The following is a 57671-nucleotide window of genomic DNA, read 5'->3' as shown; positions in this document are numbered from 1 at the left end:
GCATGGACCGCTTTGTGCGCGCGCATTACCGCCACTGGCAGGACAACAATCCCGTTTCCCCGCTCTATGGCGGGCCGATGCTGGATATGGATCGCATCTATCTGTGGTCGTGGGACACGAGGCCGTTCCCGGAGTTTCCGCTCGCTGCCGATATATGGGGCGATACGGAAAACTGGCGTCTCGGCCATTGGCTGAACGGGCGCATCAGCGGTGTGTCGCTGGATGAGCTGATCGCTGGCATCCTCAAGGATTTCGGCCTGCCGGAAGCCGATTGCGCCGGTGCCGATGGCTTTCTTTCCGGCTTTGTGATCAGTGAGCCATCGAGCGCGCGGGGCGTGCTGGAGCCGCTTCTGAATGTCTTCGGCGTTCACGGGTTTGAACAGGCCGGGCGCTTCATCTTCAAAAGCATCACCCGTGCGGGATCGGTGCTCGCCCTGCCTGATTTCGTCCAACCGGAGGATCGGGAGGCGCTTACCGTCACCATCGAGGATCGCGGCGATCTGCCCTCCGTGGCCGAGCTTTACTGTAACGATCCGCTGCGCGATTTCCAGATTGCCGGGGCTTCGGTGCGTCGTGCGGAGGGACAGGGCACGGAAACATTGAGCCTTTCCGGCGTCATGGAACAGGGGCAGGCAACGGCGCTCGCCGAAGCATGGATGGCACGGCGCCATGCGGAACGGCGCTCGGCGGATTTCGCGCTGCCCTGGTCGATGGCGGCCCTTCATGTCGGCGACCGCGTGCGGCTTGGCATTGTGGGCGGCGCGCGCAACTATGTTGTCACGGGTCTGGACGATGGAGAGGTTCGTACTGTCCGCGCCGTGGCGCTGGCGCCGAACATCGCCTTTGCCGATCACGGCAAAACGCCGACCAGTCCCGGCGGCGGTCCGGCTCTCGATATGAAGCCGATCTTTCACATGATCGATCTGCCGCTCTGGCCGGGCACGGAGGAGCCCGCCGGACAATTCCGCATCGCCTGCCATGCAAGGCCGTGGCGCGGCGCGGCTGTATTCGCGTCACCTTCGGATGACGGCTTTGCGGAGCGCGCCATCGTGCAGGACCGGGCCATCATGGGGGAACTGACCGCGCCGCTGCAAGGCGCTCCGAGCGGACGCCTGATCGAGGGGCAGTCGGTCGAGCTTGCGCTTTATGCAGGCGAGCTGCAATCGCGGCCAATGGCGCAGATATTGAATGGAGCCAATACGGGCCTGCTGCGGGCACCGAATGGCGAATGGGAGGTGTTCCAGTTTCTGGAGGCTGAGGAAATAGGCCAGAACCGCTGGAAACTGACGCGCCTTTTGCGCGGACAGTTGGGGACAGAGCGGGCGGCATCCGCCCTGAAGGAAGCCGAAACACCCTTCATCTTGCTGGACGGCGCGGTTGTGCCAGCCGGTTTGCATATCCCGGAAATCGGGCTTGAACTGAACTGGCGTGTCGGAACGGCGGGCAAGGCCTTTTCGGATGACTATTTCGATACGGTCCGGACAAGCGGCGGTATGCGGGGCTTAAGTCCGCTGAGCCCGGTTCATCTGAAGCTGGTGCGGCTGGCGAATGTCGATCTGTCCTTCAACTGGATCAGGCGCGGGCGGATCGATGCCGACGGTTGGCCCGATAACTGGCTTGGTGAGGATATTCCGCTTGGCGAGGAGCGCGAGGCCTATCGCATCGAAATCTGGCGGAACGACACGCTGGTCCGAAGCAGCCAGACATCCGCGCCGTCATGGATTTATGGCGCGGCGGAACGACAGGCCGATCTCGGCAATATGGCATTCGGGGCGGCACCCGGTGCGGCATTGCAGTTTCGTGTCGCAATGATGGGCGCAAAAAGCGGGCCGGGCGATTTTGCGCATCTCGATATCCCGGCAATCGACAACTGACAGGAAAAATTATGAACGCAGATAAATCTTGGTATCTTTCGCGCACGGTCTGGGCTGGCTTCGTCGCTCTTTTTCTCTCGCTTGCGGGCATTTTCGGTGTGGCGACCGATGTGATCGACCAGGGCGCGCTGACGGATGTTCTGCTGCAACTGGCGACCGCAATTGCCGGAATTGTTACGATAATCGGGCGTATCGGAGCAACTTCACGCATTTCATAATTTTACAAAGCGTGATAGTCAGAGGCAGAATTTTCCTTTGGGCCCGGAAGAGGAATGGTTGTTCATGCATCGTTCAGCTGTGGGGCGCTATACAAGGCGGCATGATGAAACAGAACCCTGCACTCAAAGTTTTCGCGCTTCTCGCGGTTAGTATTGGCTTCTCGCCGGTCGATGCCGGTGCCCTGCCGATCACTGCGCCGCAGAAGTCCAGTCTTGTTGTCGCCGCCGCCGGGGATTGCGCGGCGATCGGCGAACAGGTGGCTGTCCAGCAGGGCGGCCAGCTTGCCAAGGCAACCGCCACGACCCAGAACGGCCGCCCCATGTGCGTGGTCGTGGTGCTCGTGCCCGGCCGCGATGGCGAGCGTCCGCGCCGCGTGGAAGTGGCCGTTCCCGCTCAATAACAGCGGCTGTTGTCGCTGTTCTTTATGGATTGAGGGAGAATGTCCGCTTGCGAATCCTGATCGTTGAAGACGACAAGGACCTGAACCGGCAGCTTTCCGAAGCAATGGCTGCTGCCGGTTATGTGGTCGACCGCGCCTATGACGGCGAAGAAGGTCATTATCTCGGCGACACCGAGCCCTATGATGCCGTGGTGCTCGACATCGGCCTGCCGCGCATGGACGGCATCAGCGTCGTGGAGCGCTGGCGGCGCAGCGGGCGCACCATGCCCGTTCTCATGCTCACCGCCCGCGACCGCTGGAGCGACAAGGTCGCCGGTATCGATGCCGGCGCCGACGACTATGTGGCCAAGCCCTTCCATATCGAGGAAGTGCTGGCGCGGCTGCGCGCATTGATCCGCCGTGCGGCTGGCCATGCATCGTCGGAACTCGTCTGCGGGCCGCTTTATCTCGACACGAAAACGTCGAAGGCAAGCGTCAACGGGATCGCGCTCAAGCTCACCTCGCACGAATACCGGCTTTTGTCCTATCTGATGCATCACATGGACGAGGTGGTTTCGCGTACCGAACTGGTCGAGCATCTCTACGATCAGGATTTCGACCGCGATTCCAACACGATTGAAGTCTTTGTCGGTCGCCTGCGCAAGAAGATGGGTGTCGATCTGATCGAGACGGTGCGCGGCATGGGCTATCGCATCCGCTCGGAAGGGGAGGCCGGGGGCGACATGAAAGGCAGTGACAGCTGAAGCTTCTCCGGGTTTTTCCTCCGCTGCGCTCGCTTGCAGTCCGCGTCGTCACCCTGTCCACGATCTGGGTCGCCGTCGCGCTTGTGGTGGTGGCAACCGTCATCGGATCGCTTTATGGCGAGGCCGCGCGCAGCAATTTCGAACGCCTGCTGACCGCCCATCTGTTCAGCCTCGTCGGCGCTGTCAGCACGTCCGGCGAGGGCGCATTGCAGGGACGCCCGGAACTGGGCGAGTTGCGCTATTCGAGCCCGCTTTCCGGCTGGTACTGGTCCGTCGATCCCGTCACGCCCAATCTCACCGGAAAGCTGCAATCGCCTTCGATGCTCGGGCGCATCGTGCCGGAAATGCCGGTGGCGCAGGCCCCCTTCGACAGTTCGTTCATGCGCAGCTACACCTTGCCCGGCCTCAACGGCGAGGAGCTCTTCATCGTTGAAACGGAAGTGGTTCTGGACAATGCCAACCGTGTGGCGCGCTTTCGCGTCATGGGCAATCTCAGCGAGGTCTTGAAGGAGATATCCGATTTCAGAACCCGCCTCGCGATCTATCTGGCGATCTTCGGCATCGGCAGTATCCTCATCAATGCCGCCGTGATTCTGTTCGGCCTGCGGCCTCTCGACAAGGTGCGTCAGGCGCTGGCCGATATTCGCGAGGGGCGCTCGTCGAAGCTCGACGCATCGCTGCCCGTCGAAATTGCGCCGCTCGCGACCGAAATGAACGCGCTCATCGAAAATAATCGCCGCATCGTCGAGCGGTCGCGAACACAGGTCGGCAATCTGGCGCATTCCCTCAAGACGCCGCTTTCCGTGCTGGTCAACGAGGCGCGGAGCATGGGCGGCGAACATGGGCGCATCGTGCAGGAACAGAGCGAGGCGATGCAGGTGCAGATCCAGCATTATTTGCAGCGCGCGCGCATTGCAGCACAACGCGACAGCGTCGTGTTCCGCACGCCGGTGACGCCGGTTCTGGAGCGCATGCAGCGCGTGACGGCGAAACTCAACCCGGCGTTCAGCGTTACCTTTCGGAATGATCTTCCCGGCGCGGTTTTTGCCGGCGAACGGGAGGATCTGGAGGAAATCGTCGGAAATCTGCTGGAAAATGCCGGCAAATGGGGCCGCAAACGCATCCATATCGGGCTTGCCGTCATTTCTGGGGAGCAACGCCAGTTTGAAATCCTGATAGAAGATGACGGGCCGGGCCTGGCGGCGGACAAGATCGAGGCGGCGCTGAAACGCGGCAGCCGTGTCGATGAAACGAAACCGGGAACCGGACTGGGGCTCGCCATCGTGCAGGATACCGTCCGCGAATATGGCGGCAGCCTGCATCTGGGCAAGAGTTCTCTGGGGGGGCTCGGCGTCCGGGTCGTGCTGCCGATGACGGAAGATTGACTGTTGTGTTTGGCCGAAACCACACTAGAAGATTAAGTTGAAAAAGCCACTTATGTGCATGCTAATCGTTTATGAAGGCCGGTTGTTATGATGATGGTATCCAGGTTTTCTCGCCCCGTTTCCGTTGCTTCCGCGATGCTTGCCGTGGCGCTTGCAGTGTCGGCTTGCGGCACGACCAAGGGCACGGGTCTCGGTTCGCTGGGCGGCGGCGGTTCTGCGGCGCAAAAGCCCGAAACCAGCCTGCTGGCATCGCTCGGCAATGGCCTGCTTGGCAGTTCCGCAAATCAGTTGAGCGCAGCCGACCGCAGGAAGGCGCTGGAGGCTGAATATCGTGCGCTTGAATATTCACCGGCGGGCAAGGCGGTATCGTGGAGCGGCAGCGGATCGAATTCCGGCGACGTGACGGCGGCGCAGCCCTATCAGGTCGGCTCCCAGAATTGCCGCCAATATTCGCACAGCTTCACCATCGGCGGAACGCAGCAGACAGCCCGCGGAACGGCATGTCGCAATCCGGACGGAAGCTGGACGCCGTTGACCTGACGCCCGCCTTTGCGGCGAATTGCCCTAGTCGGCAACTTAACGCAGGTATTGGTTGGTTTTTCCCCTGGCAGCGCTTAAGTCGTAGCCATGGATTTCTGGCTTATCGCAGCATTACTGACATTGGCGGCCACACTGGCTGTTTTGTTGCCTCTCACGCGGCGCAAGCAGGCATTCCTGCCTGCTGAAAAGAACGATCTTGAGGTTTATCGGGATCAGTTGCGCGAAGTCGAGGCCGATGCGGCGCGCGGCATGATCGACCCGCAGAGCGCCGAACAGGCGCGCATCGAAATTTCGCGTCGCATTCTGAATGCTGAAAAGGCGGGCAGGGAAGCCGCGGATGCCGCCGGCAAGGCGGCGCCGGGCCGGTTGCTGGCTTTTCTGGCCGTGCTCGCAGTGCCGCTGGTCGCCTGGGGCATCTATCCGCTGTTCGGCAAGCCGGACATGCCGTCCATGCCGCTGGCCGAACGGCTTTCAGCCAATGCGAATAGCGGCTCCGTCGATGAGCTTGTGGCGCGGGCCGAGGCGCATCTGGCGCAAAATCCGGGCGATGTGCGCGGATGGGATGTGCTGGCGCCGATCTATCTGCGGCTTGGCCGCGCGGGCGATGCCGTCAATGCCTATCGCAGTTCCATCCGCATCGCCGGTGAGAATTTCCCGCGTGTTCTGGGATTGGGCGAAGCGCTGGCCACCGCTTCGGGCGGCACCGTGACCGCCGAGGCGGAAAGCTTTTTCAGGAAGGCCGCCGATCTCGAACCGAACGATGTGCGGCCGCAATTCTATCTCGCGCAGGGCGAGATGCAGGATGGCCGCATGGATGTAGCCGCCGACCGCCTGCAGGCGTTTCTCGACAAGGCGCCCGCGGATGCGCCGTGGCGCGGCCAGATCGAGCAGTCGATTGCCCGGCTTCGCGGCGCTGCTTCCGGCGGCGAACAGCAGCCGAAAGGGCCGACGGCGGACGATGTCGATGCCGCTTCGACGCTCAGCCCGCAAGACCGTCAGGCGATGATCGAAGGCATGGTTCAACGTCTGGATGAAAGTCTTCGCCAGAACGGCGGGGATGTCGACGGCTGGAAGCGCCTTGTGCGCTCCTATATGATCCTCAACCGCCGCGATCAGGCGCTGGACGCTCTCAATCGCGGCATGACGGCCCTTCAGGGCGAAAGCCGGTCGAATCTTGAGAGTTTCGCGGCCGGTCTTGGACTGGAACTTCAAACTGGGAACGCACCAAAATGAGCGCGACCGCAGACGACAATGCACGCAGCACCCAACCGGCGGGCAGTTTCGCCCGCACCGTCAGCCGGAGAAAGCGCAAGCGCCTGTTCCTGATCGGCGGCGCGCTGGTGGTTCTGGCCGTGGCGGTCGGGCTGATGCTGATGGCCTTCAGCCAGGATATACGGTTTTTCCGCACGCCGGCGGACCTGACGGAACAGGACATGGCCTCCGGCTCGCGGTTTCGTCTCGGCGGTCTGGTTGAGGAGGGCTCCGTCAGCCGCGAGGGCAGCGAACTGCGTTTCACGGTGACGGATACGATCAAGACCGTGAAGGTCGTTTTCGAGGGCATTCCCCCCGATCTCTTCCGCGAAGGGCAGGGCGTCGTCGCCGAAGGGCGCTTTGGAGACGACGGGATTTTCCGTGCCGACAATGTTCTGGCGAAGCACGACGAGAATTACGTTCCCAAGGATCTTGCCGACAGCCTGAAGGAAAAGGGCGTATGGGAAGGCAAATGACGTTTGGCTGCCCGGCACCGGAAAGCCTTGTGTTCGAGGGAGATTGCGGATGAGTGTCGAAATCGGCCATTTTGCCCTGGTTCTGGCTCTGGCCCTGTCGATTGTGCAATCGGTCGTGCCGGTGGTCGGCGCACATCGCCGGGACACACAGCTTATGGCCGTCGCGGTGCCTACCGCCATTGCCGTCTTCGCGCTGATCTGCCTTGCATCCGCCGTGCTGGTCCATGCCTATGTCGTGTCGGATTTCTCGGTCCTCAATGTGGTCGAGAACTCGCATTCGCAAAAGCCGCTCCTCTACAAGATCACCGGCGTCTGGGGCAATCACGAAGGCTCCATGCTGCTGTGGGTGTTCATTCTCACCTTCTTCAGCGCGCTTGTGGCGGCATTTTCCGGCAATCTGCCTGAAACGCTCCGCGCCAATGTCCTTGCCGTGCAGGGGTGGATCGGCGTTGCCTTTCTGGCATTCATCATCTTCACGTCGAACCCGTTCACCCGCATTTTTCCGGCCCCGATGGAGGGCGGCGACCTCAATCCGATCCTTCAGGATATCGGCCTCGCAATCCACCCGCCGCTGCTCTATCTGGGTTATGTCGGCTTTTCGGTGTGCTTCTCCTTTGCCGTGGCGGCGCTGATCGAGGGCCGTCTCGATGCTGCATGGGCGCGCTGGGTGCGTCCATGGGCGCTCGTGGCCTGGATGTTCCTGACCGGCGGCATCGCCATGGGCTCCTACTGGGCCTATTACGAGCTTGGCTGGGGCGGCTGGTGGTTCTGGGACCCGGTCGAGAACGCATCCTTCATGCCGTGGCTGGTGGGGACAGCCTTGCTCCATTCCGCCCTCGTGATGGAAAAGCGCTCGGCGCTGAAAATCTGGACCGTGCTGCTGGCGATCCTCACCTTTTCGCTGTCGCTGCTCGGCACCTTCCTTGTCCGCTCCGGCGTTCTGACCTCGGTGCACAGCTTCGCCACCGATCCGGGGCGCGGCCTTTTCATTCTGGCAATCCTTGCCATCTTCATCGGCGGCTCGCTGTCGCTCTTTGCGCTTCGCGTGCAAAGCCTCACGGCAGGCGGCATCTTCCACCCGATTTCGCGCGAAGGCGCGCTTGTCTTCAACAATCTGTTCCTGACGACAGCCGCCGCGACCGTGCTGATCGGCACGCTTTATCCGCTGCTTCTGGAAGTGATGACCGGCGACAAGATTTCCGTTGGCGCCCCCTTCTTCAACATGACGTTCGGCCCGCTGATGATCCCGCTTCTGTTTGCGGTTCCCTTCGGCCCGCTGCTCGCCTGGAAGCGTGGCGATCTCTACGGTGTGGCGCAGCGGCTTATGACGGCCTTCGCGCTCTCGCTTCTGGTCGTGGCGATCATCTTGTGGAACACATCGGCAAAATCGGTTCTGGCCGCTTTTGGAATCGGACTTGCCGCATGGCTGGTTTTCGGCAGCCTGACCGACCTCGTTCTCAAGGCCGGTATCGGCAAGGTTTCCGCCAGCAAGGCATTTGCCCGCTTCAAGGGCTTGCCGCGCTCGGTGTTCGGCACGGCGCTGGCCCATATCGGACTTGGCCTGACACTGCTCGGCATTGTGAGCGTGACCACCTTCGGCACGGAAAATGTGCTTGTCATGCGTCCGGGCGATACAGCAAAGGTGCAGGAATACCTGCTACGCTTCGATGGGCTTCGCCCGTTGACCGGCTCGAACTTTACCGAAAATCGCGGCACCTTCACGCTGCTCGATTCCAGTTCGCGCAGCCTGGGGCAGATCGAGCCGTCCAAGCGCTTCTTCCCGGCCCGCCAGATGCCGACGACGGAATCAGGCATCAAAACGCTGTGGTTCAGCCAGGTCTATGTCGCGCTTGGCGACGAGCCGGGCGATGGATCGGTCGTGGTGCGTATCTGGTGGAAGCCGGATGTGACGCTCATCTGGTATGGCGCGCTTGTCATGATGGCGGGAGCGCTGTTTTCGCTGGCGGATCGTCGCCTGCGGGTGGGCGCGCCGTCGCGCAGCCGCAAGTCGACCCGACAGGATGCGGAGGCTGCGGCATGAGGATGCGTTCGGCATGTGCGGCATTTCTGCTTGGCGCGGCCCTGGCCATTCAGGGAACTGCGGCGCTCGCGGTCAATCCGGACGAGGTTTTGCCCGATCCGGCGCTTGAAAAGCGCGCCCGCACCATCTCCGGCGAATTGCGCTGCATGGTGTGCCAGAACGAATCCATCGACGATTCCAATGCCGAGCTTGCCCGCGATCTGCGCATTCTCGTGCGGGACCGGCTGAAACAGGGCGATAGCGACGAACAGGTGATGGATTTCATCGTCGACCGTTACGGCGAATTCGTGCTTTTGAAGCCGCGCCTCAATGCGCGCACCGTGCTTCTGTGGGGTTTTCCCGTCGTCGTGCTTCTGATTGGCGCGGTGGCCCTGATTTTTGCCTTTCGCGGGCGGAGACAGGCCGGCGAAGCACAAAAGCCGCTGACGGAAAGCGAAAAGGCGGAACTTTCGCGCCTGCTGGACAGCAAATGACCGTCCGTCGCCCGTGACCGGCACCGGCAACCTTACGAAACTTTCATGTTGCGGAAACCGGGCGGTAAGGTAGCCCTGTCTATCTTGCGCTCTATAAAGGTTTCACAGGCCTGCATTTCCTGAAGGTTCAGGGCGGCGGCCGGATTACTGCTCGTAAGGAGAAATACATGTCCAGAGCCAGGATTTCCAACTATCGCAAGGGCGTTGCCGCGATTGCACTTTCGGCTGTTCTCGCCGGTGGTTTTGTCGCGACCGGCCCGCTCGGGGCGCTCAACGACGCCCGCGCGGATGCCGTGCAGGTAACGCCGCCGCCGCAGGCCGCGGGTTTTGCCGATCTGGTTGAGAAGGTTCGTCCGGCTGTCGTCAGCGTTCGTGTCAAGAAGGACGTGCAGCAGACCGCCGATCGCGGCGGCCAGTTCTCGGGCCCTCCCGGCTTCGACCAGCTTCCGGACGATCATCCGCTGAAGCGCTTCTTCCGTGATTTCGGCATGGACCCGCGTGGCGATGCCCGTCCCGATGCCCGCCCGGATCGCCGCAGCAAGCGCGCCCCCCGTCCGGGGCATGAACGCCCGGTTGCCCAAGGGTCAGGCTTCTTCATTTCCGAAGACGGCTATGTCGTCACCAACAATCACGTCGTTTCCGACGGCGACGCCTATAGCGTTGTCATGGACGACGGCACGGAACTCGACGCCAAGCTGATCGGCACCGATCCGCGCACCGATCTGGCCGTGCTGAAGGTCAACGATCCGAAGAAGAAGTTCACCTATGTCGCATTCGGTGACGACAACAAGATCCGCGTCGGCGACTGGGTCGTGGCTGTCGGCAATCCGTTCGGCCTCGGCGGCACGGTGACATCCGGTATCGTGTCGGCCCGTGGCCGTGATATCGGCGCCGGTCCTTACGATGACTTCATCCAGATCGACGCTGCCGTGAACAAGGGCAATTCCGGTGGTCCGGCCTTCAATCTGTCCGGCCAGGTGATCGGCATCAACACCGCCATCTTCTCGCCTTCGGGCGGCAGCGTGGGCATTGCCTTTGCAATTCCGGCCTCGACCGCAAAACAGGTCGTTGACCAGCTCATCAAGAAGGGCTCGGTCGAACGCGGCTGGATCGGCGTCCAGATACAGCCGGTGACGAAGGATATTGCCGCGTCGCTCGGTCTTGCCGAAGAAAAGGGCGCAATCGTCGCTTCGCCGCAGAAGGACGGCCCGGCTGCCAAGGCCGGCATCCAGTCCGGCGATGTGATTACCGCTGTCAATGGCGAAACCGTGCAGGACCCGCGTGATCTGGCGCGCAAGATCGCCGGTGTTGCACCCGGCGAAAAGGCGGCGCTGACCGTCTGGCGCAAGAACAAGGCCCAGGAAATCAGCGTCACCATCGAGGCGATGCCGGGCGATCTCGGCAAGTCGACCGGTCCTTCGGGCGACAATGGCGGTGGCCAGAACGAGACCCTCGACTCCTATGGCCTGACCGTGACCCCGTCCGAAGACGGTAACGGCGTGGTCGTCACCGATGTCGATCCGGACAGCGACGCCGCTGACCGTGGTATCCGTTCCGGCGACATCATTGTGAGCGTCAACAACCAGACCGTGAAGAGCGCCAAGGACATCGACAAAGCCATCAGCGAAGCCGCCAAGTCGGGTCGCAAGGCAGTGCTGCTGCAATTGCAGAGCAACGACCAGAGCCGCTTCGTGGCCCTGCCGATCGATCAGGGGTGATGTTCGCCAGCCTCTGAAGGTTCCGCAATCCGATGCCAGGCGGTTCTCCGCCTGGCATCGCCTTTCATCAAACGGTAGTATAGTAGCGCCATGAAGATTCTCGTTATTGAAGACGACCGCGAAGCGGCCCGCTATCTGGAGAAGGCCTTCACCGAGGCCGGACATTCCGCCGATATCGCCGGTGACGGCGAGACCGGCTATGCGCTGGCCGAAAATGGAAGCTACGACGTTCTCGTCGTCGACCGCATGCTGCCGAAGCGCGATGGCCTGTCCGTCGTGGCCGGTTTGCGCGCCAAGGGCATGGAAACGCCGGTCCTGATCCTTTCCGCTCTGGGCGAGGTGGATGACCGCGTCACGGGCCTTCGCGCCGGTGGTGACGACTACCTGACCAAACCCTATGCATTTTCCGAGCTTCTGGCCCGCGTGGAAGTGCTGCAACGCCGTTCCAGCCCGCGCGAGGCCGATACGATCTACCGCGTCGGCGATCTGGAGCTTGACCGGCTTGCGCATACCGCGCGCCGTCAGGATGTGGATATCACGCTCCAGCCCCGCGAATTCCGGCTTCTCGAATATCTGATGCGCCACGCCGGACAGGTCGTCACGCGCACCATGCTGCTTGAAAATGTCTGGGATTATCATTTCGATCCGCAGACCAACGTCATCGACGTGCATATTTCGCGCCTGCGTTCGAAGATCGAAAAGGGCTTCGATGTCCCGCTGCTTCACACGGTACGCGGCGCGGGATACATGCTGAAAGCAGGGCGGGCAAAGCAATCCGCAGCCGCCAAGGTGGATTGATGAGCCGCTTTTCAGCGCTCATGCGCACAACCGCCGTCCGGCTGTCGACGCTTTATCTGCTGCTGTTCATCGTCGGCGCGGTCGCGCTGGTCTTCTACATGACCAATCTGTCTGCCTCCATGCTGGCCGCGCAGACCCAGCAGTCGCTGGGCGAGGAAATCGCCAGCATCGGCAAAAGCTATGCGCGCGGCGGCATTCCGCAGCTTGTGCGCACCATCGACTATCGTTCGCGCCAGCCGGGCGCCTATCTCTATCTGGTCGCCGACCCGACAGGCCGCATCCTTGCGGGCAATGTAGAAAGCGTGGAACCGGGTGTTCTGGATACGGATGGCGTCATCGAGCGCGGTTTCAGATATCGCCGTTATGGCGAGCAGGGCACCGAGACGGAGCATCGCGCCATCGCCGTCGTAATCGCATTGCCGAACGGCATGCGGCTTCTTGTCGGCCGGGATCTCGGTGAACCGGAGCTGTTCCGCGATATCATCCGCCAGTCATTGATGCTGGCTCTCGGCATCATGGGCGTTGGAGCGCTGCTGATCTGGTTCTTTGTCGGACGGCGTGCCCTGAAACGCATCGATGACGTGTCGACGGCGTCACAGCGCATCATGGATGGCGATCTGACGGGCCGGCTTCCGGTCAATGGTTCCGGCGATGAGTTCGACCGCCTGTCGGCCAATCTCAATGTCATGCTCGGCAGAATTCTTGAATTGAACGAGGGGCTGAAACAGGTCTCCGACAATATCGCGCATGATCTCAAGACGCCGTTGACGCGCCTGCGCAACCGTGCGGAAGAGGCGCTTTCCGGCAAGAAGGCCGGGCCGGAATATCGGGAAGCGCTCGAAGATATCATTGGCGAGTCGGATCAGTTGATCCGCACCTTCAACGCAATCCTGATGATCTCGCGTCTGGAAGCCGGCTATTCGTCCGAAAGTCTGGAAAACATGCCGGTTGCGCCGATCCTGCGCGACGTGGCCGAAATGTATGAGCCCGTTGCCGAGGATGCAGGTGTGAGCCTCGCCCTTGGCGAGCTTGACGAGGTCGCGCTTCACATCAATCGCGAACTGGTCGGGCAGACGATTTCCAATCTCGTCGACAATGCAATCAAATATGCGGGCGGCGACGAGCGGACGGCGACAGTCAACCTTTTGATGGAACGTGACCTGAACTGGGTCCGCATCATCGTTGCCGACAACGGACCCGGCATTCCTGAAGAAAAACGCGAACAGGCGACGGAACGTTTTGTCCGCCTTGAGGAAAGCCGCACGCAACCCGGCTCGGGCCTCGGTTTAAGTCTTGCCAAGGCCGTGATGAAATTGCACGGTGGCGCACTTCGTCTGGAAGGCAATGATCCGGGCCTGTGCGCCGTATTGGAGTTTCCGTTGCCCTCGGACAAGGTCGAATAATACCAAGTCTCGTTGAGTTTGCCTCATCGAGACTTGGGTATAAGCCCGTGCGGCGATTGAGCATTTCCAGGGTTTGGATAGCGTTGGCATCTTAGCGCCCTGCTGTAATGACGTGACATAAGAGGGGATCATGGCGGCAGAAAACGCAGAGGCACTGTTTTTCGACAGCGATATTCGTGCTTTGACGCCGCTTGATCCCGCAAGGGCGGAAACCTTCTTGGCCGATCTTGCCGCACGCGCCCGCGAAGAGGACATTTCGGGCGTCGTGACCCTGTTGCAGAAGGCGGAAGCTGCGCGCTTTTTCTCCGCCGTTCTTGATCTTTCTCCATTCATTCGTGAGGCGCTGACCCGCCATCCGCGCATTCTCGACCGCATCGTGGCCAAAACGCCGCAGACGGCGTTGAAGGATATTCTGGCGGAAATCGCGGCCTGTGCTGCAAGTGAGGACGTGACGGAAGCCGCGCTCATGACCAGCTTGCGCGTCTTGAAACGCGAGGCGCATGTGCTGATCGCCCTTTGCGATCTTGCCGGGATTTTCGATACGCAGGCAACGACTGGCTGGCTTACCGATCTGGCCGAAGCCTGCACGGGCGCTGCCGTCCGGTTTTTGCTGCTCGATGCCGATGGCGCGGGCAAGATCAAACTTCCCGACCGCAACCAGCCCGACAAGGACAGTGGCTGGATCGTTCTTGGCATGGGCAAGTTCGGCGCGCGCGAACTCAACTACTCCTCCGATATCGATCTCATCATCTTCATCGATGAAACCAGACCGGCCATCGGCGACCCGTATGAATGCGTTGAAACCTTTTCACGGCTGACGCGCCGCCTTGTCCGCATTTTGCAGGACCGCACCGGTGACGGCTATGTCTTCCGCGTCGATCTTCGCCTGCGCCCGGACCCCGGCTCGACGCCGCTCGCCATTCCCGTTGGCGCCGCCCTTCATTATTACGAAGGGCGTGGCCAGAACTGGGAGCGCGCCGCCATGATCAAGGCGCGGCCCGTCGCCGGCGACCGCGAATCCGGCAAACAGGTGCTGGCGGAATTGTCGCCCTATGTCTGGCGCAAATATCTCGATTATGCGGCCATTGCCGATGTGCACTCGATCAAGCGCCAGATTCACGCCCATAAGGGCCATGGCGATATTGCCGTGCGCGGCCATAATGTAAAACTGGGGCGCGGCGGCATCCGCGAAATCGAATTCTTCGTCCAGACACAGCAGCTGATTGCTGGCGGACGCTTTCCCGAATTGCGCGGCAACCAGACGGTGCCGATGCTGGCGCGACTGGCGGAACGGGGCTGGATCACCGAGACGGCCCGCGATGCCCTGGCGAAGGAATATTATTTCCTGCGCGATGTCGAGCATCGCATCCAGATGATTGCCGACGAGCAGACGCATATCCTGCCGGAGGACGACGAAGGCTTTGCCCGTGTCGCCCATATGATGGGCTATGCCGATCCGTCAGCCTTTTCCGATGTTTTTCTCGACGCGCTCAAGGTCGTGGAAAAACACTATGCGGCGCTGTTCGAGCAGGCTCCCGAGCTTGGAAGCGCATCGGGCAATCTGGTCTTTACCGGCGATGTGGACGATCCGGGCACGCTGGAGACGCTTGCCGCCATGGGCTATGAGCGCCCGAGCGATATATGCCGCGTGATCCGCACCTGGCACTTCGGGCGGTATCGCGCCACGCAATCGGCAGAAGCGCGGGAGCGCCTGACCGAACTGACGCCCGCTCTGCTCAAGGCCTTTGCCGAAACGAAGCGCGCAGACGAGGCGCTCTTGCGTTTCGACGGTTTTCTGAAAGGCCTGCCTGCGGGCATCCAGCTTTTCAGCCTGCTGCAATCCAACCCCCGCCTCCTGAACCTGCTCGTGATGATTATGAGCGCCGCGCCCCGGCTTGCCGAAATCATCACCCGCAATCCGCATGTTTTCGACGGTCTGCTTGATCCGGCGATTTTCTCCGAAATGCCGACGCGCGCCTATCTGGAAGAGCGCCTGCGCGTGTTTCTGGGGCCTGCGACCGATTATGAGGAGGTGCTGGATCGGCTGCGCATCTTCGCTGCCGAGCATCGCTTTCTGATCGGCATCCGCCTGCTGACGAGCGCGATCGATGGCGTGCGCGCTGGCCGGGCTTTTTCCGATCTGGCCGAACTGATGATCGGCAAGGCATTCGAGGTGGTCGAAGCCGAACTGGAGCGACGCCACGGCAAGGTCAAGGGCGCGAAGGTCGCGCTTCTGGCCATGGGCAAACTTGGCAGCCGCGAACTCACCGCCGGTTCCGATGTCGATCTGATCCTGCTTTACGATCACGACAGGGAGACGGATGAATCCGACGGCGAAAAGCCGCTGGCGCCGTCGCAATATTATATCCGCCTGACGCAGCGGCTCATTGCGGCGCTTTCCGCGCCGACGGCGGAAGGTGTGCTCTACGAAGTCGACATGCGGCTGCGCCCCTCCGGCAACAAGGGGCCTGTTGCGACCCATATCGAATCCTTCGGCAAATATCAGCGCACGGAAGCCTGGACATGGGAACATATGGCCCTGACCCGCGCGCGCCCGATCCATGGCGACGAGGCCTTCATGGATCAGATCAGAGGCGAGATCGACGCGGTTCTGTCCGCGCCGCGCGATGTGAAGAAGATCGCCAAGGATGTGCGCGAGATGCGCGACCTCATCTATCAGGAAAAGCCCCCGGCAGACGATTGGGATTTCAAGCTGAAGCCCGGCGGTATTGTCGATCTGGAATTCATTGCGCAATTTGCCGTGCTGGCAAACAAGCTCGACCGGAAACCGCGCCCCCTGGGCACCGAGGAAATCCTGTCCGCCCTCGACCCGTCTTTTGCAGACCCGGCGCTTGCCGATAATCTTGTCGGCGCGCACCGCCTCTATACCAATTTAAGCCAGACGATCCGCCTGTGTCTTGGCGGCGATGCCAAACGCGAGGAATTCATACCCGGCATGATCGACCTTTTATGCCGTGCGGCCGACATGCCGGATATAAAACGCGTGGAGCATCATCTGGCGGAAGTCGCCGTGGACGTGCGGACAAGTTTTGAAAAGCTTTTGAATATCTAGAGCATTTTCGAGCCAAAAGTGCGAAGCGTCTACGCGGGGAAATCAGTTCACTGGACTGATTTCTATTCCCGCTTCGATGCGTAGGATAATGCGATGAAACAAAGCATTTCCAGCAAAAGTGCGAAGCGGTTTTGCGTGGGATAATGCAATGAAATAAAGACTTAGAGCGGTTCCAGCAGTTCTGTTTTAACTGGAGCCGCTCTAATCAGGCGGCGTGGGTTTTCGTGCTGTGATTGCCGACATGGCCGCGCTTGCGATCGGGGATGCAGACCGAAACTACCGTGCCGACGCCTTCGGTCGAGCGGATGCGAAGCCAGCCGCCGTGAAGCTCGGCCAGTGAACGGGTGATGGCAAGCCCGAGGCCCGAGCCGGTATGGGTCTTGGTGAACTGGTTTTCCACCTGCTCGAAGGGCTGGCCGATCTTCTTGATCGCCGATTTCGGGATGCCGACGCCGGTATCCTGAATGGTCATGAAAAGGGCCGAGCCGGTCTTGCGCGCGCGCACCGTGATCTGCCCGCCATAGGACGTGAACTTCACCGCATTGGTGAGAAGGTTGATCAGCACCTGCTTGATCGCGCGGCGGTCGGCATAAAGCTGCATCGCATCTTCGATGCGCGTATTGACCGCGATATTCTTCTCGTCCGCCTGTAGCGAGATCATCCGCACCGTTTCGTTGATGAGCGGGCAGAGGTCGATTTCCTCTCGGTCGAGCGAGAAATGCCCGGCCTCGATCTTCGACATGTCGAGAATGTCGTTGATGACGTTGAGCAGGAAGTTGCCGCTCGTATGGATGTCGTTGATATATTCCTCATAACGGTCGGAACCGAGCGGGCCGAACGTGCCCGCCTGTATCATTTCCGAGAAGCCGATGATGGCATTGAGCGGCGTGCGCAGCTCATGGGACATATTGGCGAGGAATTCGGACTTGGCGCGGTTCGCCGCCTCGGCGCGTTCCTTTTCCTGACCGTATTTGCGGGCAAGCTCGGATAGTTCGCGCACGCGGTCCCGCTCGCCCTTGCGTGCAATGGACAGGTCGTGAATGGTCGCCATCAGGCGGCGTTCGCTGTCAACCAGACGTTCCTGATGCAGCTTGAGCTGGGTAATATCGGTGCCGATGGAGACAAGACCGCCATCCTGCGTGCGGCGCTCATTGACCTGAAGCCAGCGCCCGTCGCTCAACTGCCGCTCGAAGGTCTGGCCACCGGCGCGATTGTGCTCATTGGCCATGCGGCGTTCAAAGGTGAAGGGGCGCGTATGGGCGTCGACTTCGTTGCGCGGCACGCCGGGCTTCAGCGTCCACACCGGAAGACCGGCATATTCGCTGAACTTGGAATTCGCCATGACGAGGCGGTTGTTGGAATCCCACAGGATGAAGGCTTCCGAAATATTTTCGATGGCCTCGCGGATGCGCATGTCGGCTTCTGCCGTCTGCTGCGCAAAGCGGTGCTGCTCGCTGACATCGAAAGCAATGCCGACCAGATGAAGATCGCCTTCGCTGGCAATTTCCGCGCGGACCCGCATCCACACCCACGACCCATCGGCATGGCGCATGCGGAAGACGCGGTCGACATGCGAAATGTCACCGGCTGCGGCCTGTTCGGCGATGGAATAGAGGTCGCCATCCTCCGTATTGATGATTGCCGCCACATCGCCGAAAGGTAGCACCGCATCCTGCGCTTCATAGCCCAGCATCTCATACATGGAGCGCGACCAGTAGATGCGGCCCCGCGCCATGTCCCAATCCCACAGGCCGCAACGACCGCGCGCCAGCGCCAGATCGATACGGCGCTGGATCTGGCCGGAAAGATCGTCGGCCTCACGCGCCCGCGCCGCCTGGCTGAAATAGGCATAGAGAATGGCAAACATGACGCCCGTAGTCCCGGCAAAGAGCGTCACATTGAGCGATACGGCCCGGCGCCACTCCGCGAAGATGGTGCTTTCCGGCTCGATGGCGATGACGGAATAGGGCAGGGTCATCGGCTTCGACAGGGCGCCATAGGCCGGTTCACCCTGTAGCGTGACTTTCAGCACGCCCGCGCGTTCTGCAAACAGGAACAGCGGCTGCGCGTCCGAAAGGATCGTATCGACCGGCTTGTCGGACAGGTCGGAAAGCGGGCCGGATGCCGCCACCACGGAGGATTGCGGGTCGATGACGGCGAGCGTCATGTTCGAGGATGACAGTCCGCGCGAGCGAAATTCCGCCATCGTGTCCTGAATGTCCTTTGCAGCGATCTGCGCCCCGGCATCGGTGCCGTTGGCGACCCGTTCGATCATCTGCGCGAGATTGGCCGTTGCCGCCGACAGGAAAGCCTTATGCTGCTGTTCGATATCCTCGCGCCATGCGAGCATCGAAAAGACGCGCGCCACGCCCAGAATAATCAGGAAAATGATGATGAGCGCGGGAACGAGGCGGCGAAGGACAGGCTCGATCGAGATGAACTTGCCATAGGCCGGGCCAGCAAGAAGACTGACATGGCCCGAGAGCCTGCCTTTCCTTCTTTTCCGACCGGATTCGCAATGCGTTCCCGCCGGCGCGCCATACGCGTCGGTGCTCGCCATATAATGGTCCCTCGTGAATTCCCTGCGAGTGAAGTGATTCGGAATACGCCACCTCCGAATATCATCAATGAATCAAAAGTGATTCGCGCTGTCCAGCGAATTCGTTAACGAGGCGTAAAAATCGGGATTTTCATGAGCCGATTTATGTATGAATCTCAAGCCTTTAAGTAGAATCGATGTCGCATCTGATAAGCCTAAGGGCATGAAAAGACTCATGAAAGCCGACTGTCCGCCGCCTTTGCGTCCGTCCGCGTGAAAAGGCGCATTCCGACTGCCGGTCAAGCAGCCGGAATGCGCGCCTCATTGCGAGAATCAGGATAGAGCGCGAATCAGGCGAGAGTGCGGTCCACGATATCGCGCAGATCGGTGGACAGTTTGCCCGCGCCGGAAATACGCGCCAGCGCTGCCCTTGCATGTTCGCGGCGGGTTTCTTCGAGCGAGCGCCAGGAGCGAAGCGCCGTCAGAAGCCGCGCCGCAAGCTGCGGATTTTCCGGATCGATGGACAGGATCGTATCCGCAAAGAACGCATAGGCCGCGCCATCCTCGCGGTTGAAGCCGGTCGGGTTCGATGCGGAGAATGCGCCGATCAACGAACGCACGCGGTTCGGATTGTCGAGCGAGAAGAGCGCGTGTTTCGTAAGGTTGCGCACGGCCTGCAAGGCTTCCTCGCCGGGACGGCTCGCCTGCACGCTGAACCATTTGTCCATCACCAGCCCATCCTGGCCGAACTGGCGCTCGAAACGTGCCAGCGCATCCTTCGCTTCATTGGTATTGCCAAAGCGGTGCACCAGCACGGCCAGTGCCGCGAAGCGATCAGTCATGTTATCCGCATCGGCGAACTGGCCGGCGGCGCGTTGCTGGTTTTTCTCGTGACGGCTCAGATAATCGAGCAGCACGTTCCGCAAGGCACGTTTGCCCGCAGCACCCGCATCCGGCGAGAAAGCGCCATCCTGTTTCAGGGCATCGTAGAGGCTGGCGAAGTCGTCGGCGTAACGGGCGGCAATGGCGTCCACCAGATGGTTTCGGCTGGCGAGGATCGCATCGGGGTCGACATTATTGCCCATCTCGCGTGCGATGTCGCTTTCGCTCGGCAGTGTGAGGCAGAGCGCGCGAAAGGCCGGATCAAGCGTTGCGTCGGATGCCACTTTTCCGGCAAGTTCAACGATCTTGTCTTCAACCGCCGGAGCGTGACCGCCGCGAACACGCTTGGCGCCCTCAAGCAGAACCTGGTTGAAAATTCCGGTCAATGCCTGCCAGCGCGCCACTGGATCATGATCGTTGAGGGCCAGGAAGGCGCGATCATCGTTCGACAATGGCGCTGTCAGATTGACGGGAGCCGAAAATCCGCGCAGCAGCGACGGCACCGGGCGTTCCTTGATGCCATGAAAGACGATTGTTTCGGATGAGCGCCGCAGATGGATGACATCGCCGCGCACATCCCCGCCTTCGACGGAGGCTGGAACCATATCCTTGCCGTCTGCCCCGATCAGGCCGAAGGCAATCGGGATATGCATCGGTTTCTTGACCGACTGTCCGGGCGTGGCTCCAAGCGACTGTGTCAGTTCAATTGTGCAGGTTTCTTTCGCGGCATCATAAGCGAAGGCAGCTTCCACCTTCGGCGTTCCGGCCTGATCGTACCAGAGTGCGAATTGCGAAAAGTCCTGGCCCGAAACATCCGCAAAGACCTTGACGAAATCCTCGATGGTCGCGGCTTCCCCGTCATGGCGCTCGAAATAGAGGTCCATCCCCTTTCGGAACAGATCAGGCCCGATGATCGTGCGGATCATGCGCACCACTTCCGAACCTTTTTCATAGACGGTCGCCGTATAGAAATTGTTGATCTCGCGATATTCGCGCGGGCGCACCGGATGGGCGAGCGGCCCGGCATCTTCCGGGAATTGCTGCGCCTTGAGGATCTTCACCTCGGCGATCCGCTTCACCGGGCGCGAGCGCTCATCGGCGGAAAATTCGTGATCGCGATAGACCGTCAAGCCTTCCTTGAGGCAGAGCTGGAACCAGTCGCGGCAGGTGATGCGGTTTCCGGTCCAGTTGTGGAAATATTCATGCGCGATCACCGCCTCGATGCCCGCATAGTCGACGTCGGTGGCGGTTTGCGGATCGGCCAGCACATATTTGTCGTTGAAGACGTTGAGCCCCTTGTTCTCCATCGCGCCCATGTTGAAATCGGAAACGGCAACGATGTTGAAGACGTCGAGATCATATTCGCGCCCGAACTTTTGCTCATCCCAGCGCATGGAGCGTTTCAATGCATCCATTGCATAGAGCGCCCGGCCTTCCTTGCCGTGTTCGACATAGATCGCCAGATCGACCGCGCGTCCCGACTGCGTGGTGAAGTGATCCTTCACCACGCCAAGCGATCCGGCAACGAGCGCGAAAAGATAGGAGGGTTTCGGATGCGGATCATGCCAGACGGCGAAATGCCGATCCGGCTTGGCTTCGACCGATCCCTTATCAACGGGGTTGCCATTGGACAGAAGAATGGGAGCGGCTTGCCTGTCGGCGTCGATGCGGACCGTATAGACCGACAGGACGTCCGGGCGGTCATAAGAATAGGTGATGCGGCGGAAACCTTCGGCCTCGCATTGCGTGCAATAGACACCGCTGGAACGATAAAGACCGGATAGCTGGCGGTTTGTCGTCGGATTGATCTCGGTTACGATTTCAAGCGTGAAGCGCTTGCCTTCCGGCAGGTCGCTGATCTCCAGCCGGTCGGGCGTCGCAGCATAGCTGTTATCGGCTAGCGGCGTGCCGTCAATGGCGATGCTGACGAGTTTCAGTTCGTCGCCATCGAGAACCAGGGGCGTGCCCGCCGGCGTGTTGTCACGGCGTTCAATCGTCAGCGTCGCACGGACGAGGGTTTTTTCCGGTTCCAGCGAGAAGTCCAGCTTCGTCTCAGGCATGGCATAAGGGGTTGGACGATAATCTTCGAGACGGAATGTCTGGCCGGTTTCAGTACGCATAGCGAAACTCTCTCTCTGAACTCACGATGCTGGATTCGTACCCAAAATTGCTGCCGAGGGAAACTCAATTCCGGAACAACCAGCCGGGCTTTGCAGCAGGACGGTGTTTTGCCAAATATTTTTCGACTTGACCTTTCGACGACTGGTGCTGTGTCCCAAACAGGAATAAGAGAAAACGGCGTCCGACTGTTTCGGGCGAAGCTGCGCTTCATGCTTTAAGGATCTGCGTTGTGAACGCTCACACGAGCGCGCCTGTCGAGGCTGCCCATCTTGAATCGAATCCGATGCTCGGCATCGGTCTCAAAATCGCTTCCGTTGCCGTTTTTGTCGCCATGTCCACCTTGCTGAAGGCGGCTGACGGCGTGCCGGTGGGACAGTTGATCTTCTTCCGGTCTTTCTTCGCAATCTTCGCGATATTGCTCTATCTGGGGTGGCGCGGGCAGCTTGCGGGCGTATTCCGCACCGAAAACGGGTTCAGCCATTTCTGGCGCGGGCTGGTGGGTGTCTCGTCCATGTCGATGAGCTTTTTCGCACTCACCAAGCTGCCGCTGCCGGAAGCAATCGCGATCAATTACGCTTCGCCGCTGATTACCGTCATTCTGGGCGCGGTCATCCTGCATGAAGTCGTGCGGTTTTACCGCTGGAGCGCGGTTCTGATCGGGCTTGGCGGGGTAATGGTCATCATCTGGCCGCGGCTGACGGTGTTTTCCGGCGGCGGCATGGGGCATGAAGAGGCCATCGGCGCTCTTGCCGCCCTTGGCGCGGCTGCCATGTCGGCCGTCGCCATGATGCTTGTGCGCCGCCTCGTGCAGACGGAACGCACCTCGACCATCGTGATCTATTTTTCCATATCCGCGAGCGTCATCTCCCTGGTGAGCATCCCCTTCGGCTGGATTGTGCCGAACTGGTCGCAGCTTGCCATGCTGGTCGGTGCCGGCTTTGCCGGTGGTGTCGGCCAGATCCTTCTGACCGAATGCTATCGCCATGCGCCGATGTCGACGATTGCGCCCTTCGAATACACCTCCATGCTTTTGGGGCTTGCCATCGGCTTTCTGCTGTTCGGCGATATTCCGACCTTCGAAATGCTGGCGGGCAGCGCCATCGTCATGGCGGCGGGCGGTTTCATTATCTACCGCGAGCACAAGCTTTCCATCGCGCCGCACAAGGTGAATGCGCCGCAGACGCAGTAAGTTCAGTTTTGGCCGGGTGTGCCTTCCGCGCGCGGATCGAGCTGCATCGTTTCCGGCGTGGACTGGCCGTCCGGCGTATGGAACTTGTACTCGGTCTTCTGCTCGCTGATGGCCGGGCGCTCAAGGCGCCGGATGCGCCAGAAGGCATGCAGGCCATAAATACAATAGGCAATGGCCATCGTGACGAAGAAGCCGGAGGCGCCGATCAGGTCCATCAGGGGGCCGGAGAGAGCAGGCCCGATGACGCTGCCGACACCGTAGATGATCAGCAGGCCGCCGGAAACCTTCACGAATTCGCTGGCATCCGCATAGTCGTTGGCATGGGCGACGTTGAGGCTGTAGATCGGATAAATCACCGAGCCGAACAGAAACATCATGATATAGAGCGCCGACGGCGTGGTGGGATGGAACAGCACCATCACCATGGAGAGGGCAAAGCCGATGACGCCCGCAATCATCATGACATAGCGGCGGTCCACAAAGTCCGATCCGCGTCCGAGCGGGTATTGGAAGATCGCGCCCCCAATCATGGCGCAGGCCAGCATCGTTGCGATGCCGAAGGTGGAGAGGCCGTTCATCTCGCCATAGATGGCGGCGAGGAAGTTCCATGTGCCCGCAACGATACCGGCAATCAGCGAGCCGACAGCCGCGGCCGGCGAGCGCCGGTAAAGCCCTTTCAGATCGAGCGAAACCTGCGTCAGCGGATTGGGCGATTGTGCGCTTGAAAGGGCGGTTGGAAGCAGCGCGCTTGCATAGATGAGGGCGCAGATGATGAAGAGTGTCTGCGTTCCCGCATTGCCGAACGGCAGGATATACTGTCCGCACAAAAGGCCGAGCATGGTGATGATCATATAGATCGAGAAGATGCGGCCCCGCGATTCATTGGTCACGCGCTCGTTCAGCCAGCTTTCGATAATCATGTAGCTGCCTGCGAGCGAAAAGCCCGCGACGCCACGGAAGATCATCCATGCGAGCGGATTGACGATCAGCGCGTGGAAAAGAAGCGCCATCGAAAGCAGGGTCAGCAGTGCGGAAAAGACCCGCACATGGCCCACGCGCCGCACCAGATGCGGCACCACGATGCAGCCGATCGTGAAGGCAAGCGAATAGCTCGTGCCCATCCAGCCGATCGTCGTGGTCGACCAGCCTTCCATGCCGCCGCGCAGGGGCAGGAGAATGCCCGCAAGGCCACCGGCAAGCAGCATCAGAAAGGTGCTTGCAAGCAAAGCGGCTATGGGCAGGAGCTGGCCAGCCATGAAGAACTCCACTCGGGCATTTCCAGCAAAAGTGCGAAGCGGTTTTGCGTTGGATAATGCGTAAAAACAAACAGATAGAGCAAATCCCACTGTGGGGACCTGAATTTAGGACAATTTGTCGCCGGAAGGCGGTTTGGCAAGCGGCGAAATAGAACAAGTTTGCGGCATGTTGGTGACAGTGCTGCCTGCCGATGCCACCGAACTGATCGGATATCAACCGGCCAATTCGCCCAATTTGAGTTTCACAGCCAGAAAATCGCGCCATGCAAAACGCTTTTGCGCCGGTGTGCGCAGGAGATAGGCCGGATGCAAGGTCGGCATGACCGGAATTTCAAGCCCGGAAGGTGTGCGGTGCATCTTCCAGTTCCCGCGTAGCCGAAGGATGCCTTCCGTCGCGCCGGTGAGCGCCTTGCCCGCAGGACCGCCCAACGCGACCAGAACTTTCGGCGCGGCAAGCTCGATCTGCCGCTCGATGAAAGGTCGGCAAAGTTCGGTCTCAAGCGGCGTCGGCGTGCGGTTGCCCGGCGGGCGCCACGGGATCGTGTTGGCGATATAGACGTTTTCCCGCTTCAGGCCGATGGATTCGATCATGCGATTGAGAAGCTGGCCGGATTTTCCGACGAAGGGCAATCCTTCCATGTCCTCGTCCCGTCCCGGCGCTTCGCCGATGAACATGATGTCGGACGAAGGGTCGCCATCGGCAAAGCACAGGTTCTTGGCCGTGAATTTCAGATTGCAGCCTTCGAATGCCGCAAGCTTGTCCCGCAGCTCTTCCAGCGTGGATGCCTGTGCCGCCGCCTCGCGTGCGAGCGCGATCTGCGCCGTATCGGGAAGGTCGGCCGCGGCCTGGACGGGCCTGCTGGTGGGGGCTGGTGTCGGGGCAGGGCGCGGTTGCTGCTGGCGGGCGCGGTCTGGCGCATTCGATATTTGCGCTGCCGGCTGCGGGGAAACAGGACGTTGCGGCTCTGCGAAGCGGTCAATCGGCGTCTCGGAAAGCGGCATGTCGACGCCTGCTTCCGCATAGAAGCGGAGCAAACCTTCAATATCCAGCGTTTCGCGATTGTCAGCCATCATGTACCTCATCTCTTGAGGTGGCGAATTTTGAAGATGAATGCAAGAGCCCGGTTTGGATTTAGGGTTCGTTTCGCAGGTTAGTGACAATTCAGATCTGATTTGGCTTGCATATCCATGGCCCGGCCGGACAATGGTGCGGATACGCCATGGCGCCCTGGCAGTTTCACCATCGCAAACAAATCCACATCGCAGCGTCTTGAATGGTATGGATTTGACGTTTACGTTAAGGTAAATATGTTTGAAGACGCGGGACACCTGTTTTGGACAATTGGACGCATTTGCGACAGTCTCCAACTCTGCGACAGGGTAAGGCGGAACACGGGAAACGATGGGTCTTTTCGTGCGTGCATGGGCTGACCACCGGTCGGTTCATGGATATTCGCGATTGGATCATGCGCAGAAACAATTGGATGTGTCGTCTGGGCTACCCTAGTGAGAAGACGATGTTACACCGGACGGAGGGATGAATGTCTGAAGCCCCAGAATATGCAAACCAGGAACTTCCCGAACGCGAAAGCATGGAATTCGACGTCGTGATCGTCGGCGCGGGTCCGGCGGGGCTTGCTGCGGCCATCCGCCTGAAACAGGCGAATCCTGAGCTTTCCGTCGTCGTCCTCGAAAAGGGCGGGGAAGTGGGCGCGCATATTCTTTCCGGCGCTGTCGTCGATCCGGTGGGTATCGACCAGCTTCTGCCGGGCTGGCGCGAGGAAGAAGGACACCCGTTCAAGACGCCCGTGACAGCCGATCATTTCCTCGTGCTGGGACCGGCAGGTTCGGTGCGCCTGCCGAATTTCGCCATGCCGCCTTTGATGAACAATCACGGCAATTACATCGTGTCTCTTGGCAATGTCTGCCGCTGGCTTGGCACCAAGGCCGAAGAACTTGGCGTGGAAATCTATCCGGGCTTTGCGGCGACCGAAGTGCTTTACAATGATGAAGGCGCTGTCATCGGCGTTGCCACCGGCGACATGGGCGTCGAGCGTGACGGAACGCATGGCCCCAATTATACGCGCGGCATGGCGCTCCTCGGCAAATATACGCTGATCGGCGAAGGCGCACGCGGTTCGCTTGCCAAGCAATTGATCGCGAAATTTAAGCTCGACGAAGGCCGTGAACCGGCAAAATACGGTATCGGCCTCAAGGAATTGTGGCAGGTCGATCCTTCCAAACACAAGCCGGGCCTGGTCCAGCATTCCTTTGGCTGGCCGCTCGACATGAAGACCGGCGGCGGCTCGTTCCTCTATCATCTGGAAGACAATATGGTTGCGGTCGGCTTTGTGCTGCACCTCAATTACAAGAACCCATATCTGTCGCCATTCGAAGAGTTCCAGCGCTTCAAGACTCACCCTGCCATCAAGGACGTCTTCGAGGGCGGCAAGCGCCTTTCCTATGGCGCGCGTGCGATCACCGAAGGCGGGTTCCAGTCGGTGCCGAAACTTTCTTTCCCCGGCGGAGCGCTCATCGGCTGTTCGGCTGGCCTGGTCAATGTGCCGCGCATCAAGGGCAGCCACAATGCGGTTCTGTCCGGTATTCTGGCCGCCGACAAGATCGCGGAGGCAATTGCTGCTGGCCGCGCCAATGATGAGCCGGTCGAGATCGAGAACAATTGGCGTTCGAGCCTGATCGGCACGGATTTGAAGCGGGTGCGCAACGTCAAGCCGCTGTGGTCGAAATTCGGCACGATTGTCGGCGTGGCGCTTGGTGGCCTCGATATGTGGACCAACCAGCTTTTCGGCTTCTCGATCTTCGGGACGCTGAAGCACGGCAAGACGGATGCGCAGTCGCTGGAACCGGCTGCGAAGCACGCGAAGATCGATTATCCGAAGCCGGATGGCGTTCTGACGTTCGACCGTCTGTCGTCGGTGTTCCTGTCGAACACGAACCATGACGAGAACGAGCCTGTGCATTTGCAGGTCCGCGACATGGAACTGCAAAAGACGTCCGAACATGACGTCTTCGCTGGTCCGTCGACGCGTTATTGCCCTGCGGGCGTTTATGAATGGGTGGATGCCGACGGCAACGCTGCTGCCGATCCGCAGGCAAAGGATGTGCGGTTCGTCATCAATGCGCAGAACTGCGTGCACTGCAAGACGTGCGACATCAAGGACCCGAACCAGAACATCAACTGGGTGCCGCCACAAGGCGGCGAAGGACCTGTTTATGTAAACATGTAATGTTTACGGAAAACAGTGTCCGTTTTGACCGCCGTCTGAACATTTCCAGCAAAAGTGGGTACCGGTTTTGCGTTTCGGAAATGCGGCTAAGAGAATGCCGGCGAGGGGCCTGTTTACGTGAACATGTAACGGGAAAAGGCGGTTCTGAACCGCCTTTTTCATTGAAGCATGACGGATTGGGTTTCCGGCTCGTCTGCATCCGGCCGGACGGGCGGCGGAACGGAAAAATCGAGCCGCACCGGCAGATGATCGGAGCCTGCGTCTTGGCGAGCTGAAACCTTTGCTCCTCCGATTTCAGGGCTGACGAGTATCTGATCGATAGGCAGGCCGATATAGGGCGCGAGCGTAACGGGCAGCAGATGCGTCATCCACGTGCCGCCGATGCCGGTCATATGGCGGGTGCCGGAGGCATTCTCGACCCGGCGCACGGCATTGCTCCACGGCGCCGCATTGAAATCCCCGGCGATGACCAGAGGGCCTTTCAGCTTCGCCAGTTCCGGTTCGATATAGCGGAGTTGATGCGGCTGCCAGCGCGGCCATGGCCATGAAAAGTGCAGGGCGGCGACATGCACGGTCGTTCCGCCGAAGTTGATCGGCGCAATGGCCAGCAAGCCATCACCGACACAGGCGGTCTGCGCATCTTCACTGAACGGTCGCTTCGACAGGATTCCCACGCCCCATGTGTCGGGATCGTCAGCGCAATGGAGATGATAGGGATAGGAGCCTTGGAGAATGGCAAGCCATTTCGTCCATTGAACGCTCGCTTCCTCATAAGCAATGACGTCGGGCTTCTCCCGCGCGATCATCTGGAGAATGCGTTTCGGCTCGGGATTGTCTTCGCGCAAGTTGATCTGGACCAGACTATACCGCGCACCGCCCTGTTCCTGCGCCTGCGCGCCTGTCGAGCCGGTGAGGAGATCGCGCGCGGCGCCGACGGTCGTAGCGAATGCCATGACGGCAAAAAGCAGCAGCATCGCTGCCTCGCGGCGCATTTTGGTGAAGAGCAAGGCAAAGGCCAGCACTGCCAGCAAAACGGCGAGATGAGCCCGAAAATGCGAAAAGGAATCGAGAGCCGGATGCGCCGCCCCAAGAAATCCAAGCACGAGCGGGACTGACACGGCGACAGCAGCCAGAAGCAGCAGGAATGAAAGGTTTTCACGGCTTTTCGACATGAAGTGCCCATACGTGCTGATTGCGGCGTGATGATGAAAGGGAGGGCAGTAAGGCAGTAGGGGAATAAGGCAGTATGTTAAGAGCTGTTGCCAACCAACATATTGCCCTACTGCCTTACTGCCCTATTGCCCTAACTTCACTGGAAAGCCGTCTCGTAGAAGCTGCGGAGCTTGCGCGAATGCAGCCGCTCATCCGGCATGGCGGCAATCTTTTCCATTGCGCGGATGCCGATGCGTAAGTGCTGCGCCACCTGCCGCTTGTAGAATTCGGTCGCCATGCCCGGCAGTTTCAGTTCGCCATGCAAAGGCTTGTCGGAAACACAGAGCAGGGTGCCGTAAGGCACGCGGAAGCGGAACCCGTTGGCGGCGATCGTGGCTGATTCCATGTCGAGTGCGACGGCGCGCGCCTGCGAAAGACGCTGCACCGGGCCGCGCTGGTCACGCAGTTCCCAGTTGCGGTTGTCGATGGTGGCGACCGTGCCGGTCCGCATGATCTGTTTCAGATCATAGCCTTCCAGGCCGGTGATTTCCTCGACAGCTTCTTCCAATGCAACCTGAATTTCCGCAAGCGCCGGGAGTGGCACCCAGACCGGCAGGTCGTCATCGAGAACATGGTCTTCACGCATATAGGCGTGGGCCAGAACATAATCGCCAAGCTGCTGGCTGTTGCGCAGGCCCGCGCAGTGCCCCAGCATCAGCCAGGCATGCGGGCGAAGCACCGCGATATGGTCGGTAATCGTTTTGGCATTGGAAGGCCCCACGCCGATATTGACCATGGTAATGCCGGAATGGTCGGCCCGTTGCAGGTGATAGGCTGGCATCTGGGGCAGGCGCTGCAACGGGCTGCCGTCGCTTGGCGCGCTCTCGCCCGCCAGCGTGACGATGTTGCCCGGTTCCACGAACCGTTCATATCCGCCGCCGCCTTCCGCCATCAATTTTCGCGCATAGGCGCAGAACTCATCCATATAGAACTGGTAGTTGGTGAACAGCACGAAATTCTGGAAATGGGCCGGATTTGTCGCCGTATAATGCGCTAGCCGGTGCAAGGAATAATCGACGCGCTGGGCCGTGAAGGGCGCGAGCGGCATGGGTTCACCGGGGGCGGGGTCGAAGTCGGCATTGACGATCTTGTCGTCCGTTGCTGCCAGATCGGGCACGTCGAACAGATCGCGCAGCGGATGCGTGAAGGCACTGGCGACCGAAGCCTCGACATAGGTGCCTTCCCTGAAGGCAAAATGGATCGGGATCGGCGTCGAGGATTCCTTCACCGTCACCGTGACACCGTGATTGCGCATCAGGAGGCGGATCTGCTCGTTCAGATAATGGTCGAACAGGTCAGGCCGCGTGATGTTGGCGGAATAATCGCCCGGCGTCGAGACATGGCCATAGGCCAGCCGTGAATCCACATGCGCGAAACTGGACGTGGACAGGCAGATTTCGGGATAGTAGGCGCGATAACGCTGCGGCGGAACCTCGCCGCGCGCAACCTTCTCGAAGGCATCGCGCAGGAAGGCCGTGTTGCGGTCATAGAGTTTTTGCAGGGCGGCGACCGCCGCACCGGCATCGGTGAAAATCTCCGGATCAACGGTCGGAGGCGTCTTTATTTCGGTCAGAAAAGGATGTTCGATTCGCTGTGTCATAACCCAGTATAACAAAGTCTATGACCGTTACATGACCCAGTTTATGCGGTGCGTTGCAAGCTCACATAAAGTACCAGGCCGACACCGCTCATCTGGGGCTGCTGGCCGATCTGCGTATAGGCGAAAGTCGCGGCGGGGCCGGTGAAAATGGCTGTGAAAAGGAAAACCCGAAGGGCGATTGCGGCGATGGTTCGGGTTCTTTTCATGGTCGCTCCCCGCTATGCTTCGGAATGAATGCGGCAAGCGGGCCCATCACCGGCTGGTCGCGATAGATACTATATCCCTGGTCGACGAAAACGCCGGCGACAGCGGCAAGGCCGGCGATCATCAGGCAGACAATTGTAAAACGCCGAAGCATGCGGGTTGCTCCCAAAGCCGTTCTGTTTTCTGTTCTCCTTGGGGCAATGTAGCGATCGCGCCTGAACCCTCCCTGAGAGCCTCGTTCATGCGGCGTTCAAAAATATTGATGTTTCGTTTATTGCGCTGAAGCGCTCTTGTGCCTGTTTGAAAGGGTCTTATGTTTCCCATCATTGGAATGCGGGACCATGTCCCGCAGTACGCCACAATCAGCGGGAGAGAACCATGGCCGAACAGACCAAGCCCATCGAATTGTATTATTGGCCCACACCGAATGGCTTCAAGATCAGCATCATGCTGGAAGAGCTGGGCGTCCCCTATGAGGTGAAATATATCAATATCGGCAAGGGCGATCAGTTCCAGCCGGACTTTTTGAAGATCGCCCCGAACAACCGCATGCCCGCCATCATCGATCCGGAAGGGCCGGGCGGAGAACCGATTTCAGTGTTCGAATCCGGGGCTATCCTGCAATATCTCGGACGGAAATTCGGCAAGTTCTATCCGGCCGACGAGCGCAAGCGGGTCGCCGTCGAGGAATGGCTGATGTGGCAGATGGGTGGGCTTGGTCCGATGTCAGGGCAGGCCGGTCATTTCCGCATCTATGCGCCGGAGAAGGTCCAGTATGGGATCGACCGCTATACCAATGAGGTCAACCGGCTCTATGGCGTCCTGAACAGGCAGCTTGAAGGCAGGGATTATATCGCTGGCGAATATTCCATCGCCGACATGGCGTCGATCGGCTGGGTCAACGCCTACAAGAATTATGACCAGAATCTCGATGATTTCCCGAACCTGAAGCGCTGGCATGAAACAATGAATGCGCGTCCTGCGGTGCAGCGCGGTCTGCTGGTCGGCAAGGAAGAACGCGAACGCGCAAATGCTTCAGCGAACAAGGAAGAGGAACACAAGGTTCTCTTCGGCCAGAAGGCCCACTGAAGAAATGGACAAACAAAGGGCGGCCCGAAGCCGCCCTCTCTGATTCCGTAACGGTGGATATTACTGGCGCGCGAGGCTTTCGCTCTTGCAGATCAGGCCGCCCATCACGCAGCCCGAAAGCGAAAGCGTGTTGCCTTTGACGCTCGCCTTGCCGGTATAGGTCTTGCCCTCGTCAAGCTTGTTGACCTCGCCCTTGTAGCTGCCGCCGGTGCCCGACATCGTGCCGATGGACTTGCCCTTGTATTCGCCGGTCTGCACCGTACCGCAGAACTTGTTGGCCCCGCAGGCCGCATAGCTGATGATCGTGCCGTTCGGGCGCTTCCACGTGCCGACAATGCCTTCCTCGGCAAGGGCAGGCGCGGCAAAGGTGGCTGCAAGCGTCATTCCAAGAATAAGTGTGCGGATCATTCTTTCCTCCCAACGCGCCGCAAATCCGGGCTGTGCCGGAAGCAGCGATGAAACCGTCATGATGCGTTTGCCTCTTCGAGACGGAAGCCTCCTCGACCGTCCGTCAAGCTTACGCAAACGTAAACGTAATCCAGTTTTTCATGAAGCGGAAGAGGGATATTTGCATCGCATGCGACTTGTGGCGCGGCACCTTTTTCACGCATTCGTCTTTTTCGAATGTCGCCTATAGTTAGCAACTGGTTTCGTTTCAGAATGTGGATTTAAATCGAATTTTCGCGAAAATGCAGCAATCGGCGGCACTTGCATGTTTAACAAAATCCCAAGTTTACCCCTTGTTCGGATTTTGTTGGTTGCTCGTTAAGCATCTGGTTTAACGTGCATTTCAACCCTTTCCCGTAGCTTTGAGAGCATGAACGGAACGACAGAGACGGCGGTTTCGAAGCCGGAAAATCAGGCTTCGAAAACAAAGACCGGACGGTTCTCGGGATTTGACAGGGACAAAGAAAATGGCACAGTTTCAGAGCTTTACGAATAAGAACAACGCAATCGCACAGGATCGCATTCTTCTGGAAATGGGCATGAAGTTTGCCATTGGCCGTGATTGCGAGATCGACGTGGTGGAAGCGCACAAGTGGCTCAACATTGCCGCCATCCGCGGCAGCGAGAAGGCCGCGCGGATGCGCAACCAGGTGGCCGCCACGATGAGCAAGGGCGAGCTGGCAGCTGCCCTGCGCGGCGCACGCGAGTGGATGACCACGCACTGACACGATCATCATTGGTGATAAAAGCCGCCTTTTCGGCGGCTTTTGTTGTTCAGCTTATGCCGAGATAGCGGCCAGGCTTGTGATTGATCGCGATGATGAGGTTCATGGCAACCGCGCCGATCAGGGAAAGCACCATGTTCTCCCACGGGATAAAGAACAGCGAAGCCAGCATGATCAGGACATCGAGGCCAAGCTGGAACCAGCCGGCCCTGATCCCGTAGGCGTCTTGCAGATAAAGCGCCAGAATATTGACGCCGCCGACGCCCGAGCGGTGGCGGAAAAGTGCCAGCACGCCCATGCCCATCAAGGTGCCGCCCATGAGGGCGGCGAAAAGCGGATTGACGCTCGAAAAGTCGACGCTCAACGGCATCAGCCGTGCAAAACCCGACATCATTGCCACGGCGACGAAGGTTCTGACCGTGAAGGCCCAGCCCATGCGACGCACGGCGAAATAGTAAAACGGCAGATTGATCAGGAAATAGAGCAATCCGAATTCCGTGCCTGTCGCATATTGGATGAGAAGGGCGATACCGGCGGTGCTGCCGGTCATCAGCATGGCCTGACTGTAAAGCGTGATGCCGAGTGCGATGAAGGATGTGCCGATCAGCATTGCCATCGCGTCTTCGTAGAGGCGGTGACGGTCGAGGGCGGATTTTGGCGCATCGATGAGCGGGGCGGCGTTATCAGCGATATCGGCCACGTGGAAACTCCAGAACAGCGAAAAGCCGGCAAACCGGCGAAAGAGTACGTGCGCCGGAGAAAAACTCCGGCATGTCATGCAGTCGCGCCGTGCAGATGGCCCGGCCATGGCACGCAGCGTCAAGTCTTGGGAGACGGCCCTTTATAACAGCCGTGTCGGCGCTGCGCACGGCTTGCAATATTGTTATTTCAAGGTCGGCTTTGTGGATTTATCGCAATTGGAAGGGCAGATTGTTTTAATTTATTTCGCGCGCCGCAAGCGAAGCGCGGTCGACAGGTCGAGGAGAACGGGCATATCCGCGCGTGCGGTGCGGTCATTCATAGTTTTGCTATGATTGCCCTCGAATATCCACGCATCCCGATTTGCCGCTTCTCTGGTGGGATGAATGATCTCGTCACGCGGGTGCATCGTCCCCGGATTTTAACTCTGTTCGAATAAAAATCGGACATGTGGCATGAAGTACTGTATTTCTACTTTATGGTGCCCGCATGACTATAACGAGCAAAGAAAGCCCGTTAGAAAATTTGTATTGGAATTAAGGGTAGTATTGACCAAATGATTGACAGTCAACTTTGCGAGGCGCAATGTTGACGTATAAACGGAACGGGTGAGAGCAATAGTGACATCTACCGTTCTTCTATATTAGCAAGATCGCAAGGTACGAACAGATGCCGGGCGACCAAATGGGCTGCATTCGATAGGGAGTGACAAGATGTCAATTCGAACCATCACCGCCATGGCTGGCACAGCCATCATCATGAGTGCTGCTGCATTTGCCTTTTCATCTCCTGCTAATGCGCTGACGATGAAGGAATGTAGCGCAAAATATCAGTCTGCCAAGGATGCGGGCACGCTCGGCAACATGAAGTGGAACGATTTCCGCAAGGCCCAATGCGGTGACAATGCGGATGCGGCGGCAGCTCCGGCTGCGCCCGCGCCTGCCGCTCCCGCCAAAAAGACGGCCAAAAATGCCGCGGCTCCCGCCGCAGACGATAGCGCCAAGGGCCTGACGATGAAGCAGTGCAGCGCCAAATATCAGGCGGCCAAGGATGCCGGCACGGATAATGGCGCCAAGTGGAACGATTTCCGCAAGGCCGAGTGTGGTCCGGGTGCCGATCCGGTTGCGCTGAGCACCGACGGCAACAGCGAACCGGCAGCCCCGACGGTCGCCGCGCCGAAGGGCGTGCAGTTCCCGACTGCGGTTTCTGCGAAATATTCCAATGAATCGGCCGGCAAGGCGCGTATGCACACCTGCCTCGATCAGTACCATGCCCTGAAGGATGCCAATGCTTTGGGCGGTCTGAAATGGGTGCAGAAGGGCGGCGGTTATTACAGCCTTTGCAATGCACGCCTGAAGGGCAACTCCTGATCTGCTTTGCACCATCCTGAAGAGAAGGGGCCTTTCGGCCCCTTTTTATCTGGTTCTGGCGAACCATCCGGTGATGGCGATGGCAAGCCAGCCGAGTATCATCAGTGACCCGCCGGTTGGCGCGGCCATCGGGAAGAGCCGGTCGCCGGTCATATCGCGCATGAAAAGGTCGCCGCAGAACAGGGCAAGGCCGATAATCAAGAAGGCGCCGCCCACATAAGCGGTGCGGCGCGCCGGTACGATGAGCGACAGTACCAGAAATGCGGGCGCATGGCCGAGGAGCAGCGGCGCGATAGTACCCAGATGGTTCTCACCGCCATGGGCCGCGCCCGCATAAGCGGCAATCGCAAGTGCGCCGCATAGTCCAGCAAGCGTGCTGAAAAGAATGTTCTGCGGGCGATTATCCGGTTGGGACGACATGGCAGCTCCATGGTTCAGGCAGTGACGCGATTGTTTCGGGCATCTTCCAGAGCGGCAGGAAAAGCAGCTTCAAATAGATCGATCTGGTCCTCAACGCCGACACTCACACGAATGCAGCGATCGAGTACCGGGGCGCCGGGTTTGCGAACGAAAATGTCCCGTGCGATCAGGCCGTTCAGGACAGAAGCGGCAAATGCTCCATCCTTACCGCAATCGATGGTGACGAAATTCGTGGCGGATGGGAGTGGCGAAAGGCCATTTGCCTCGGCGATTGCAGCGATTCGATCCCGCCCGGCATGAATTTTCGCCACCACGTCGCGCAAATAGGCCTGATCCTTGAGCGCGGCGATAGCCGCCGCCTGCGCCAGCAGATTGACTGCGAAATGATCGCGAATCTTGTCGAAAGACCTGATTGCATCGGCGCTGCCAACAACATAACCGCACCGAATGCCCGCGAGGCCATAGGCTTTGGAGAAAGTACGCATCCGAAGGATGTTCGGGCGGTCGGTTTCAAACGGCGGGAAGGCGGAGGCCGGACCGATTTCGCAGTAAGCCTCGTCCAGAACAAGCATCGTGGTTTCGGGAACGCGCTCAATGAAGGACTGGATATCCGGCCCTTCGTGCCAGGTTCCCATCGGATTATCCGGGTTGGCGAGATATAAAATTGCGGCATCCTGACCGCGCGCCGCATCAAGCAGGCCATCGAGGTCCGACCTGTCGTTGACGTAGGGCACCGTAACCAGCTTCCCGCCATAACCGGCAACGTGATAATTGAAGGTCGGATAACCGCCAAGCGAGTTGATGACCTTGTCGCCTTGTTGGACATATTGCCTGACCACAAGCCCGAGCAAGGCATCAACGCCTGCTCCGGGCATGATATTTTCAGGCTTTACCCCATGATGCGCGGCAATGGCATGACGCAATTCGTAATTTTCAGGATCGCCATATTTCCAGATTTCACCTGCTTCCATACGAATGGCTTCAAGCACGGACGGCGCTGGTCCGAAACTGCTCTCATTGGCGCCAATGCGGGCCCGAAAAGGCCTTCCTCGCTGTAGTTCCAGCGTTTCGGGACCGGTAAAGGGAACGGTAGAAGGCAAGCTTGCGACGAGCGGTGTGAGGCGGGGCGATCCCATGGTGATTTCCAGTCGATTGTCGGTCCAGCACAATGTGACGGGACAGACCGAAGGCCGACTGATGCCGTCACTACAGCCTACGCCTGTCCTGTCGAAAAAGGCATAGCAACTTGTACTGGCCGGTGCCATCACAATGATCTTGTATCGGCTGAATAAACAATGTGCCGCTTTCGAATTGAAGCATGGTGGTCAGCCATGAGAGACGACGTCACCCTCGATAGAACATGTCCGTTGCGATTGCATGATTGGAACCGCTCCACCCACCAGCATGACGCATTAAGGCGGGTTCGGAAATCAGTTCCGTGCGCCATTTTTCAGGCTGGCGGCTCCCGCTTTCGGCAACCATGTTCCAGAGCGATCCGGATGCGACTTGGGCTTGCTTGGCGCGAGACCTGGATTGAATTGAATAGTCAACACCACGGCCAGGCTGCCAGCTGCTGGCTATCGTCTTTTGAGGGCCGAAGTGTCGAAGTCGCTTAATGGACTTCGAGCACCTTCACGCAGGAATCGAGATCATGCGTCGCCAGATGGGCGTAACGCATGGTCATCTGCAGGGTCTGGTGTCCCAGCCACATCTGAACACGGCGAATATCGATGCCACCGCGGACCAGACGCGACGCGCAGGTATGGCGCAGTATATGCGGGACGACCTGATCGTCCGTGCCCAGCCCGACTTCCATCTTCGCTTCATTCCAGATCTGGCGGAACCGGACCTGATTGAGCATGGAGAAGGGGCCCTTGAGTTTCTCATGCGGGATGTGTGCTGCCTTGCGGGCACGGCGGGTGAGGGGGACGGTGCGGCTGCGATTGGATTTGGTGAGCCAGAACGTGACCCTGTGATCCTGAATATCGTTCCAGGTGACGCCGATCGCCTCTCCGAGGCGGCAGCCGGTGTCGACAAGAAACAAGGAAAGCCGGTAGCTATCTTCACAGCGCGACTTGATCGCCGCGAACAGGCGCTTTTCTTCCTCATATTCGAGGAATCGAATGCGTCCCACACGCTCCTTCTGCCGGACGAATTCCGGTAGATTGAAGATATCTCCCATCTTGTGCGCCTTTCGCAGCAGCTTGCTCAGCGCAGCCATCTTTCTATTGATGGTTGCATTGCTGTTGCCGCGATCACGAAGCGAACCGATGACGGAATCGAGCATTTCCTGATCGAAACCTGAAAAGCGTTCGCCCTTCAGAATCTCGTCAATTTCGCCGAGAAACGACCGCACATTATACTTGTGTGACCCGTCATCCCACAGGATGTTGATATATTTCCCCGTCAGTTCCGCCACCGAAAACTGTTCGACAAGTCGGTGGTTCGGACTTTTATTGGATGTGTACTTTAAGTTGTAGTCGACTATCGGCGCAAACTTGTCGCCCGTGTCGATCTTCGTTTCCCCAACGACGATCATTGCACGCCTCCCCCCAGTATGAGAGTCGCACAACTAATGAAATAATTCTCGGAACACAAGATAAGTGAGCTAACTTTATGCGGAGACATGTTTGGACCTTTCTAAAAGACCAGCCTTTGCCCCCAGCTTTTGTCGTCCCCCGTAACTCCCCTCGGTTCTCGATCCTTTTCGAAATCCCCATTTCTGAAGGATCAAAGTTCACACGTTCGTGAGCACTGTCTCAAATGAATGTGCGCCAACGGTTTCCCGTTGGCGCATTTCGCTCAAGCGTCGATCTGATTAGAACGAGCGCTGGAAGCGGATGATGCCGCCGAAGGCATCCTTGTTGCCGCCGGCCACGCGAGCCGGATGATCGCTATCCCAACGGGTGTAGTTGATTTCCGGGGTGATCGTGAAACCAGGAACGAGCTGGTAAGCGACGTTGGCAGCGATTGCCGTCTTGCCCCAGTCTTCGTAGGCAGCCTGAACGTTGATGGTTGCCTTTTCGGTCGCTACGAACTTCGCGCCACCCCAGACAGCCCAATCGCCGCCCCAGTTGCCGTACATGCCGATGTCGTCTTCATAAGACGAATAGCCGCCCTGTACCCAGACCGAGACCTTGTCCGTGACGTTGACGTCAAGGCGAACCTTGCCGGCCCACTCTTCGAGGTTGGAGTCATAAGCTGCAACGGCAGCGATCGAGCCCCAGCCCTGAGCGAACTTCAGACCGCCAACAACGTGCGGCATGTAGTCCTCAATGACGTTGGATTCGGTGAAATCGCCATCATTGTCGAAGTCGTCGTGATCAACATAGCCATCGCCACCCTGTTCGAGCGACAGGATAGCCGAGAAGCCGTTGCCGCCGGTGAAGGTGTAGCTGATGAGGTTGGTGCGGTAGACGCCAGCAGCAACCACGTCGTCGTTGATGATGTCGCCGAGGTAACCGGTGAAGGTGTGGAAGGCCGACTCATCGAGGCCGAGGCGCAGGCCGCCGAGCTGGATGTAGGCGAAGTTCAGCGTGTGACCACCCTGGAAGCCGTCCGTGAAGTTGAAACGGTTTTCAGTGTAGGTACGAAGAGTGCCGAGTTCGGTTTCCGAAGCGGTCGAGGTGCGCAGCGTGAAGCGTGCATTCTTACGCCAGGTCTTGGCATCTACGCCGTCGTAAGCGTCGCGGCCAGCAGCGGCGTCGTAACGAACGTAGCCATGGATACGCAGGCAGGTTTCGGTGCCCGGGATGTAGAAGTAGCCGGCGCCGTAAGCATCGCAGACGCGGACATATTCAACGGCTTCTGGCTCTGGCGCGACGATTGCGTCGGCAGCCTGAGCGCCGGAAGCTGCAACCAGAGCTGCAGCGGAGCCAAGGAGAAGGCTCTTGATGTTCATTTCTGACCTCCAGTCAAGAATCGGAGGCTGGTGATATAATCCTTTATTTTCAAACGGTTATGGAGTTAAGCCTTTCAAAGGGCAAAATTGAGAGCATTGGCGGGCAAGCAGGCGCATGCCGAACAGACGGGCGAAACCGGCAGAATCGCTGATCGAAAGAGCGTCTTGATCTGATTTTCGGGGGCTGAGGCAGCTGGCGGAGAGGATGGGATTCGAACCCACGAGACCCTTATGAGGTCTACTCCCTTAGCAGGGGAGCGCCTTCGACCACTCGGCCACCTCTCCGGTAAGGGCGAGATAGCCGGTACGCCTTGTCATTTCAAGCGAATTGCGCGCCAACTGGTAAATTTCCTGCGAATTATCGCACTTTATATATACGCGATCAGTAATGTGTGCGGAATCGGCGCGTTCCGCTGGGCCTCCAACGGCTTATCGCGCGACTCTACGGGCAAGAAGATTCGCCTGGGATTCGAGCAATGTGGCGGTTCGTGACGGTACTCTGACATATTCCCCGCCTGAAACAGGGAAATCGCGGATTCGCTTGTTAGAAACAGCGTCGATGCTAAATATCACGTATTTTCAAGCGTTAAGACCCGTTAATTCGCGTTTACTCATGTTAATAAACCCTAAATAGCCCATCTGGAAACGGGCAATTTCGTGTCTTTTCTGCAACAACCACCCCTCATACAAGCACAAGAAAGGTTGGGAGAGTGCATTCGATGTTGAAACGAGAAAGCGGGCGAGTATCTTCACATCCAGAAGAAGGAGCGCTTCGGGGCGACTTTTTCAAAAGGGGATGGGGACAGGTTGTCCTTCAGCCAAATCAGAATGCCCAGACCCATTTTTAACTTTGACTGGAGGTCAGAAATGAACATCAAGAGCCTTCTCCTTGGCTCCGCTGCAGCTCTGGTTGCAGCTTCCGGCGCTCAGGCTGCCGACGCAATCGTCGCGCCAGAGCCAGAAGCCGTTGAATATGTCCGCGTCTGCGATGCTTACGGCGCCGGCTATTTCTACATCCCGGGCACCGAAACCTGCCTGCGTATCCATGGCTATGTTCGTTACGACGTTGGCGGCGGTGACGACGTCTACGCTCGTACCCCGAGCGATCTTAATCGCGACACCTACGACCAGCTCGCTCGTTTCACGCTCCGCTTCTCGACCGCTTCGGAAACCGAACTCGGCACCCTGAAGACGTTCGCTGAAACCCGTTTCAACTGGTCGAACGGCAACGATCCGCAGCCGAATGCTGCGACCCTTCGTTACGCCTACATCCAGCTCGGCGGTCTGCGCGTTGGTCTTGACGAATCCGCATTCGTGACCTTCCCGGGCTACCTCGGCAATGTCATCAACGATGACGTGATCCTCGCAGGCGGCTACCGCACGACCCAGATCAGCTACACCTTCGACGGTGGCAACGGCTTTTCGGCAATCATCGCTCTGGAACAGGGCAACGATGCCGACGTCGACAGCGGTGATTTTGTTGATGCAGCAGGCCGTGTTGTAACGGTCGACGGCACGATCGACGACTACACGCCGCACATCGTTGGCGGCCTGAAGTATGCTGGTGGCTGGGGTTCGATCACCGGTGTTGCAGCTTACGACGCTCGTAACGAAGAGTGGGCCGGTAAGGTTCGCGCTGACGTCAACGTCACGGATCGTTTCTCGGTCTGGGCAATGGGCGGCTACAAGTCGAACAAGGATATCTATTACACCAACGGTGATGGCGAAACCTATCGTTTGATCTCGTCCTTCTACGGCACGTGGGGCGGCGACTGGGCTGTCTGGGGTGGCGCTGCATTCAAGGCAACCGACAAGGCTACCTTCAACCTGCAGCTCGCTTACGACGACTCGAAGACCTTCGCAGCAACCGCAAACGTTGCTTACGAACTGGTTCCTGGCTTCACGATCACGCCTGAAGTTTCCTACACCAAGTGGGACGACAAGAACATCAGCCTCGACGGCAAGGATGCTTGGCAGGGCATGGTTCGCTTCCAGCGCTCGTTCTAATCCCTCCGGGATTGTTCAGAAAGAACCCGGCAGCATCGCTGCCGGGTTTTTTGTTTGCCGATTTTCGCGGCTCCGATCTTGCTTTCGTCGAAAACTCGGTCTTTCTACGGATAAGAGGAAGGCAAGGTTTTGCCGCTTCGCATCCGATGATTTCCAGCGTGGAGATACCACGATATGTTCAGATGGTTTTGGCCCGCAGTCACGTGGACCGCAGCGTTGACAGCACTTGCGCTCTGGTTCGGCGCCGATCGGGTCGAGACGGATATTGCAGCGCGCACCGGCAAAGCGCTTGCTCCTTTTATATGGGCGGGCTTCGATGTGGATGGTCGCGACGTGACGCTGAAAGGCATTGCGCCCGATCCGCAGGCACAATCCGCCGTGAAAACCGCGTTGGAGCAGGTGAGCGGGATTCGAGAAATCACCGATCTGACGAGCGTGCTTCCACTCGTTTCACCTTATCTGGTGCAGATCAGGAAGAGTGCAGACGGAATCATCCTGTCCGGTTCTGTCCCGGACAATGAGGTCAGGGATCGTATCATGACATCGGCCGAAAAGGCTGCTGCCGGCCTGACGCTCGATGATGAAATGGCCGTTGGACGCGGCGCTCCGGCCAATTTTGCTGATTCGGTCGAATTTGCTTTGCAGCTCATGTCCGATCTGAGGGAAGGGGAGATCGCCATTTCTGATCTCGACATCGCGGTCAAGGGCAGGGCGACCGACACCGCCGGCTATCGCAAGCTGCAATCCCGGCTGGGCGAGCCGCTTCCCTTCGGGTTGAAAGCGGCGCGGGTGGAGATCGGCGAGCCCTGAAATCCATCCCTGCGCATGTCAACGCTTTTGGAATCTCGTTCCCTGTTAGTTTTCTGTTCGGAATTGACAGCCTGCCTGTTCGGGCCTTTCCTTTCTCATTATGAATAGGCATAGCGGATCATATGTTTCGTTTCCGGAACAGAAGGCGGACCTGACAATGCTTTATTTAGCCGTTTCGTTTTGGCCAGTTCTCGTTTTGGCGGTTCTGATCGGCGCGGGCGTCGGCTGGCTGACCGGCTCGAAATAGGTGGCGGCACATCCGGGACGGGGGAATATTGACGGCGACCATGTTCGTCGCGCATGAGTTATTCGCAGTACGAGGAAACCATATGCCGTTGCTGATTGTCCAACTGGCTGTTCTTGTTGCCATCGCTTTTGTAATCGGCTGTCTTCTGGGCCGTCTGCTGCGGCGCAGAAGCGCATCAATGCCGGACCGTGAGCGCACAATCATTGCCGCTGCCCATGCCACATTGCCGGTCGATGAAAAGCTGGAAGAGGTCAAGCCGGTCAAGACCACTGAAACGGTTGCTGCGTCCAGCGCATCCGCCCCGGCCGGCGAGGCGAAACAGCCCGAGGTCCCGGCCACCGTGCCCGATGCGGAAATGGTTGGAGATTGGCCTTTATCGGCAGATCAGCCGGAAACGGACGGAGATCCTGTACGGGATCCGGGCCGCCCGGCGCTTCTGGAAGGGCCACGCCTTGAAAAGCCCGATGATCTTACGGCCATTCAGGGGATTGGCGGCGCCGTTCAGGGATTGCTCAACGGGCTTGGCATATTCCATTACGACCAGATCGCACATTGGAACGACGACGAATCGCGCTGGGTCGAGCGGAATATAGGTTTTCCCCGCCGCGTGGAGCGCGAGGACTGGATCGGACAGGCGGCAAAACTGGCAAGCGCGGCAAGCAAGGCCAGCGCAAGGCCGAAGAAAGCCGCGACCAAACCAAAAACACGGCGCACGAAAAAAACTGGCGAATAGCCGGTTCTTTGTTTCATCGATATTTTGGCTCGATCATGTCTCCCAAAGGCGGGGGGAGCGGTTTTTGGATCAAGACATACGTAAGAACAAGAAGATAGAACGGTTCCGGTGACGTTTCGACCGGAACCGTCAAAGCTTAGCGCCGACCGTAGATCAGATCGGTCTGAATGTCGGCGTTTCCGGTCAGACGGGCCTTGTAGACCTCGTAATTTTCCATCACGCGCTGAACATAGTTTCGCGTTTCGGAATAGGGGATGCGTTCGACCCAGTCGACCACCTGATCGACAGGCTTTCCGCGCGGATCGCCATATTTCTCGATCCATTCGGATGTGCGCTCGGGGCCGGCATTGTAGCCCGCGGCGGTGAGGATGTAGGAGCCGTCGAAAAGGTCGAGTTGCTCCGTAAGGTAATGGGCACCAAGCGTTGCATTATACGCTCCATCGGTGGTCAGGCGCGGCAGGGAAAAGCTCATGCCGTTGCGCGCAGCCACGGCTTTGGCCGTTGCGGGCATCAATTGCAGCAGGCCAAGCGCTCCGGCCTTGGAAACCGCGCCGACATTGAATTCGCTTTCCTGCCGCGCAATGGCATAGGCGAGGGCCTTGCCCGGTCCGCTTATATTCGCATCGGCGGGAATCGCACCGAGCGGATGTGACAGCGCTCCGACATCAAGGCCGCGCGATGTTGCGGTTTTGCCGACACGCAGCGCCAGATAATCCTTCTTGTTGTGTTCGGCCATCACCGCCAGCAGGGCCAGTTCGCCGACACTGTCCAGCTGCTGCGAAAGCTGGCTGTAGAGCGCGGTTGCGAGGCTGCCATAGCCCACCTGTTCCAGCCGCTTGATCGCCTGCACCGCCGGACGGCTGGCAAAGCGTTCGCGGTCGGCTTCGGTCGGTCGCGGATAGCGAAGTTTTGGTGCTTTCTCATGCAGTTTGGCGGCTGCAAGCTGTCCATAGAATGTGGCGCCGAAATGCGCGGAACGACGATAATAATCACGCGCATCCCCGCCCGAACCAGCTTCTGCCGCCCGCCCGAGCCAATAGAAGGCGCGCGAGGTGGAGATCGGCAGCGAGGAGATTTTCGCGATCTTCGCAAAATGCAATGCGGCCGTCTTCGGCTGTTTCAGGGCGCGCAGCGCATACCATCCGGCATGGAATTCCGCTTCTGCGGCCATGGCGGGCGATTCGGCGGTATGGACCGCAACCAGCCTGTAGGCGAGCTGCGGCTTGCCGAGGTCGAGCATTTCGCGCGACAGGATACGGCGTTCGACCCACCAGGCATCGGGATCGACAAGCGCTGACACCCGATGCGGAGCCCTTAGCATGAGTTCGGTCGCTTCATTATAGCGCTCGGCGCGCCGCAGATAGCGAATCTTCAGGAACTGATAAGCGGCATTGCCCCGCCATGCCCGGTCGACATCGGCGATTGCCTTGGCGGCATTGGGGGATTTCTGCGAGACGGCGGCAAAGGCGTTATAAAGCGATTGCGCCTGTGCCGGTCCTGCAAGCAGTTTTGCGGACTGCAAGCGGTTATTATAAAGCGCATGCAGGATGCGTCGCTGATGATCCTCGCGGGTCAGAACGCGGGAAAATTCGTTGAGAACCTTCTGCTCGTCATCGGTTGACAGGCGCTGTGTCGACCACCAGGGCGAAAGAAGCGCATGCGCTTTGCGGGTGTTTCCGGTACGGACATAAGCACGCGCCAGAAGAATCATGCCTTCCGTGGTCTGCGGTGGCCGTTTGGAGAATGTTGCGAAGACGGTGGCGGGGGCCGGGTTTTCCTTCAAGAGGGCCCGTTCGAAACCGTCGCGCAGAGCCTGGGTTTCGGGCCAGCCGCGCAATTCCGTTTCTGCGGTGGCGATTTCCCTGCTCGACACGCCATTAAGATCGGACGTGGCTATGGCCCAGGTCAATATCTGGCGGTCGAGCGAGCCGCGCGGCATTGCGTTGCGCAATGCAATGGCGCTTCGGGCGTCCCGGGAGGAAAGGGCATCGAGGCCGCTCTTGAGCGTTCCGCCGATTGCCGCCGGGTTTTCCGTGCGGCTGATGGCAGACGTCTTGACCGGATCAGGCCTGGCCGGATGCGGGTTTGGCTGCGCGAGCGAAAGCATCGGTTGCAGGGTAACTGCGACAAGACAGCTTGCAAGAAGCATATTTCTTTTCATGGAAATCGTAATAAATTGTTTTACCATTGGATTACTGGAGCAATAAATTGGTTGATCGGTAATATGCGGAATAATGACTTTATTGAGCGGCAATATGTTTTCAGAATCCGGCTTTTCTTAGCCCGTTTCTTGGCCGCCAGCTTCAATTGCGAGGATATGTGCCAGTAATGAATCTATCATTAATAAAGCATTATCGCGGATACCGGGCCGGGATGCGGGCGCTTGGGAGAGCTTGGGGGCGCGCTATATGCGTTGAAGCGCATTGATGAATAAGGGTTGCGTAGCGCGCTACCGAATTTTTTGTCGCAAAACCGCCTTATTGCCCTTGTTTTGCCTGTAGACCCCGCTTGCCCGACAGATGTGGCAAGACTATTGTGCCAACGCCTCGGCCATGTTTCGGTCAACAGCCCGGAACGACCGGTGGCAAGAGGTCCCGTCTATCTTTTTCAGGAGTTCACTAATGCTGAAGGGCTCAATTACCGCACTTGTCACGCCATTCGATTCCGAAGGAGCGTTCGACGAGAAAGCCTTTCGCGCATTCGTAAACTGGCAGATCGAAGAAGGCACCAAAGGGCTTGTTCCGGTCGGGACGACCGGCGAAACCCCGACCCTGTCGCATGACGAGCACAAGCGCGTCATCGAGGTTTGCATCGAGGTTGCGGCTGGCCGCGTGCCGGTGATCGCCGGCGCAGGCTCCAACAACACGGTGGAAGCCATCGAACTGGCGCAGCATGCCGAAAAGGCTGGCGCCGATGCCGTTCTGGTCGTCACGCCCTATTACAACAAGCCGAACCAGCGCGGTCTTTACGAACATTTTTCGCGTGTGGCGCGTTCCATCTCGATCCCGCTCATCATCTACAACATTCCGGGTCGCTCGATTGTCGACATGACCCCGGAAACGATGGGTGCTCTCGTTCGCGACCACAAGAACATCGTGGGCGTGAAGGATGCTACCGGCAAGATCGAGCGTGTATCGGAACAGCGTGCAACCTGCGGCAAGGATTTCATCCAGCTTTCCGGCGAGGATGCGACCGCTCTCGGTTTCAACGCCCATGGCGGGGCAGGGTGCATTTCGGTGACGTCCAACATCGCGCCGCGCCTTTGCGCCGAGTTTCAGGATGCCTGCCAGGCTGGCGACTTCGCCAGGGCGCTTGAATTGCAGGATCGCCTCATGCCGTTACACAAGGCGCTGTTCATCGAACCGAATCCGTCGGGCCCGAAATATGCGCTGTCGCGTCTTGGCCGCGTGGAAAACGTGCTGCGCTCGCCCATGGTGACGGTGGAAGCCGCGACGGCAGAGAAGATCGATCAGGCCATGAAACATGCGGGCCTGGTCAACTGAACCGTCAAGTTTACCGCTTTCGCTGATTTTTACGCTCCCGCAGCCTCGGGAGCGTTTTCATTTCCGGCATTGCACATTATATGGTGCCATCATGAACAAGCCAAAGAACTCTCCCGCGCGCAAGATCATCGCGGAAAACCGCAAGGCGCGCTTCAATTTTGAAATTCTCGATACGCTCGAAGCCGGTCTGGTTCTGACAGGCACCGAGGTCAAATCCCTGCGCGCCAACCAGTCCAACATAGCCGAAAGCTATGCGAGCTTCGAGAATGGCGAGTTCTGGCTCATCAATTCCTATATTCCGGAATATACGCAGGGCAACCGCTTCAATCACGAGCCGCGGCGCCTGCGCAAGCTGCTCGTCAGCAGGCGCGAAATGTCCCGTCTGTTCAACTCCGTGTCACGCGACGGGATGACCGTCGTGCCATTGAAGCTCTATTTCAACGATCGGGGCCGGGCGAAGCTGGAACTGGCGCTGGCGCGCGGCAAGAAGACCCACGACAAGCGCGAGACGGAAAAGAAGCGCGATTGGAATCGCGAAAAGGCGCGCCTGTTGCGGGATAGAGGCTGAGTATCGGCCGGTAAGGAGAGCGCCTCAGGCGCTCTTTTGATTCAGATAGTCGCGCACATTCCGGAATACGGTACGGAACATGGCATCCGTCAGCCGTCCGGTATTCGTATTGTAGCGCGAGCAGTGATAGCTGGAAAAAATGCGCAAGCTGCCGATGTCGCTCGCCCTGTCATGGCCGAAAGGATGCCGCGCAACCGGCGCGCCAAGCGCTCGGACGGTCGATTGATGCGCAATCGTTCCCAATGTGACGACGGCCTGCAAATTGGCAAACCGGGTGAGCATCGGTGACAGGAACTGGCGGCAATTGTTGATTTCGGAGCCGATCGGCTTGTTTTCCGGCGGCACGCAGCGCACGGCATTGACGATGCTGGCATCCAGCAGGCGCAGGCTGTCGTTGGGGCGGGCCTCGAAGGTGCCGGTCGCAAACCCGAATTCACACAGCGTACTGTAGAGAAGATCGCCGGCATAATCGCCGGTGAAGGGGCGTCCGGTCCGGTTGGCGCCGCGCAAACCCGGCGCCAGCCCCACGATCAGAAGCCGGACATCGGCATCATGCGCGGGCAGAAACGGCGGAACCGGGGCATTGTGCCACAAGGGTTCTCTGCGCCGCCATTCCTGCAGGAAGGCGTGCAGCCGCGGACAGATATTACAATTGGGAGAAGGTTCGGAAATCATGCCTTTGCATGAACCGGCTCGACGACGGCGTCAATAGCTGTCGTCGATATCATCATCCTGGCGGCGCGGCGCACGTTCCGACGGATCGCGACCGATCTCGGCCTTGAGCGAAACCAGATCGATGAAATGGTCGGCCTGGCGGCGCAGTTCATCCGAGATCATGGCTGGCTGGGTGGTGAGGGTCGAGACGACCGAAACCTTGCGGCCCTTGCGCTGAAGCGCTTCGGCAAGCGAGCGGAAATCGCCGTCGCCGGAGAAAATGACGAAATGATCGACCGTATCGGTAAGCTGCATGGCATCGACCGTCAGTTCGATGTCCATATTGCCCTTCACCTTGCGGCGCCCGGTGGAATCCGTGAATTCCTTGGCAGCCTTGGTGACGACCTTGTAGCCGTTATAATCCAGCCAGTCGATCAGGGGGCGGATCGAGGAATATTCCTGATCTTCAACCAGTGCCGTGTAATAATAGGCGCGGAGCAGATAGCCGCGCTTTTGAAATGCCTTCAAAAGCTTCCGGTAATCAATATCGAATCCCAGAGTTTTGGAAGCGGCGTATAAATTGGCGCCGTCGATAAAAAGCGCAATCTTTTCACGAGAATCGAACATCGTGTAATATATCCACTCTACGGCCGGACGGGAGTGGACCGACGACCGCTTATTCAGCTTGTTTTCTAAACGGCGGTTGGTATCAAATTTTACCAGTGCGTTTATTGCCTTCTAAGGACATATCACAGAAAAACAAGCAACCATTGGTTGTTATTTATGCGGCCTAAATTACCCAGGGGTGAGTCCGGCCGCAGTAATCCCTTCGCCGTCCGAAAAATATTGTTCCATTTTGATGCGCCACCGTGTTTTATGAGGCAGAACCATGAAATGGGCGTTATTTTGGCAGATTTCATGAGATGAAGCACGAGCAATTCCGCTTTTGCTTGTAATTTGGCTCCGCACGCGTTATGTGGGGAAAAATCCATTAAAGTTCGAGAAATGAAAGGGACCGCGCATGGCCCGCGTCACTGTTGAGGACTGCGTAGATAAGGTCGAGAACCGTTTTGAACTGGTTCTGCTGGCCGGTCATCGTGCTCGCCAGATTTCACAGGGTGCACAGATCACCATCGATCGCGACAACGACAAGAACCCTGTCGTTGCCCTGCGCGAAATCGCCGACGAAACGCTCTCGCCGGACGATCTGAAGGAAGATCTCATCCATTCGCTGCAGAAGCATGTGGAAGTGGACGAGCCGGAAGCGGCAGCGCCTGCCCAGATCGCCGCTTCTTCGGAAGACGTCGCGGAAGGTATCGCAGAAGCCGCCGAAGAGGATGTGGTTGCATTCGACCGTATGTCGGAAGAAGAGCTGCTCGCCGGTATCGAAGGCCTTGTCGCTCCGGAGAAAAACGACGACTTCTGATCGTCGTTAGAATGAAATGCCTTGCATGCGCCGCGACTTTCCCGTCGTGGCGCATGTTTTTATGCGCGCGCTCGTGCCGGCAGGCCGGTCGCTGCGCTGCCGAATGCCGGTCCGGAAAAACGCGCCGCGCCTTGATGACGGAAGATTTCTGCCCGAAATTAATATTATAGGCAGAAAATTAAGCCTAAACATCGAGAACTGTTCGATTTTCGACGATTTTGGGTCACAATACCCGATATGCTGACCTGCCATGTTGCCAGGCATTCGGTTTCGAAAGGGAGTTGTCGTAGATGATGCGCCAATATGAGCTTGTGGAGCGTGTTCAGCGATACAAGCCTGACGTGAACGAGGCGCTTCTCAACAAGGCATATGTCTATGCCATGCAGAAACATGGCAGTCAGAAACGCGCATCCGGCGATCCCTATTTTTCCCATCCGCTCGAAGTGGCCGCCATCCTCACCGATATGCATCTCGATGAGGCGACGATTGCCATCGCGCTCCTGCACGATACGATTGAAGACACGACCGCCACCCGGCAGGAAATCGACCAGCTCTTCGGGCCTGAAATCGGCAAGCTCGTTGAAGGCCTGACCAAGCTCAAGAAGCTCGATCTGGTTTCGAAAAAGGCGGTGCAGGCGGAAAACCTGCGCAAGCTTCTGCTTGCCATTTCCGAAGATGTCCGCGTGCTTCTGGTGAAGCTTGCCGACCGCCTGCACAATATGCGCACACTCGGCGTGATGCGGGAAGACAAGCGCCTGCGCATCGCCGAGGAAACCATGGATATCTATGCGCCGCTCGCTGGCCGCATGGGTATGCAGGACATGCGCGAGGAGCTTGAGGAACTGGCGTTCCGCTATATCAATCCGGACGCATGGCGCGCCGTCACCGATCGCCTGGCCGAACTTCTGGAAAAGAATCGCGGCCTGCTGCAAAAGATCGAAAAGGACCTGTCCGAGATTTTCGAGAAGCACGGCATCAAGGCCAGCGTGAAGAGCCGCCAGAAGAAGGCGTGGTCGGTTTTCCGCAAGATGGAAACCAAGGGCCTTTCCTTCGAGCAGCTTTCCGACATTTTCGGCTTCCGGGTCATGGTCGACACGGTGCAGGATTGCTATCGGGCGCTCGGTCTCATCCACACGACCTGGTCAATGGTTCCGGGCCGGTTCAAGGATTATATTTCAACCCCGAAGCAGAACGATTACCGCTCGATCCATACCACGATCATCGGCCCGTCGCGGCAGCGTATCGAATTGCAGATCCGCACGCGCGAAATGGACGAGATCGCGGAATTCGGCGTTGCCGCCCATTCGATCTACAAGGATCGCGGCAGCGCCAACAACCCGCACAAGATCTCCACCGAGACAAATGCCTATGCCTGGCTGCGCCAGACGATCGAGCAGCTTTCCGAAGGCGACAATCCGGAAGAGTTTCTCGAACACACCAAGCTTGAGCTTTTTCAGGATCAGGTCTTCTGCTTCACGCCGAAGGGCCGCCTCATCGCCCTGCCGCGCGGCGCGACGCCGATCGATTTTGCCTATGCCGTTCATACCGATATCGGCGACAGCTGCGTCGGGGCCAAGGTCAATGGCCGTATCATGCCGCTGATGACCGAGCTCAAGAACGGCGATGAAGTGGATATCATCCGGTCCAAGGCGCAGGTGCCGCCTGCGGCCTGGGAATCGCTGGTCGCGACCGGCAAGGCCCGCGCCGCCATCCGGCGCGCAACCCGCTCGGCTGTCCGCAAGCAATATTCCGGCCTTGGCATGCGCATTCTGGAGCGCGCTTTCGAACGCGCCGGAAAGCCTTTCAGCAAGGATATACTGAAGCCGGGGCTTCCGCGTCTGGCGCGCAAGGATGTGGAGGACGTGCTGGCCGCCGTCGGCCGCGGTGAACTGCCCTCGACCGATGTGGTCAAAGCAGTCTATCCTGATTATCAGGATACGCGCGTCACATCGCAGAACAGCCCCGCCAAGACGGGCGAAAAAGGCTGGTTCAACATCCAGAACGCCGCCGGCATGATCTTCAAGGTGCCGGAAGGCAGCGAGGATGTGGCGAAAACCGGTTCCGACCCCGCACCGAAACCGGGCAAGAAGGCGCTGCCGATTCGCGGCACCAATTCGGACCTGCCGGTGCGCTTTGCCCCGGAGGGTGCCGTTCCCGGCGACCGTATCGTCGGCATCCTGCAACCCGGCGCCGGCATCACGATCTACCCGATCCAGTCGCCGGCGCTGACGGCCTATGACGACCAGCCCGGCCGCTGGATCGACGTGCGCTGGGATATCGATGAGCAGATGAGCGAGCGTTTTCCGGCGCGCATCAGCGTATCGGCCATCAATTCGCCCGGCTCGCTTGCCGAGATCGCGCAGATTGTCGCGGCCAACGACGCCAATATTCACAATCTTTCCATGGTGCGTACGGCACCGGATTTCACCGAGATGATTATCGATGTCGAGGTTTGGGACCTCAAGCATCTCACCCGGATCATTTCCCAATTGAAAGAAAGCGCGAGCGTCAGCGGCGCAAAACGCGTGAACGGATAGGACCAAGATGAATACCGAAGATGTGCTTGCCGTCTTCCGCGAAGCGGGAGCGATCCTTGAAGGCCATTTTATCCTCACCTCGGGCCTGCGCAGCCCCGTTTTCCTTCAGAAGGCACGCGTTTTCATGCATGCCGACAAGACGGAAAAGCTCTGCAAGGCGCTGGCGGAGAAGATCGAGGCGGCAAATCTGGGGACCATCGATTATGTGGTCGGACCTGCGATTGGCGGTCTTATTCCTTCCTACGAAACCTCGCGCCATCTGCATGTGCCGTCGGTCTGGGTGGAGCGCGAGAACGGCGTTTTCCGTCTGCGTCGTTTCGATGTGCCGAAGGGCGCGCGCGTCGTCATCGTGGAAGATATCGTCACGACCGGGCTTTCCATTCGCGAAACGATCGACTGCATGAAGGATCTGGGGATCGAGGTCGTGGCTGCGGCCTGCATTGTCGACCGCTCGGCTGGCAAGGCGGATGTCGGCACGAAGCTGATCTCTCTCGCCCAATATGAAGTTCCAGCCTATCCGGCGGATAAATTGCCGCCGGAACTTGCCGCAATTCCGGCCGTCAAGCCCGGTAGCCGCAACATCTAGACGGGCAGAACAGCGGATTTTGTCACGCTGTGGGGGGAAGATACACCCCTGCGGCGAAATTCCGCTTTGCGCGACGCCTTCTAGTTACCTATTTAAGAGCAACCGCAAGGATGTTCTACCCGCTCCGCAGACAGGATTCCATCGTGAGTGTAGCGCCCATCATATTCGATCCCCGCTCGCCTTACCGCGCACCGTGCAGCGTCTGTGCGGATTGCGATGTCCGGCGCTCGGCCGTTTGCGCTGCGCTGGACGATGACGACCTGGGCGCGCTCGAAGCGATCATGACCTCCAAGCGCCTCGACACCAATGAGCAGCTGGTGGAGGAAGGCGAGCCGAAGCGCCGTGTTTTCAGCCTGACCTCCGGCATGTTGCGCATTTACACATCGCTCCCGGATGGGCGTCGGCAGATTGCCGGTTTCCTGTTTCCCGGCGATTATCTCGGCCTTGCTGACGACGAAACCTATTCCCAGTCGGCGGAAGCTGTGGTGCCGTCGGTCTTATGCGCCTTCTCCACCAAGGAGATGGAGGGCCTGATGGAACGCTTTCCGAAGTTGAAGGAGCGGCTGCATCAGATGACGCGGGCAGCACTGCGGACCGCGCGCGACAATCAGCTTGTCCTGGGGCGTCTCGCACCGGTGGAAAAGCTTGCAAGCTTCCTGCTGGTTCTGTCCGCGCGGGCGGAAAAGCGCGGCGAGAAGCCCAATCCGGTGCATCTGTTGATGAACCGCACCGATATCGCCGATTATCTCGGCCTGACGATTGAAACGGTCAGCCGCAGCTTCACGAAGCTGAAGACCCAGGGGCTCATCCAGCTGCCGGACGCCAACACGGTGGAAATCCTGTCGCGTCGCTCTCTGGCGGCCGTTGCCGGCATGGACCCGGAAAATCTCTAGATTTTTAGCGGCCCTCCCACAAAAACAGTCCTATTTCTCTTGATTCAAATCAATGCAGCAGCCGGCGTGACCGCCTATTCCTGACCATAGAGATTGATGCGATCCCATATCGGGATCGCGCCCTTCAAAATGGGGAAAACAGGTGCTGTCGTGGCTGGGAATTGCAATATCGGCTGTCATGCATGCGGGCTTCCTTGCCGCATCATGCCGTCTTGCCCCGCAGAATGTCGCCCCGGTTTCGGTGCGCGTCCGATCGGCAGAGCAGCGCCTGAACACCCGACGCTTGAGGTGGATGCGCTATGCATGAAGAAGCGATAAGACGTTACGCAGCCCTGGCCGTCCCCCGATATACGTCCTTTCCGACGGCTGCCGATTTCATGCCTGTCGGTGCGGAAACAACGCATCGCTGGCTGCGCCAGATCGGGCCGGATGAAAGCGTCTCGCTCTATATTCACGTGCCTTATTGCCGGCAGCTTTGCCATTATTGCGGATGTCATGCCAAGATGGCTGCCCGTGACGATGTGATCGAGAATTTCTGCACCGCTCTGCTTAGTGAAATTGAAACGGTCGGCAAGAGCCTGACCGTACGGCCAGGTGTCGTCCATCTTCATTGGGGCGGTGGAACGCCCTCCATCCTGAGCCCGCGCCAGTTTACAACCATTCTGGACGCGCTGCGTGTTGCGTTCGATTTTGCGCCGGGCATGGAGCACGCCATCGAGCTTGATCCGCGCACGGTCACGCCGCAACTGGTCCGCACGCTTGCCGCAATGGGCGTCAACCGGGCGAGCCTCGGTGTGCAGGATGTCGACGGTGACGTGCAGAAAGCCATCGGGCGTATCCAGCCGATCGAAACGGTGGCAAAGGCGGCCAGCCTTCTGCGGGAGGTCGGCATCACTCGCCTCAATTTCGATCTTATCTACGGCCTGCCGCTGCAAACCGTCGAGACGCTGCGCGAGACGTGCGAAAAGGTCGCCGCACTCAAGCCCGACCGCGTTGCCTGCTACGGCTATGCGCACCTTCCGCAGCGCCGCGCCAATCAGCGCCTGATCGATGCAAGCCTTCTGCCGGATGCCGACGAACGCTTTGCACAGGCGCGCGTCGTTGCCGAAAGCTTTGTCGGCTTCGGTTACGAGCCGGTTGGGATCGACCATTATGCATTGCCGGATGACAGCCTGGCGGTCGCCGCGCGCAACGGCACGCTGCATCGCAATTTTCAGGGCTATACGGACGACCGTTGCCAGACGCTGATTGGTCTTGGCCCTTCGTCGATCTCGCAATTCCCCGGCGGCTATGCCCAGAATATCTCGGATGTGAAGCAATATGCCAAACGCGTCGAAGCGGGCGATCTGGCAACGGTTCGCGGCTATGCCATGCGCGAGAGCGACCGCATCCGCGCGGGCATCATCACGGCGCTGATGTGCAATTTCCGGGTCGATCTGAACGCCTCGGCACCGGGCATGGAATTTTCCGATGAACTGGCCCTGCTGCGCCCTCTGGTCGCTGACGGGCTAGTGGAAGTGCGCGGCGGCGTCATCAACGCCACAAGCGACGGCAAACCGCTGATCCGTCTGGTTGCGGCGGCTTTCGATGAATTTCGCAGGGAGACGATGCACGGCTTCAGTTTCGCCGTCTGAACTTGCGTTGGAACAAAGAGGTAGGGCGAAAAATGCCCTATCAAGGAAATGCTGCTGCACCGGGCCGTCAAAAGGTCAGTAGCATGGGAGCACCGCCGTTGGGGGACGTGCGGTGCTCCACTGTTTTGAGCACAGCCCGAGGAGCGTGGACCGCTCCTCGGGCTGTGCTTTCATATGGGTCAGGCCTTGCGGTTCTTTTCCAGCTTGGGCAGGAAAATCGTCAAGAGACCGAGCAGCGGCAGATATGAGCAGATGTTGTAAACATACTCGATACCCTTGTGATCGGCGACGATGCCGAGAACCGCGGCCGCGATGCCGGCCATGCCGAAAGCAAAGCCGAAGAACAGCCCCGACACCATGCCGACGCGTCCCGGCAGCAGTTCCTGCGCGAACACCACGATGGCCGGAAAGGCCGAGGCGAGGATCAGGCCGATGATGACGGTGAGAACAGCCGTCATTTCCAGATTCGCATAGGGCAGGGCCAGCGTGAACGGCAGGACGCCGAGGATCGATGCCCAGATCACCTTGCGCGCGCCGATCCTGTCGCCGATGGGGCCGCCGATGATGGTTCCCGCAGCCACCGCGCCGAGGAACAGGAACAGAAGCAGCTGCGATGTCTGCACCGTCACGCCGAAATGGCTGATCGTGTAGAAGGTGTAGTAGCTCGTCAGGCTGGCCATATAGATATATTTGGTGAAGACCAGCATCGCCAGAACGCCAACCGACATCAAAACCTTGTTGCGCGGCAGGGGCAGGGTCTTGTCGGGCTTTGCCCTGCTGGCATTGGCAATCCGGTAGCGATTGTACCAGTTGCCGACATACCAGAGCAGCATCATGCCGATCAGTGCGGCGACGGAGAACCATGACACGCTGATCTGCCCGAACGGCAGAACGATGAAGGCTGCCAGAAGCGGGCCGATCGACGAGCCGAAATTGCCGCCCACCTGAAACAGGGACTGCGCGAAACCGTGCCGCCCGCCCGAGGCAAGCCGCGCCACACGGGCCGCTTCCGGATGGAAGACGGACGAGCCGAAGCCGACGAAGGCCGCGCCCAGAAGCAGGACGGAATAATGATGCGCGGTCGCCAGGAAGACGAGGCCGACCAGCGTGCAGCCCATGCCGAAGGGCAGGGAATAGGGCATCGGCCTGCGGTCGGTATAGATGCCCACCAGCGGTTGCAGGATCGATGCCGTCATCTGGAAGGTGAAGGTCAGGAGGCCGATCTGCCAGAAGGACAGGCTGTAGTTTTGCTTCAGCATCGGATAGATGGCCGGAAGGAGCGACTGCATCATGTCGTTCAAAAAATGGCCCATGCTTGTGGCCAGGATGATGGCGAGGACAGTATTGTCCGCGCCGCTGTTGGATGGCTGCTGTGCAGCACTCATGCTCATACTGCTCCTCCGAAGATGAAAGCCGGTCTTCCGGCGTATTTCCCGATGATACTATCCGACAACGGGAAACAAGGCACTCAAGCTTATTGCGGAATGTTGATGGGAAACCGGCGAAAATTCGCGACCTTGCCATCCAGACAGGAACCTGCCCCGTTCAGACGTCAAATCCATCTCGCCGGCGAATGGCGCGCCCCATTCTCAGCGCATCATTCTTAGGGCCATTGCCTCTCGCCCGCTTTCGTGATTTGGTCCAATAGTTTCGAGAGTGGGCCAAAGGAAAGTCAGGATTGCGATGAAACCGAAGTCTCCGCCGGGACTTTTATTGCCGGGCAGCGAGGAACTGCAAAAGTTCCACGAACAGCGCATCGCCATGCTGGAAGGCATGAGCGGGCCGGTGATCGCCTTGCCGACGCGCTATCCGGACGGTTATTTCGTGCCGCGCCATCGCCACAGCCGGGCGCAGCTTCTGTGCGCATCGCAAGGCGTGGTGCTGGTGACGACGGATGCGGGCCGCTGGATGATTCCGGGCGACCATGCCATGTGGATACCGGCGGGCGTGGAGCATTCGGTCGAGATATTGGGCGAAGTCTGCATGCGCTCGATCTATATCTGTGTCGATGCCGTGTCGGGCGTGCCGGATTATCTGCATGTGGTCGGGCTGACCGATCTCATGCGCTGCCTCATCATCGATGCGACCGCGCAGGACAGCACGCCGGAGCCCGATAGTCGCGACGCGCTGGTGATCGGGCTCATATTGCATGACCTGCACACCTTGCCGCAGCGCCCCCTGGGGCTGCCTTTCCCGTCCGATCCGCGTTTACAGAAATTATGTCGTGAATTCGTGAAAAAGCCGTCTTCACGCGCCACGATCGATGACTGGGCGGACAGGATGGCGATGAGCCGCCGTTCGTTCACCCGCCATTTCCAGCGGGAAACCGGCGTAAGCCTTTCCGTCTGGCGCCAGCAGGCCTGCCTGTTTGCCGCGGTTCCCCGGCTTGCGGAAGGCGAGGCGGTGACGAGTGTGGCGCTGGATCTGGGCTATGACAGCGTGTCGGCCTTCACGACGATGTTCCGCAGGATGCTTGGCGTTTCGCCCCGCTTTTATATGCCAAGGCTCGACACCGCTCCCTTCGACCGCAGCGACAGCGTTGCAATTCTGGCCGAATAATAACAATTGTCTCCGCGATGGGAGCGCATTAAGAGAAGCGCATGCTGTTTCAACGCCGTCATCCTCCGACCAGAAAAGAGCGTATAAGGCTTCTGGTCTGGCCGCGCCGCTCCTTCTCCCGTTCCTTCCGGTACGGCGGCAAGCGGATTCTGCGCATCACTGCCTCGCCCCATGCTGTCGCCGCCGGTCTGGCGGTCGGTGTGTTTTCGGCCTTTACG

50 protein-coding genes and 1 tRNA gene (2 of these 51 only partly in view) are annotated in these 57671 nt (G+C 59.0%); 31 read left to right on the top strand and 20 right to left on the bottom strand.

The features are described 5' to 3' along the window. The 14 genes from AVM02_RS13200 to AVM02_RS13135 form a co-directional block, all read left to right on the top strand. A protein-coding gene (locus AVM02_RS13200) for a glycoside hydrolase/phage tail family protein (protein ID WP_411507388.1) crosses the window boundary here: on the top strand, positions 1–1874 show its 3' portion. It extends 1969 nt beyond the left edge of the window; 1874 of the gene's 3843 nt are visible here — the last part of the coding sequence; its start codon lies beyond the left edge, outside the window; its stop codon occupies positions 1872–1874. Positions 1875–1885: 11 nt separating this feature from the next. Continuing rightward, positions 1886–2092 (top strand): hypothetical protein, encoded by a 207-nt coding sequence (locus AVM02_RS13195; RefSeq protein ID WP_411507387.1) that lies wholly within the window; start codon positions 1886–1888, stop codon positions 2090–2092. Between the two features lie 104 nt (positions 2093–2196). Continuing rightward, a complete protein-coding gene (locus tag AVM02_RS13190; RefSeq protein WP_411507467.1) occupies positions 2197–2493 on the top strand; it encodes a hypothetical protein in 297 nt (98 codons plus the stop codon). 47 nt (positions 2494–2540) lie between these two features. Continuing rightward, positions 2541–3236 carry a response regulator transcription factor gene (locus AVM02_RS13185; protein ID WP_411507386.1) on the top strand — a complete coding sequence of 232 codons (696 nt, stop codon included), beginning with the start codon at positions 2541–2543 and terminating at the stop codon, positions 3234–3236. Positions 3237–3289: 53 nt separating this feature from the next. Beyond that, positions 3290–4621 (top strand): ATP-binding protein, encoded by a 1332-nt coding sequence (locus AVM02_RS13180; RefSeq protein ID WP_411507466.1) that lies wholly within the window; start codon positions 3290–3292, stop codon positions 4619–4621. A gap of 87 nt (positions 4622–4708) precedes the next feature. After that, entirely contained in the window at positions 4709–5161 is a 453-nt protein-coding gene (locus AVM02_RS13175) for a hypothetical protein (RefSeq protein WP_411507385.1), read from the top strand. An 87-nt stretch (positions 5162–5248) separates the two neighbouring features. Further along, a complete protein-coding gene (ccmI, locus tag AVM02_RS13170) occupies positions 5249–6394 on the top strand; it encodes a c-type cytochrome biogenesis protein CcmI (protein WP_411507384.1) in 1146 nt (381 codons plus the stop codon). Next, the gene (ccmE, locus tag AVM02_RS13165; RefSeq protein WP_411507383.1) at positions 6391–6888 is read left to right on the top strand and encodes a cytochrome c maturation protein CcmE; all 498 of its coding nucleotides are present in this window, start codon (positions 6391–6393) and stop codon (positions 6886–6888) included. The genes ccmI and ccmE overlap by 4 nt, the downstream gene beginning before the upstream one ends. Before the next feature lie 49 nt (positions 6889–6937). Further along, positions 6938–8929, top strand: coding sequence for a heme lyase CcmF/NrfE family subunit (locus AVM02_RS13160; protein ID WP_411507382.1), 1992 nt, complete (start codon positions 6938–6940; stop codon positions 8927–8929). After that, on the top strand, positions 8926–9402 hold the full coding sequence (locus tag AVM02_RS13155; RefSeq protein ID WP_411507381.1) for a cytochrome c-type biogenesis protein: 477 nt from the start codon (positions 8926–8928) through the stop codon (positions 9400–9402). Before AVM02_RS13160 ends, AVM02_RS13155 begins: the two co-directional genes overlap by 4 nt. Positions 9403–9569: 167 nt before the next feature. Continuing rightward, positions 9570–11120 (top strand): DegQ family serine endoprotease, encoded by a 1551-nt coding sequence (locus AVM02_RS13150; RefSeq protein ID WP_411507380.1) that lies wholly within the window; start codon positions 9570–9572, stop codon positions 11118–11120. A gap of 90 nt (positions 11121–11210) precedes the next feature. Next, a complete protein-coding gene (locus tag AVM02_RS13145; protein WP_104755461.1) occupies positions 11211–11918 on the top strand; it encodes a response regulator transcription factor in 708 nt (235 codons plus the stop codon). Beyond that, positions 11915–13321: an ATP-binding protein gene (locus AVM02_RS13140; protein ID WP_411507379.1), complete on the top strand. Its 1407-nt coding sequence runs from the start codon at positions 11915–11917 to the stop codon at positions 13319–13321. The genes AVM02_RS13145 and AVM02_RS13140 overlap by 4 nt, the downstream gene beginning before the upstream one ends. Positions 13322–13451: 130 nt before the next feature. Then, on the top strand, positions 13452–16394 hold the full coding sequence (locus AVM02_RS13135; protein ID WP_411507378.1) for a bifunctional [glutamine synthetase] adenylyltransferase/[glutamine synthetase]-adenylyl-L-tyrosine phosphorylase: 2943 nt from the start codon (positions 13452–13454) through the stop codon (positions 16392–16394). A gap of 205 nt (positions 16395–16599) precedes the next feature. Here AVM02_RS13135 and AVM02_RS13130 read toward each other — a convergent pair whose 3' ends face one another. Together AVM02_RS13130 and pepN are read right to left on the bottom strand one after the other, a co-directional pair. Next, positions 16600–18954 (bottom strand): PAS domain-containing sensor histidine kinase, encoded by a 2355-nt coding sequence (locus AVM02_RS13130; protein ID WP_411507377.1) that lies wholly within the window; start codon positions 18952–18954, stop codon positions 16600–16602. 329 nt (positions 18955–19283) lie between these two features. After that, the gene (pepN, locus tag AVM02_RS13125; protein ID WP_411507376.1) at positions 19284–21935 is read right to left on the bottom strand and encodes an aminopeptidase N; all 2652 of its coding nucleotides are present in this window, start codon (positions 21933–21935) and stop codon (positions 19284–19286) included. Between the two features lie 230 nt (positions 21936–22165). Between pepN and AVM02_RS13120 the strand changes: the two genes are divergently transcribed. Then, positions 22166–23125 (top strand): DMT family transporter, encoded by a 960-nt coding sequence (locus tag AVM02_RS13120; protein WP_411507375.1) that lies wholly within the window; start codon positions 22166–22168, stop codon positions 23123–23125. A gap of 2 nt (positions 23126–23127) precedes the next feature. On the opposite strand, the gene AVM02_RS13115 is transcribed toward AVM02_RS13120, so the two are convergent. Both AVM02_RS13115 and AVM02_RS13110 read right to left on the bottom strand, forming a co-directional pair. Then, entirely contained in the window at positions 23128–24381 is a 1254-nt protein-coding gene (locus tag AVM02_RS13115; protein ID WP_411507374.1) for an MFS transporter, read from the bottom strand. A gap of 213 nt (positions 24382–24594) precedes the next feature. Next, positions 24595–25452, bottom strand: a complete 858-nt coding sequence (locus tag AVM02_RS13110) for a uracil-DNA glycosylase (protein WP_411507465.1) — start codon at positions 25450–25452, stop codon at positions 24595–24597. 470 nt (positions 25453–25922) lie between these two features. Here AVM02_RS13110 and AVM02_RS13105 point away from each other — a divergent pair, with 470 nt between their 5' ends. After that, the gene (locus tag AVM02_RS13105; RefSeq protein ID WP_411507373.1) at positions 25923–27629 is read left to right on the top strand and encodes an electron transfer flavoprotein-ubiquinone oxidoreductase; all 1707 of its coding nucleotides are present in this window, start codon (positions 25923–25925) and stop codon (positions 27627–27629) included. Positions 27630–27787: 158 nt separating this feature from the next. Here AVM02_RS13105 and AVM02_RS13100 read toward each other — a convergent pair whose 3' ends face one another. From AVM02_RS13100 to AVM02_RS13085, 4 genes are all read right to left on the bottom strand, one after another. After that, positions 27788–28801 carry an endonuclease/exonuclease/phosphatase family protein gene (locus AVM02_RS13100; RefSeq protein ID WP_411507372.1) on the bottom strand — a complete coding sequence of 338 codons (1014 nt, stop codon included), beginning with the start codon at positions 28799–28801 and terminating at the stop codon, positions 27788–27790. A gap of 137 nt (positions 28802–28938) precedes the next feature. After that, positions 28939–30441, bottom strand: a complete 1503-nt coding sequence (locus AVM02_RS13095) for an AMP nucleosidase (protein WP_411507371.1) — start codon at positions 30439–30441, stop codon at positions 28939–28941. A 41-nt stretch (positions 30442–30482) separates the two neighbouring features. Further along, complete coding sequence (locus tag AVM02_RS13090; protein ID WP_411507370.1) at positions 30483–30647, bottom strand: hypothetical protein; 165 nt, start codon at positions 30645–30647, stop codon at positions 30483–30485. Next, positions 30644–30799, bottom strand: a complete 156-nt coding sequence (locus AVM02_RS13085) for a hypothetical protein (RefSeq protein ID WP_411507369.1) — start codon at positions 30797–30799, stop codon at positions 30644–30646. The genes AVM02_RS13090 and AVM02_RS13085 overlap by 4 nt, the downstream gene beginning before the upstream one ends. A 224-nt stretch (positions 30800–31023) precedes the next feature. Between AVM02_RS13085 and AVM02_RS13080 the strand changes: the two genes are divergently transcribed. Further along, a complete protein-coding gene (locus AVM02_RS13080; RefSeq protein WP_411507368.1) occupies positions 31024–31734 on the top strand; it encodes a glutathione binding-like protein in 711 nt (236 codons plus the stop codon). A 60-nt stretch (positions 31735–31794) separates the two neighbouring features. On the opposite strand, the gene AVM02_RS13075 is transcribed toward AVM02_RS13080, so the two are convergent. Further along, a complete protein-coding gene (locus tag AVM02_RS13075) occupies positions 31795–32142 on the bottom strand; it encodes a DUF2147 domain-containing protein (RefSeq protein WP_061347263.1) in 348 nt (115 codons plus the stop codon). 506 nt (positions 32143–32648) lie between these two features. On the opposite strand from AVM02_RS13075, the gene AVM02_RS13070 reads away from it, so the two are divergent. Next, positions 32649–32906: a sel1 repeat family protein gene (locus tag AVM02_RS13070; protein WP_411507367.1), complete on the top strand. Its 258-nt coding sequence runs from the start codon at positions 32649–32651 to the stop codon at positions 32904–32906. A 49-nt stretch (positions 32907–32955) separates the two neighbouring features. Here AVM02_RS13070 and AVM02_RS13065 read toward each other — a convergent pair whose 3' ends face one another. Continuing rightward, positions 32956–33606, bottom strand: a complete 651-nt coding sequence (locus tag AVM02_RS13065; protein ID WP_411507366.1) for a YitT family protein — start codon at positions 33604–33606, stop codon at positions 32956–32958. A gap of 712 nt (positions 33607–34318) precedes the next feature. Between AVM02_RS13065 and AVM02_RS13060 the strand changes: the two genes are divergently transcribed. Continuing rightward, positions 34319–34975 (top strand): antifreeze protein, encoded by a 657-nt coding sequence (locus tag AVM02_RS13060; RefSeq protein ID WP_411507365.1) that lies wholly within the window; start codon positions 34319–34321, stop codon positions 34973–34975. A gap of 45 nt (positions 34976–35020) precedes the next feature. On the opposite strand, the gene AVM02_RS13055 is transcribed toward AVM02_RS13060, so the two are convergent. The 5 genes from AVM02_RS13055 to AVM02_RS13035 all read right to left on the bottom strand — a co-directional run bounded on the left by AVM02_RS13055 (position 35021) and on the right by AVM02_RS13035 (position 39581). Further along, positions 35021–35395: a DUF423 domain-containing protein gene (locus tag AVM02_RS13055; RefSeq protein ID WP_411507364.1), complete on the bottom strand. Its 375-nt coding sequence runs from the start codon at positions 35393–35395 to the stop codon at positions 35021–35023. A gap of 14 nt (positions 35396–35409) precedes the next feature. Then, positions 35410–36531, bottom strand: a complete 1122-nt coding sequence (locus AVM02_RS13050) for a pyridoxal phosphate-dependent aminotransferase (RefSeq protein WP_411507363.1) — start codon at positions 36529–36531, stop codon at positions 35410–35412. Positions 36532–37007: 476 nt separating this feature from the next. Further along, complete coding sequence (locus tag AVM02_RS13045; RefSeq protein WP_411507362.1) at positions 37008–37934, bottom strand: tyrosine-type recombinase/integrase; 927 nt, start codon at positions 37932–37934, stop codon at positions 37008–37010. Between the two features lie 279 nt (positions 37935–38213). Then, entirely contained in the window at positions 38214–39296 is a 1083-nt protein-coding gene (locus tag AVM02_RS13040; RefSeq protein WP_411507361.1) for a porin, read from the bottom strand. Positions 39297–39490: 194 nt separating this feature from the next. Beyond that, positions 39491–39581: transfer RNA gene (locus AVM02_RS13035), tRNA-Ser, on the bottom strand. A 582-nt stretch (positions 39582–40163) separates the two neighbouring features. Here AVM02_RS13035 and AVM02_RS13030 point away from each other — a divergent pair. From AVM02_RS13030 to AVM02_RS13020, 3 genes are all read left to right on the top strand, one after another. Then, on the top strand, positions 40164–41303 hold the full coding sequence (locus tag AVM02_RS13030; RefSeq protein WP_411507360.1) for a porin: 1140 nt from the start codon (positions 40164–40166) through the stop codon (positions 41301–41303). A gap of 174 nt (positions 41304–41477) precedes the next feature. Beyond that, positions 41478–42113 carry a BON domain-containing protein gene (locus AVM02_RS13025; protein ID WP_411507359.1) on the top strand — a complete coding sequence of 212 codons (636 nt, stop codon included), beginning with the start codon at positions 41478–41480 and terminating at the stop codon, positions 42111–42113. A gap of 329 nt (positions 42114–42442) precedes the next feature. After that, positions 42443–43093, top strand: coding sequence for a 50S ribosomal protein L21 (locus AVM02_RS13020; protein ID WP_411507358.1), 651 nt, complete (start codon positions 42443–42445; stop codon positions 43091–43093). Positions 43094–43229: 136 nt separating this feature from the next. Here AVM02_RS13020 and AVM02_RS13015 read toward each other — a convergent pair whose 3' ends face one another. After that, positions 43230–45242 (bottom strand): lytic transglycosylase domain-containing protein, encoded by a 2013-nt coding sequence (locus AVM02_RS13015; protein ID WP_411507357.1) that lies wholly within the window; start codon positions 45240–45242, stop codon positions 43230–43232. Positions 45243–45714: 472 nt separating this feature from the next. Here AVM02_RS13015 and dapA point away from each other — a divergent pair, with 472 nt between their 5' ends. Both dapA and smpB read left to right on the top strand, forming a co-directional pair. Continuing rightward, positions 45715–46596 carry a 4-hydroxy-tetrahydrodipicolinate synthase gene (gene dapA / locus AVM02_RS13010; protein WP_411507356.1) on the top strand — a complete coding sequence of 294 codons (882 nt, stop codon included), beginning with the start codon at positions 45715–45717 and terminating at the stop codon, positions 46594–46596. A 91-nt stretch (positions 46597–46687) separates the two neighbouring features. Then, on the top strand, positions 46688–47164 hold the full coding sequence (smpB, locus tag AVM02_RS13005; protein WP_411507355.1) for an SsrA-binding protein SmpB: 477 nt from the start codon (positions 46688–46690) through the stop codon (positions 47162–47164). 24 nt (positions 47165–47188) lie between these two features. On the opposite strand, the gene AVM02_RS13000 is transcribed toward smpB, so the two are convergent. Together AVM02_RS13000 and AVM02_RS12995 are read right to left on the bottom strand one after the other, a co-directional pair. Beyond that, positions 47189–47839 (bottom strand): uracil-DNA glycosylase, encoded by a 651-nt coding sequence (locus AVM02_RS13000; RefSeq protein ID WP_411507354.1) that lies wholly within the window; start codon positions 47837–47839, stop codon positions 47189–47191. Between the two features lie 30 nt (positions 47840–47869). Further along, positions 47870–48445: an NYN domain-containing protein gene (locus tag AVM02_RS12995; RefSeq protein ID WP_411507353.1), complete on the bottom strand. Its 576-nt coding sequence runs from the start codon at positions 48443–48445 to the stop codon at positions 47870–47872. 394 nt (positions 48446–48839) lie between these two features. Between AVM02_RS12995 and rpoZ the strand changes: the two genes are divergently transcribed. The 4 genes from rpoZ (at position 48840) to AVM02_RS12975 (ending at position 53260) form a co-directional block, all read left to right on the top strand. Next, entirely contained in the window at positions 48840–49244 is a 405-nt protein-coding gene (rpoZ, locus tag AVM02_RS12990; protein ID WP_411507352.1) for a DNA-directed RNA polymerase subunit omega, read from the top strand. A gap of 290 nt (positions 49245–49534) precedes the next feature. Next, positions 49535–51781, top strand: a complete 2247-nt coding sequence (locus tag AVM02_RS12985; protein ID WP_411507351.1) for a RelA/SpoT family protein — start codon at positions 49535–49537, stop codon at positions 51779–51781. Between the two features lie 7 nt (positions 51782–51788). Next, positions 51789–52367 (top strand): orotate phosphoribosyltransferase, encoded by a 579-nt coding sequence (gene pyrE / locus AVM02_RS12980; protein ID WP_411507350.1) that lies wholly within the window; start codon positions 51789–51791, stop codon positions 52365–52367. 143 nt (positions 52368–52510) lie between these two features. Next, positions 52511–53260, top strand: coding sequence for a helix-turn-helix domain-containing protein (locus AVM02_RS12975; protein WP_411507349.1), 750 nt, complete (start codon positions 52511–52513; stop codon positions 53258–53260). Between the two features lie 30 nt (positions 53261–53290). On the opposite strand, the gene AVM02_RS12970 is transcribed toward AVM02_RS12975, so the two are convergent. Next, a complete protein-coding gene (locus tag AVM02_RS12970) occupies positions 53291–53440 on the bottom strand; it encodes a hypothetical protein (RefSeq protein ID WP_411507348.1) in 150 nt (49 codons plus the stop codon). A gap of 119 nt (positions 53441–53559) precedes the next feature. Between AVM02_RS12970 and hemN the strand changes: the two genes are divergently transcribed. Continuing rightward, on the top strand, positions 53560–54894 hold the full coding sequence (gene hemN, locus AVM02_RS12965; RefSeq protein ID WP_411507347.1) for an oxygen-independent coproporphyrinogen III oxidase: 1335 nt from the start codon (positions 53560–53562) through the stop codon (positions 54892–54894). A gap of 179 nt (positions 54895–55073) precedes the next feature. On the opposite strand, the gene AVM02_RS12960 is transcribed toward hemN, so the two are convergent. Beyond that, a complete protein-coding gene (locus AVM02_RS12960) occupies positions 55074–56285 on the bottom strand; it encodes an MFS transporter (RefSeq protein WP_411507346.1) in 1212 nt (403 codons plus the stop codon). A 322-nt stretch (positions 56286–56607) separates the two neighbouring features. On the opposite strand from AVM02_RS12960, the gene AVM02_RS12955 reads away from it, so the two are divergent. Then, positions 56608–57453 carry an AraC family transcriptional regulator gene (locus AVM02_RS12955; protein ID WP_411507464.1) on the top strand — a complete coding sequence of 282 codons (846 nt, stop codon included), beginning with the start codon at positions 56608–56610 and terminating at the stop codon, positions 57451–57453. A gap of 41 nt (positions 57454–57494) precedes the next feature. After that, positions 57495–57671 carry the 5' end (the start) of a type IV secretion system effector BspA gene (bspA, locus tag AVM02_RS12950; RefSeq protein WP_411507345.1) on the top strand. 399 nt of this gene lie beyond the right edge of the window, so 177 of the gene's 576 nt are visible here — the first part of the coding sequence; its start codon is at positions 57495–57497; its stop codon lies beyond the right edge, outside the window.

This window comes from Brucella anthropi (assembly GCF_046630315.1).
GTDB lineage: Bacteria > Pseudomonadota > Alphaproteobacteria > Rhizobiales > Rhizobiaceae > Brucella > Brucella anthropi_A.
The sequence above is the reverse complement of the archived record's forward strand: the minus strand, read 5'-3'. Positions and strand labels throughout refer to the sequence as shown.

Excerpts from the sequence above, each read along its gene's own strand:
- AVM02_RS13045 (WP_411507362.1), bottom strand. The coding sequence starts at position 37,934 with ATGATCGTCGTTGGGGAAACGAAGATCGACACGGGCGACAAGTTTGCG.
- AVM02_RS13135 (WP_411507378.1), top strand. The coding sequence starts at position 13,452 with ATGGCGGCAGAAAACGCAGAGGCACTGTTTTTCGACAGCGATATTCGT.
- AVM02_RS13020 (WP_411507358.1), top strand. The coding sequence starts at position 42,443 with ATGCCGTTGCTGATTGTCCAACTGGCTGTTCTTGTTGCCATCGCTTTT.
- AVM02_RS13000 (WP_411507354.1), bottom strand. The coding sequence starts at position 47,839 with ATGATTTCCGAACCTTCTCCCAATTGTAATATCTGTCCGCGGCTGCAC.
- AVM02_RS13105 (WP_411507373.1), top strand. The coding sequence starts at position 25,923 with ATGTCTGAAGCCCCAGAATATGCAAACCAGGAACTTCCCGAACGCGAA.
- AVM02_RS13085 (WP_411507369.1), bottom strand. The coding sequence starts at position 30,799 with ATGCTTCGGCGTTTTACAATTGTCTGCCTGATGATCGCCGGCCTTGCC.
- AVM02_RS13040 (WP_411507361.1), bottom strand. The coding sequence starts at position 39,296 with ATGAACATCAAGAGCCTTCTCCTTGGCTCCGCTGCAGCTCTGGTTGCA.
- AVM02_RS13060 (WP_411507365.1), top strand. The coding sequence starts at position 34,319 with ATGTCAATTCGAACCATCACCGCCATGGCTGGCACAGCCATCATCATG.
- AVM02_RS12960 (WP_411507346.1), bottom strand. The coding sequence starts at position 56,285 with ATGAGCATGAGTGCTGCACAGCAGCCATCCAACAGCGGCGCGGACAAT.
- AVM02_RS13155 (WP_411507381.1), top strand. The coding sequence starts at position 8,926 with ATGAGGATGCGTTCGGCATGTGCGGCATTTCTGCTTGGCGCGGCCCTG.
- AVM02_RS13030 (WP_411507360.1), top strand. The coding sequence starts at position 40,164 with ATGAACATCAAGAGCCTTCTCCTTGGCTCCGCTGCAGCTCTGGTTGCA.
- AVM02_RS13175 (WP_411507385.1), top strand. The coding sequence starts at position 4,709 with ATGATGATGGTATCCAGGTTTTCTCGCCCCGTTTCCGTTGCTTCCGCG.
- AVM02_RS13080 (WP_411507368.1), top strand. The coding sequence starts at position 31,024 with ATGGCCGAACAGACCAAGCCCATCGAATTGTATTATTGGCCCACACCG.
- ccmI (WP_411507384.1), top strand. The coding sequence starts at position 5,249 with ATGGATTTCTGGCTTATCGCAGCATTACTGACATTGGCGGCCACACTG.
- AVM02_RS13025 (WP_411507359.1), top strand. The coding sequence starts at position 41,478 with ATGTTCAGATGGTTTTGGCCCGCAGTCACGTGGACCGCAGCGTTGACA.
- dapA (WP_411507356.1), top strand. The coding sequence starts at position 45,715 with ATGCTGAAGGGCTCAATTACCGCACTTGTCACGCCATTCGATTCCGAA.
- AVM02_RS13115 (WP_411507374.1), bottom strand. The coding sequence starts at position 24,381 with ATGGCTGGCCAGCTCCTGCCCATAGCCGCTTTGCTTGCAAGCACCTTT.
- hemN (WP_411507347.1), top strand. The coding sequence starts at position 53,560 with ATGCATGAAGAAGCGATAAGACGTTACGCAGCCCTGGCCGTCCCCCGA.
- AVM02_RS13100 (WP_411507372.1), bottom strand. The coding sequence starts at position 28,801 with ATGTCGAAAAGCCGTGAAAACCTTTCATTCCTGCTGCTTCTGGCTGCT.
- AVM02_RS13130 (WP_411507377.1), bottom strand. The coding sequence starts at position 18,954 with ATGGCGAGCACCGACGCGTATGGCGCGCCGGCGGGAACGCATTGCGAA.
- AVM02_RS12970 (WP_411507348.1), bottom strand. The coding sequence starts at position 53,440 with ATGACAGCCGATATTGCAATTCCCAGCCACGACAGCACCTGTTTTCCC.
- AVM02_RS13075 (WP_061347263.1), bottom strand. The coding sequence starts at position 32,142 with ATGATCCGCACACTTATTCTTGGAATGACGCTTGCAGCCACCTTTGCC.
- AVM02_RS12995 (WP_411507353.1), bottom strand. The coding sequence starts at position 48,445 with ATGTTCGATTCTCGTGAAAAGATTGCGCTTTTTATCGACGGCGCCAAT.
- AVM02_RS12985 (WP_411507351.1), top strand. The coding sequence starts at position 49,535 with ATGATGCGCCAATATGAGCTTGTGGAGCGTGTTCAGCGATACAAGCCT.
- smpB (WP_411507355.1), top strand. The coding sequence starts at position 46,688 with ATGAACAAGCCAAAGAACTCTCCCGCGCGCAAGATCATCGCGGAAAAC.
- AVM02_RS13195 (WP_411507387.1), top strand. The coding sequence starts at position 1,886 with ATGAACGCAGATAAATCTTGGTATCTTTCGCGCACGGTCTGGGCTGGC.
- AVM02_RS13190 (WP_411507467.1), top strand. The coding sequence starts at position 2,197 with ATGAAACAGAACCCTGCACTCAAAGTTTTCGCGCTTCTCGCGGTTAGT.
- AVM02_RS13110 (WP_411507465.1), bottom strand. The coding sequence starts at position 25,452 with ATGGCTGACAATCGCGAAACGCTGGATATTGAAGGTTTGCTCCGCTTC.
- AVM02_RS13050 (WP_411507363.1), bottom strand. The coding sequence starts at position 36,531 with ATGGGATCGCCCCGCCTCACACCGCTCGTCGCAAGCTTGCCTTCTACC.
- AVM02_RS13095 (WP_411507371.1), bottom strand. The coding sequence starts at position 30,441 with ATGACACAGCGAATCGAACATCCTTTTCTGACCGAAATAAAGACGCCT.
- rpoZ (WP_411507352.1), top strand. The coding sequence starts at position 48,840 with ATGGCCCGCGTCACTGTTGAGGACTGCGTAGATAAGGTCGAGAACCGT.
- AVM02_RS13160 (WP_411507382.1), top strand. The coding sequence starts at position 6,938 with ATGAGTGTCGAAATCGGCCATTTTGCCCTGGTTCTGGCTCTGGCCCTG.
- AVM02_RS13015 (WP_411507357.1), bottom strand. The coding sequence starts at position 45,242 with ATGCTTCTTGCAAGCTGTCTTGTCGCAGTTACCCTGCAACCGATGCTT.
- AVM02_RS13150 (WP_411507380.1), top strand. The coding sequence starts at position 9,570 with ATGTCCAGAGCCAGGATTTCCAACTATCGCAAGGGCGTTGCCGCGATT.
- AVM02_RS13145 (WP_104755461.1), top strand. The coding sequence starts at position 11,211 with ATGAAGATTCTCGTTATTGAAGACGACCGCGAAGCGGCCCGCTATCTG.
- pepN (WP_411507376.1), bottom strand. The coding sequence starts at position 21,935 with ATGCGTACTGAAACCGGCCAGACATTCCGTCTCGAAGATTATCGTCCA.
- AVM02_RS13090 (WP_411507370.1), bottom strand. The coding sequence starts at position 30,647 with ATGAAAAGAACCCGAACCATCGCCGCAATCGCCCTTCGGGTTTTCCTT.
- ccmE (WP_411507383.1), top strand. The coding sequence starts at position 6,391 with ATGAGCGCGACCGCAGACGACAATGCACGCAGCACCCAACCGGCGGGC.
- AVM02_RS13055 (WP_411507364.1), bottom strand. The coding sequence starts at position 35,395 with ATGTCGTCCCAACCGGATAATCGCCCGCAGAACATTCTTTTCAGCACG.
- pyrE (WP_411507350.1), top strand. The coding sequence starts at position 51,789 with ATGAATACCGAAGATGTGCTTGCCGTCTTCCGCGAAGCGGGAGCGATC.
- AVM02_RS13070 (WP_411507367.1), top strand. The coding sequence starts at position 32,649 with ATGGCACAGTTTCAGAGCTTTACGAATAAGAACAACGCAATCGCACAG.